The sequence below is a fragment of the Methylophilus sp. Leaf414 genome (assembly GCF_001425425.1).
GTDB lineage: Bacteria > Pseudomonadota > Gammaproteobacteria > Burkholderiales > Methylophilaceae > Methylophilus.
The window spans coordinates 173,015-230,685 of sequence record NZ_LMQQ01000002.1 but is presented as its reverse complement, the minus strand read 5'-3'; the positions used below and the strand labels follow the sequence as shown (position 1 = coordinate 230,685).

The 57,671-nt window shown below is 49.7% G+C and carries 53 protein-coding genes (2 of these 53 running past the window's edge); 21 read left to right on the top strand and 32 right to left on the bottom strand.

What is annotated here, in order from left to right:
• The 10 genes from mrdA to ASG24_RS05475 all read left to right on the top strand — a co-directional run.
• Positions 1-1,714, top strand: partial view of a penicillin-binding protein 2 gene (gene mrdA, locus ASG24_RS05520; RefSeq protein WP_055830506.1) — the 3' portion only. The gene continues 218 nt to the left of window position 1, outside the view; the window shows 1,714 of its 1,932 coding nt (coding positions 219-1,932); its start codon lies off the left edge, out of view; its stop codon occupies positions 1,712-1,714.
• Positions 1,707-2,804 (top strand): rod shape-determining protein RodA, encoded by a 1,098-nt coding sequence (gene rodA, locus ASG24_RS05515; protein WP_055868775.1) that lies wholly within the window; start codon positions 1,707-1,709, stop codon positions 2,802-2,804. Before mrdA ends, rodA begins: the two co-directional genes overlap by 8 nt.
• 19 nt (positions 2,805-2,823) lie before the next feature.
• Positions 2,824-3,888: a septal ring lytic transglycosylase RlpA family protein gene (locus ASG24_RS05510; RefSeq protein WP_055868773.1), complete on the top strand. Its 1,065-nt coding sequence runs from the start codon at positions 2,824-2,826 to the stop codon at positions 3,886-3,888.
• A gap of 132 nt (positions 3,889-4,020) precedes the next feature.
• Complete coding sequence (locus tag ASG24_RS05505) at positions 4,021-5,118, top strand: D-alanyl-D-alanine carboxypeptidase family protein (protein WP_055830907.1); 1,098 nt, start codon at positions 4,021-4,023, stop codon at positions 5,116-5,118.
• A gap of 21 nt (positions 5,119-5,139) precedes the next feature.
• On the top strand, positions 5,140-5,442 hold the full coding sequence (locus ASG24_RS05500; RefSeq protein ID WP_055868771.1) for a YbeD family protein: 303 nt from the start codon (positions 5,140-5,142) through the stop codon (positions 5,440-5,442).
• 18 nt (positions 5,443-5,460) lie between these two features.
• Positions 5,461-6,075, top strand: a complete 615-nt coding sequence (lipB, locus tag ASG24_RS05495; protein WP_055868768.1) for a lipoyl(octanoyl) transferase LipB — start codon at positions 5,461-5,463, stop codon at positions 6,073-6,075.
• Complete coding sequence (lipA, locus tag ASG24_RS05490; protein WP_055830515.1) at positions 6,065-7,042, top strand: lipoyl synthase; 978 nt, start codon at positions 6,065-6,067, stop codon at positions 7,040-7,042. The genes lipB and lipA overlap by 11 nt, the downstream gene beginning before the upstream one ends.
• Positions 7,043-7,108: 66 nt before the next feature.
• Positions 7,109-8,410: a glutamate--cysteine ligase gene (gene gshA / locus ASG24_RS05485; RefSeq protein WP_055868765.1), complete on the top strand. Its 1,302-nt coding sequence runs from the start codon at positions 7,109-7,111 to the stop codon at positions 8,408-8,410.
• 26 nt (positions 8,411-8,436) lie between these two features.
• Positions 8,437-9,387, top strand: coding sequence for a glutathione synthase (gene gshB / locus ASG24_RS05480; protein WP_200936980.1), 951 nt, complete (start codon positions 8,437-8,439; stop codon positions 9,385-9,387).
• 288 nt (positions 9,388-9,675) lie between these two features.
• Positions 9,676-10,950 (top strand): D-amino acid dehydrogenase, encoded by a 1,275-nt coding sequence (locus tag ASG24_RS05475; RefSeq protein WP_055868762.1) that lies wholly within the window; start codon positions 9,676-9,678, stop codon positions 10,948-10,950.
• Positions 10,951-10,994: 44 nt separating this feature from the next.
• Here the strand turns inward: ASG24_RS05475 and ASG24_RS05470 are convergent, their stop codons facing one another.
• A complete protein-coding gene (locus tag ASG24_RS05470) occupies positions 10,995-11,918 on the bottom strand; it encodes a bestrophin family protein (RefSeq protein ID WP_055868760.1) in 924 nt (307 codons plus the stop codon).
• 159 nt (positions 11,919-12,077) lie between these two features.
• On the opposite strand from ASG24_RS05470, the gene msrB reads away from it, so the two are divergent.
• Positions 12,078-12,530 (top strand): peptide-methionine (R)-S-oxide reductase MsrB, encoded by a 453-nt coding sequence (gene msrB / locus ASG24_RS05465; protein WP_235559785.1) that lies wholly within the window; start codon positions 12,078-12,080, stop codon positions 12,528-12,530.
• Positions 12,531-12,589: 59 nt separating this feature from the next.
• Here msrB and ASG24_RS05460 read toward each other — a convergent pair whose 3' ends face one another.
• The 5 genes from ASG24_RS05460 to ASG24_RS05440 all read right to left on the bottom strand — a co-directional run bounded on the left by ASG24_RS05460 (position 12,590) and on the right by ASG24_RS05440 (position 17,870).
• Positions 12,590-13,582 (bottom strand): catalase family peroxidase, encoded by a 993-nt coding sequence (locus ASG24_RS05460; RefSeq protein WP_055868759.1) that lies wholly within the window; start codon positions 13,580-13,582, stop codon positions 12,590-12,592.
• A 129-nt stretch (positions 13,583-13,711) separates the two neighbouring features.
• On the bottom strand, positions 13,712-14,164 hold the full coding sequence (locus ASG24_RS05455) for a MarR family winged helix-turn-helix transcriptional regulator (RefSeq protein WP_055868757.1): 453 nt from the start codon (positions 14,162-14,164) through the stop codon (positions 13,712-13,714).
• Between the two features lie 222 nt (positions 14,165-14,386).
• The gene (locus ASG24_RS05450; protein ID WP_055830531.1) at positions 14,387-16,819 is read right to left on the bottom strand and encodes an EAL domain-containing protein; all 2,433 of its coding nucleotides are present in this window, start codon (positions 16,817-16,819) and stop codon (positions 14,387-14,389) included.
• A gap of 11 nt (positions 16,820-16,830) precedes the next feature.
• On the bottom strand, positions 16,831-17,412 hold the full coding sequence (locus ASG24_RS05445) for a methylamine utilization protein (protein WP_156376523.1): 582 nt from the start codon (positions 17,410-17,412) through the stop codon (positions 16,831-16,833).
• 35 nt (positions 17,413-17,447) lie between these two features.
• Positions 17,448-17,870, bottom strand: a complete 423-nt coding sequence (locus ASG24_RS05440; protein WP_055868755.1) for a group 1 truncated hemoglobin — start codon at positions 17,868-17,870, stop codon at positions 17,448-17,450.
• 158 nt (positions 17,871-18,028) lie between these two features.
• On the opposite strand from ASG24_RS05440, the gene ASG24_RS05435 reads away from it, so the two are divergent.
• Entirely contained in the window at positions 18,029-18,901 is an 873-nt protein-coding gene (locus ASG24_RS05435; RefSeq protein WP_082488000.1) for a DUF3034 family protein, read from the top strand.
• A gap of 15 nt (positions 18,902-18,916) precedes the next feature.
• On the opposite strand, the gene ASG24_RS05430 is transcribed toward ASG24_RS05435, so the two are convergent.
• From ASG24_RS05430 to hemC, 14 genes are all read right to left on the bottom strand, one after another.
• Positions 18,917-19,648 carry a hypothetical protein gene (locus tag ASG24_RS05430; protein WP_055868752.1) on the bottom strand — a complete coding sequence of 244 codons (732 nt, stop codon included), beginning with the start codon at positions 19,646-19,648 and terminating at the stop codon, positions 18,917-18,919.
• A 136-nt stretch (positions 19,649-19,784) separates the two neighbouring features.
• Positions 19,785-19,856: a pyrroloquinoline quinone precursor peptide PqqA gene (gene pqqA / locus ASG24_RS14365; RefSeq protein WP_081624291.1), complete on the bottom strand. Its 72-nt coding sequence runs from the start codon at positions 19,854-19,856 to the stop codon at positions 19,785-19,787.
• A 125-nt stretch (positions 19,857-19,981) separates the two neighbouring features.
• The gene (locus ASG24_RS05425; RefSeq protein ID WP_369814159.1) at positions 19,982-22,273 is read right to left on the bottom strand and encodes a lipopolysaccharide kinase InaA family protein; all 2,292 of its coding nucleotides are present in this window, start codon (positions 22,271-22,273) and stop codon (positions 19,982-19,984) included.
• Between the two features lie 9 nt (positions 22,274-22,282).
• A complete protein-coding gene (locus tag ASG24_RS05420) occupies positions 22,283-24,271 on the bottom strand; it encodes an LTA synthase family protein (protein WP_055868748.1) in 1,989 nt (662 codons plus the stop codon).
• Positions 24,272-24,373: 102 nt separating this feature from the next.
• Positions 24,374-24,757, bottom strand: coding sequence for a hypothetical protein (locus ASG24_RS05415; RefSeq protein WP_055868745.1), 384 nt, complete (start codon positions 24,755-24,757; stop codon positions 24,374-24,376).
• A 145-nt stretch (positions 24,758-24,902) separates the two neighbouring features.
• On the bottom strand, positions 24,903-25,328 hold the full coding sequence (locus ASG24_RS05410) for a hypothetical protein (protein ID WP_156376522.1): 426 nt from the start codon (positions 25,326-25,328) through the stop codon (positions 24,903-24,905).
• Between the two features lie 110 nt (positions 25,329-25,438).
• Complete coding sequence (locus ASG24_RS05405; RefSeq protein ID WP_055868739.1) at positions 25,439-26,455, bottom strand: hypothetical protein; 1,017 nt, start codon at positions 26,453-26,455, stop codon at positions 25,439-25,441.
• 81 nt (positions 26,456-26,536) lie between these two features.
• Entirely contained in the window at positions 26,537-28,153 is a 1,617-nt protein-coding gene (locus ASG24_RS05400; protein WP_055868736.1) for a hypothetical protein, read from the bottom strand.
• A gap of 11 nt (positions 28,154-28,164) precedes the next feature.
• Positions 28,165-29,493, bottom strand: a complete 1,329-nt coding sequence (locus ASG24_RS05395) for an MFS transporter (RefSeq protein WP_055868734.1) — start codon at positions 29,491-29,493, stop codon at positions 28,165-28,167.
• Positions 29,490-30,707, bottom strand: a complete 1,218-nt coding sequence (locus ASG24_RS05390; protein WP_055868732.1) for an amidohydrolase family protein — start codon at positions 30,705-30,707, stop codon at positions 29,490-29,492. The genes ASG24_RS05395 and ASG24_RS05390 overlap by 4 nt, the downstream gene beginning before the upstream one ends.
• Entirely contained in the window at positions 30,704-32,836 is a 2,133-nt protein-coding gene (gene aas / locus ASG24_RS05385; protein ID WP_055868729.1) for a bifunctional acyl-ACP--phospholipid O-acyltransferase/long-chain-fatty-acid--ACP ligase, read from the bottom strand. Before aas ends, ASG24_RS05390 begins: the two co-directional genes overlap by 4 nt.
• A 10-nt stretch (positions 32,837-32,846) precedes the next feature.
• Positions 32,847-33,152: a helix-turn-helix transcriptional regulator gene (locus ASG24_RS05380; RefSeq protein WP_055830552.1), complete on the bottom strand. Its 306-nt coding sequence runs from the start codon at positions 33,150-33,152 to the stop codon at positions 32,847-32,849.
• 65 nt (positions 33,153-33,217) lie between these two features.
• Positions 33,218-33,979, bottom strand: coding sequence for a uroporphyrinogen-III synthase (locus tag ASG24_RS05375; protein ID WP_055868727.1), 762 nt, complete (start codon positions 33,977-33,979; stop codon positions 33,218-33,220).
• On the bottom strand, positions 33,976-34,920 hold the full coding sequence (gene hemC / locus ASG24_RS05370; protein WP_055868725.1) for a hydroxymethylbilane synthase: 945 nt from the start codon (positions 34,918-34,920) through the stop codon (positions 33,976-33,978). The genes ASG24_RS05375 and hemC overlap by 4 nt, the downstream gene beginning before the upstream one ends.
• Positions 34,921-35,177: 257 nt before the next feature.
• Between hemC and ASG24_RS05365 the strand changes: the two genes are divergently transcribed.
• Entirely contained in the window at positions 35,178-35,855 is a 678-nt protein-coding gene (locus ASG24_RS05365; protein ID WP_055830559.1) for a hypothetical protein, read from the top strand.
• Between the two features lie 37 nt (positions 35,856-35,892).
• Here the strand turns inward: ASG24_RS05365 and ASG24_RS05360 are convergent, their stop codons facing one another.
• Both ASG24_RS05360 and ASG24_RS05355 read right to left on the bottom strand, forming a co-directional pair.
• Complete coding sequence (locus ASG24_RS05360; protein WP_055868723.1) at positions 35,893-36,648, bottom strand: LytTR family DNA-binding domain-containing protein; 756 nt, start codon at positions 36,646-36,648, stop codon at positions 35,893-35,895.
• Positions 36,641-37,660: a sensor histidine kinase gene (locus tag ASG24_RS05355; RefSeq protein ID WP_055869349.1), complete on the bottom strand. Its 1,020-nt coding sequence runs from the start codon at positions 37,658-37,660 to the stop codon at positions 36,641-36,643. The genes ASG24_RS05360 and ASG24_RS05355 overlap by 8 nt, the downstream gene beginning before the upstream one ends.
• Before the next feature lie 282 nt (positions 37,661-37,942).
• On the opposite strand from ASG24_RS05355, the gene argH reads away from it, so the two are divergent.
• Positions 37,943-39,361, top strand: coding sequence for an argininosuccinate lyase (argH, locus tag ASG24_RS05350; protein WP_055868721.1), 1,419 nt, complete (start codon positions 37,943-37,945; stop codon positions 39,359-39,361).
• Positions 39,361-40,071: a hypothetical protein gene (locus ASG24_RS05345; protein WP_235562317.1), complete on the top strand. Its 711-nt coding sequence runs from the start codon at positions 39,361-39,363 to the stop codon at positions 40,069-40,071. Before argH ends, ASG24_RS05345 begins: the two co-directional genes overlap by 1 nt.
• 858 nt (positions 40,072-40,929) lie before the next feature.
• On the opposite strand, the gene hemW is transcribed toward ASG24_RS05345, so the two are convergent.
• Genes hemW through ASG24_RS05330 form a run of 3 tightly spaced genes read right to left on the bottom strand, consistent with a single transcriptional unit; the run spans position 40,930 to position 45,403 of the window.
• Entirely contained in the window at positions 40,930-42,141 is a 1,212-nt protein-coding gene (gene hemW, locus ASG24_RS05340; protein WP_055868719.1) for a radical SAM family heme chaperone HemW, read from the bottom strand.
• 38 nt (positions 42,142-42,179) lie between these two features.
• Positions 42,180-44,696 carry an ABC transporter permease gene (locus tag ASG24_RS05335; RefSeq protein WP_055868717.1) on the bottom strand — a complete coding sequence of 839 codons (2,517 nt, stop codon included), beginning with the start codon at positions 44,694-44,696 and terminating at the stop codon, positions 42,180-42,182.
• Entirely contained in the window at positions 44,696-45,403 is a 708-nt protein-coding gene (locus ASG24_RS05330; protein WP_055868714.1) for an ABC transporter ATP-binding protein, read from the bottom strand. The genes ASG24_RS05335 and ASG24_RS05330 overlap by 1 nt, the downstream gene beginning before the upstream one ends.
• Positions 45,404-45,405: 2 nt before the next feature.
• Here ASG24_RS05330 and ASG24_RS05325 point away from each other — a divergent pair, with 2 nt between their 5' ends.
• Positions 45,406-46,044 (top strand): arylesterase, encoded by a 639-nt coding sequence (locus ASG24_RS05325; RefSeq protein ID WP_055868712.1) that lies wholly within the window; start codon positions 45,406-45,408, stop codon positions 46,042-46,044.
• Positions 46,045-46,136: 92 nt separating this feature from the next.
• On the opposite strand, the gene ASG24_RS05320 is transcribed toward ASG24_RS05325, so the two are convergent.
• The 7 genes from ASG24_RS05320 to ASG24_RS05290 form a co-directional block, all read right to left on the bottom strand.
• On the bottom strand, positions 46,137-47,660 hold the full coding sequence (locus ASG24_RS05320; protein WP_055868709.1) for a hypothetical protein: 1,524 nt from the start codon (positions 47,658-47,660) through the stop codon (positions 46,137-46,139).
• Between the two features lie 103 nt (positions 47,661-47,763).
• On the bottom strand, positions 47,764-49,590 hold the full coding sequence (gene recQ / locus ASG24_RS05315; RefSeq protein ID WP_055868708.1) for a DNA helicase RecQ: 1,827 nt from the start codon (positions 49,588-49,590) through the stop codon (positions 47,764-47,766).
• Between the two features lie 10 nt (positions 49,591-49,600).
• On the bottom strand, positions 49,601-49,816 hold the full coding sequence (locus tag ASG24_RS05310; RefSeq protein WP_055830578.1) for a hypothetical protein: 216 nt from the start codon (positions 49,814-49,816) through the stop codon (positions 49,601-49,603).
• A gap of 40 nt (positions 49,817-49,856) precedes the next feature.
• A complete protein-coding gene (gene rdgB, locus ASG24_RS05305) occupies positions 49,857-50,477 on the bottom strand; it encodes an RdgB/HAM1 family non-canonical purine NTP pyrophosphatase (protein ID WP_055868705.1) in 621 nt (206 codons plus the stop codon).
• Position 50,478: 1 nt separating this feature from the next.
• The gene (rph, locus tag ASG24_RS05300; protein ID WP_055830582.1) at positions 50,479-51,198 is read right to left on the bottom strand and encodes a ribonuclease PH; all 720 of its coding nucleotides are present in this window, start codon (positions 51,196-51,198) and stop codon (positions 50,479-50,481) included.
• Between the two features lie 20 nt (positions 51,199-51,218).
• Positions 51,219-52,148: a PP2C family serine/threonine-protein phosphatase gene (locus ASG24_RS05295; protein WP_055830585.1), complete on the bottom strand. Its 930-nt coding sequence runs from the start codon at positions 52,146-52,148 to the stop codon at positions 51,219-51,221.
• Between the two features lie 25 nt (positions 52,149-52,173).
• On the bottom strand, positions 52,174-53,109 hold the full coding sequence (locus ASG24_RS05290) for a serine/threonine-protein kinase (RefSeq protein ID WP_055830586.1): 936 nt from the start codon (positions 53,107-53,109) through the stop codon (positions 52,174-52,176).
• 133 nt (positions 53,110-53,242) lie between these two features.
• On the opposite strand from ASG24_RS05290, the gene ASG24_RS05285 reads away from it, so the two are divergent.
• From ASG24_RS05285 to ASG24_RS05265, 5 genes are all read left to right on the top strand, one after another.
• Entirely contained in the window at positions 53,243-54,136 is an 894-nt protein-coding gene (locus ASG24_RS05285) for a YicC/YloC family endoribonuclease (RefSeq protein ID WP_055868703.1), read from the top strand.
• Between the two features lie 109 nt (positions 54,137-54,245).
• A complete protein-coding gene (locus ASG24_RS05280; RefSeq protein WP_055868700.1) occupies positions 54,246-54,767 on the top strand; it encodes a hypothetical protein in 522 nt (173 codons plus the stop codon).
• Positions 54,768-54,960: 193 nt separating this feature from the next.
• Positions 54,961-56,454: a circularly permuted type 2 ATP-grasp protein gene (locus tag ASG24_RS05275; protein ID WP_055830591.1), complete on the top strand. Its 1,494-nt coding sequence runs from the start codon at positions 54,961-54,963 to the stop codon at positions 56,452-56,454.
• Positions 56,448-57,392, top strand: coding sequence for an alpha-E domain-containing protein (locus tag ASG24_RS05270; RefSeq protein ID WP_055830594.1), 945 nt, complete (start codon positions 56,448-56,450; stop codon positions 57,390-57,392). Before ASG24_RS05275 ends, ASG24_RS05270 begins: the two co-directional genes overlap by 7 nt.
• Positions 57,393-57,496: 104 nt before the next feature.
• Positions 57,497-57,671, top strand: the start of a protein-coding gene (locus ASG24_RS05265; protein ID WP_055868698.1) for a transglutaminase family protein. It continues 662 nt past the right edge of the window; the window shows 175 of its 837 coding nt (coding positions 1-175); it begins with the start codon at positions 57,497-57,499; the stop codon falls past the right edge of the window.

Genomic DNA, 57,671 nt, shown 5'->3' with positions numbered 1-57,671 from the left:
CCGTAACGGTATTATCCTGGCGCATAACTTTTTTGTGTATACGCTGGAAATCACGCCCTCCAAAACCGACGACTTGCAGGACACCATTGAAGAGTTAGGCCAGCTGGTAGAAGTCTCGCCAATCGACCTCAAGCGCTTTAAGAAATTGCGCAGCCAAAGCCATACCTTTGAGAGCATCCCGATTCGTACCCACCTGAACGAGTATGAAGCGGCCAAGTTTGCGGTAAACCGCTTCCGTTTTCCGGGCGTAGAATTAAAATCACGACTGTTCAGACACTATCCTTATGGGACGCTGGGTACGCATGCGATTGGCTATATTAGCCGCATCAACGAGAATGACCTCAAGCAACTCAAAGAAAATAACCAGCTTTCCAATTACAAAGGCACCGAGCATATCGGCAAGGCCGGTGTTGAGCAGGCTTATGAAGAGCAATTGCATGGTATCACCGGTTTCCAGCAAGTAGAGATTGACGCGGATGGACGCGCAGTTCGTGTGCTTTCCAGCGCATCGCCAACGTCTGGTAACAATATTGTGCTATCAATGGATGCCAAATTGCAGGAAATCGCCGAGCATGAATTTGCCGGCAGGCGTGGCGCATTGGTTGCCATTCAACCTAAAACCGGCGAAGTGCTGGCGATGGCAAGTATGCCGTCATTTGATGCCAACCTGTTTGTGGATGGCATTGATTACGACAACTGGAACCTGCTGAATAATTCACTGGATAAACCATTGATCAACCGCAGCCTGAAAGGCATTTACCCGCCAGGCTCGACCTTTAAACCATTTGTGGCGCTGGCGGGGTTAGAGTCCGGCAAGCGCCAGCCGCCTTTTGCCATCAGCGACCCTGGCTATTTCATGTTGCCAAATAGCCGTCACCGTTACCGCGACTGGAAGCCTTCCGGTCATGGCGCGGTCGATATGCGCCGGGCAATTACCGTTTCCTGTGATACCTTTTTCTACGGGTTGGCGATGGAACTGGGCATAGACCGCCTGACCGATTTTGTACGCCATTTTGGATTTGGCGAAAAAACCAATATCGATATCCAGGGCGAATTGTCAGGATTACTGCCCACACCAGCCTGGAAGAAGAAACGCTTTAAACAACCGTGGTATATGGGTGAGACCGTGATTGTTGGTATCGGGCAAGGGTATACCCTGGTGACACCTATGCAACTCGCGCATGCCACTGCCATGCTGGCCAACAGTGGCAAATCCATCCGGCCACATCTGGTAAATGCCATCGTCAACTCGAAAACCAACCAGGTCAGCTTATTGCCGCATGCAATTGCCGACCAGTTGAATTTGAGCGCCAATAATCTGGAAATCGTCAAGCTGGGCATGATGGATGTAACCCAGCCAGGCGGCACTGCCGCTGCGATTGGTACCAATGCAGGTTATTTAATCGCAGCCAAAACCGGTACTGCACAAGTGGTCGGTATCAAACAAAACGAGAAATATAACGAAAAACTGATTAACGAACGGCACCGCGACCACGCCTGGTTTATTTCGTATGCGCCTGCCGAAGATCCGAAAATCGCAGTCGCTGTGATTGTGGAAAACGGTAGCCATGGTGGCTCAACAGCCGGCCCGATTGCGCGCAAGGTGATGGATTATTATTTACTTGGCAAAGTACCGGTTGACCCGGCCGCTGCAGCAGTGCCGGAAGTCACCATTACCAATGCGCCAGAAGTAGAAGAGGAGCCACATGATTAGGCAATTGATCGTCCGCTTTATACGGCATGTAGACTCTGTCCTGCTCGCCACTGTTCTGATGGTGCTGGTGGTGGCATTGATGGTGCTGTATAGCGCATCTGGCCAGGCGCTGACCAAAGTGAACGCGCAAATCGTGAATATTATGATCATGATGGGCGTCATGCTGCTGGTAGCCAATACGCAACCGCAATTGATTGAGCGCATTGCGCTTCCGGTGTATTTGTTTGGTCTGACACTGCTGCTGGCTGTCGCCTTGATAGGTGACATCAGCCATGGTGCGCGGCGCTGGTTAAACCTGGGTGTGACCAAAATCCAGCCTTCAGAACTGATGAAGCTGGCCGTACCTATCATGTTGTCCTGGTATTTTTCCAAACGTGAAAGTATGTTGCGCACCGGCGATTACTTAGTCGCCGGGGTGATTCTGCTGGTGCCGGTACTATTGATTGCCAAACAGCCTGATCTGGGTACTGCCACCCTGGTATTTGCTTCCGGATTTTTTGTAATTTTCCTGGCTGGCCTGAGCTGGAAATTTATCTTCGGTAGCGCGATTGCCTTTGGTGCTGCCCTGCCGATTTTGTGGTCTATGCTGCACGACTATCAACGGCGCAGGGTTGAAATCCTGGTCGATCCGAGCCAGGATCCATTGGGTGCGGGCTACCATATTATCCAGGCCACCATTGCGATTGGCTCCGGTGGGATGACCGGCAAAGGTTGGCTGAATGGCACCCAATCACAACTGGACTTTGTACCTGAACGCACTACCGACTTTATTTTTGCCGTATTCGCTGAAGAATTTGGCCTGGTCGGCTGTTGTCTGTTGTTACTGCTGTTCACCATTATCATAGGCCGCGCTTTTATTATTGCCTCGCAAGCCAAAAATACTTTTTCACGCTTGCTGGCAGGCAGTATTGCCGCCACCTTCTTCACTTATTGCTTTGTGAATATGGGCATGGTCAGCGGCATTTTACCGGTGGTGGGCATTCCGTTGCCATTGGTTAGTTATGGCGGTACTTCTTTGTTGACCCTGGGCCTGAGCCTGGGCTTGCTAATGAGTGTGCAATCGCATAAACGACTGGTCGCCACTGACTAATGTACTTTGTGAGGACAAGATGTCTTTTAATTCAAAACTGATAGCGATTGCGTTGCTAAGCAGCCTTCTGGCTGCCTGTAACAGCAGTATGCCACCACGCCAGACATCTCCGTCTCAGCCACCAACCAGCAAATCGACACCCGCAGAAAGACCACGCGCCACACCTCCTATGGCGTCTTCACCTTCTGCCCCGCCTGTCATGGGTCCGCGCATCATCAACATTGACCCAAAACCGGAATTTGAAGGCAATGCTACCGATGGCATAGACCCGAACACGCCGTTGGAAACGTCAGTGACGCCCAGGCTGGACCCTATCGTCAAATCTACGACCAAGCCTTATATCGTCAATGGCGAGACCATTACACCGATGTCAGCTATCGCCACGCCTTTTACCCAGACCGGCCACGCTTCCTGGTATGGCAAAAAATTCCATGGGCGCAAAACCGCCAGCGGTGAAGTCTATGATATGTTCAAACTCTCTGCCGCACATAAAACCCTGCCTATTCCCAGCTATGTGCGCGTAACCAACCTCAGTAACCGCAAGTCGGTCATTGTCCGGGTCAATGACCGCGGGCCGTTCGGGCGTCCGCGGGTAATTGATCTGTCTTATGCCGCAGCCAAACAGCTGGATATTATCCAGCATGGTTCCAGCCAGGTAGAAGTGACCCTGATAGATACGACACAGCAGATACCCGAACCCTTGCAGCCATCTACTGAAACCGTTCAAGTGACCAGGCAGATCATTCAGCCGGTGTCAGCAGGTGCTTCACCGGCAAGCGTGCCTTCGCCGGCAAGCACACCTTCTACAACAAATACCTCCGCTACAAACATTCCTGCAAACGGACTGGAAGCCAATGGTATTTACATCCAGGTTGGCGCTTTTGGCCAGGAAGAAAATGCCGACCGCTTGCAGAAGCGTATCTTCACCGCCATCCCCGAGACACAAACCCTGCTCAACAAAGTGTATAATGGCAAGCTGTTCCAGGTCGTACTGGGGCCGTATCCAGATCACGCATTGGCAGCACAGGCGGCCAGTCAGATGCGTGACCAATTGCAGTTACCCGCACTGATTTTTTCCCGGTAATTGTTTGTTCACGAGAAGTTTTTCTGCGTGAAGTTTGTATCCCGTAAGGGGTTTTTCTCATTGACTGTTTATCTCGTTAAGTGACTAACCATGTGGCGCTCTTGTATTGCTGTTCTATTTTCACTTCCATTCATTACACTGGCCGCTGAAGCCATTACCCTCAATGTGCCGTCGCCGACACTGGCTGCTAAAGCCTTTGTATTGCGCGATGCCAATACAGGTGGATTGTTGGCGGCCAATAACCCGGATATGCCGGTAGAACCAGCATCGCTGACCAAAGTAATGACAGCCTACCTTGCTTTTGAAGCAGTCAAGCAAAAGCGCTTGTCACTGACACAAACATTGCCGGTAAGCCATAAAGCCTGGAAGGTCGAAGGCTCCAAAATGTTTATCGACACCACCATGACGGTGACAGTCGATGAGCTGCTGCATGGCCTGATTATCCAATCCGGTAACGATGCTGCCATTACGCTGGCTGAAGGGATTGCCGGTAGTGAAGAGTTATTTGCCACACTGATGAATAAAAAAGCCGTGGCATTGGGCATGAAAAACAGCCATTTCATTAACTCAACTGGCTTGCCTGACCCTACCCATACCACCACAGCGCGTGATTTGTCGATCCTGGCCAATGCCTTGATCCGAGACTTCCCTCAAGATTACGCGCGCTTATACTCACAAAAATCTTACACCTATAACAAGATTACCCAGCCTAACCGTAACCGCTTGCTGTTCCTAGACCCGACTGTCGATGGCATGAAAACCGGCCACACCGAATCTGCGGGTTACTGCCTGATTTCTTCTGCCAAACGCGATGATTTCCGCCTGATTTCTGTCGTTTTGGGCACGACTTCAGACAATGTACGTGCTGCCGAAAGCCAGAAACTGTTGAACTTCGGCTTCAGGTTCTTTGAATCCAAACTGATCTACCCGGCCGCTAAAGCCATCACCCGTCAAAAAGTCTGGAAAGGTACTGAAAGTGAAGTCGATTTGACAGTTGCCAAGCCTGTTTACCTGACTTTGCCACAAGGCGAATATGCCAATATGAAAGCCAACGTACGGATTGCCAAGCCGCTGGAAGCGCCACTGAAAGCCCAGCAAGCAGTAGGTAAAATCGAGTTTACCTTAAACGGTAAAGTCGTCCACAGTGTGCCATTGGTGACCATGCAGGCGGTAGAAGCCAGCAATATCTTTTCACGCATGATTGACCAAGTGCGTTTGTATTTGCAATAACATGTTTCAACAGGTGACCGTATGAGCGAACCAGATAAACCATCTTCTGAACAAACGCCTGTAGCAGAAGAGACCCTGATTGAGTTTCCCTGTGACTTTCCAATCAAAGTCATGGGTGAAACACATGATGACTTCACCATTGAAGTGACCAAAACCATACAGCGGCACCTGCCTGAGTTTGGTGCTCATTTAATCGAGATGCGCGGCAGCAGCGCGGGGAAATACCTGAGCCTGACTTGCATGGTGTACGTCACCTCCAAACCGCAACTGGATGATATCTATCGCAGCCTGACCTCGCACCCGATGGTCAAGGTCGTGCTTTAGTCACCCTTTCAAAATCACATGCCTGCTCTGGAAATTCGCCAGCTGGGCCTGACTGACTATGCAGTCACCCTGGCCGAAATGCAGGCTTACACCGCGCAACGCAATAGCAGCTCTGCTGACCAGTTGTGGGTGACTGAACACCCGCCGGTTTATACGCTGGGCCTTAATCGGCGCGGGGTTAGATTGCCTGATAACGATATTCCCGTCGTAAATGTAGACCGTGGCGGCAAAATCACTTATCACGGCCCAGGCCAGTTAATTATTTATTGCCTGATAGACCTCGCACGTAGCCACTTGAATGTGAGGCAACTTGTCTCCATCTTGGAAAACAGCCTGATAGAATTCCTGGCCGGCCATGGTGTGACTGCTGAAGCACGTCCTGATGCGCCAGGCGTTTATGTGTACGGTAAAAAAATAGCGTCGTTAGGGCTACGCCTTAAAAATCAGTGCTGTTATCATGGCTTAAGCTTGAATATTGATATGGATTTGCAGCCGTTTGCAGACATAGACCCCTGCGGTTATGCCGGCATGCAAATGACGCAGACCAAAGAATTACAGATTCCGTTAGCCATGGCTGAGATTGCCGCAGCGTTAACTCAAACACTGAAAGAGAAACTGGCGCATGTCAGATAAATGCCAAACTGAACGCCCGGCGAAAAAAGTGGCTGGTGTCAAAGAAATTGACGCCGCGAAAACCTCGCGTATTCCGATAAAAATCGTGCCCATGCCGGTATTGCGCAAGCCGGAGTGGATACGCATGAAAGTGCCGGATTCAGCGCGCTTCCAGGAAATCAAACAGGTTTTGCGTGACAACAATCTGCACACCGTCTGTGAAGAAGCCAGTTGCCCGAACATAGGCGAATGCTTTAGTGGCGGCACCGCCACTTTTATGATCCTGGGTGATATTTGCACCCGCCGCTGCCCGTTTTGCGATGTGGCACACGGCAAACCCCTGCCGCCTGACCCGAATGAACCGGAAAACCTGGCGCGCACTATTGCACAGATGAAACTGCGTTATGTCGTGGTCACTTCGGTAGATCGCGATGATTTGCCCGATGGCGGTGCGCAGCATTTTGTCGATTGCATACGCGCGATCCGTGCCCAATCCCCACACATCAAAATTGAAATCCTGGTACCGGACTTCCGTGGCCGCCTGGATGTGTCACTGAAAATCCTGCGTGAAGCGCCGCCGGATGTGATGAATCACAATCTGGAAACGGTGCCGCGCTTATATAAACAAGCTCGCCCCGGGTCTGATTACCAGCACTCACTCAACCTGCTCAAGCAGTTCAGCGAGATGTATCCGCATGTGCCGGCCAAATCCGGCCTCATGCTGGGCCTGGGTGAAACTGATGAAGAAATCCTGGAAGTGATGCGTGACCTGCGTGCGCACAATGTCAGCATGCTAACCCTGGGGCAATATCTGCAACCAAGCGTGCATCACCTGCCCGTGCTGCGTTATGTGACACCTGATACGTTTGCCTGGTTTAAAGAGCAGGCAGACAGCATGGGGTTTGATAATGCTGCCAGCGGTCCCATGGTACGCAGCAGCTATCATGCCGACCAGCAGGCACATGCAGTCATCGCCCAGGAAGCATAAATTTAAAGCCCGCTGGCCTTCATTCTTGAAAAACCCAGCCTAAGAAGATACGTACAGGAGCAAGATATGGTTCCCCATTTAACCACCGCCTTAAGCGGTCCGTTGGACAGTCTGGAAAAACGCATTTTACAAGCCATGCCGGATATCGAGCACTGGTTTCGTACTCAGTGGCAGGAAGTCGCCGCGCCATTTTATGCTAGTGTGGATCTGCGTAATTCGGGCTTCAAACTCGCACCGGTAGATACCAATTTGTTTCCAGGCGGATTCAATAACCTGAACCCGGAATTTCTTAGTTTATCGGTACATGCCGCTCAGGTTGCGGTGGAGAAAATCTGCCCGGATGCACGCAGATTGTTGCTGATCCCGGAAAACCATACCCGTAACACTTACTATCTGCGCAACGTTGTTGAACTGTGTCATATTCTGAAATCGGCTGGTATGGAGGTGCGTGTTGGCAGCCTGTCACCCGAGATCACTGAAGTGACCAGGCTGGAAACCCACGATGGCCTGCCTTTGATTCTGGAACCGCTGGTACGCGAAAAAAATCGCCTCAAACTCAATGCCGCTTCTTTTGAAGGTATCGATTATCCGGCATTCGATAGCTGTGCCATCCTGCTCAATAATGATTTATCAGGTGGCGTACCGGATATGCTACAAAACCTGGAGCAGACGTTAATTCCACCTTTACATGCAGGCTGGTTTACCCGCCGCAAATCGCAACATTTTGCCGCTTATGACAAAGTGGTAGCAAACTTTGCCAAGCTGTTGGATGTCGACCCGTGGCAACTAAACCCTTATTTTGACACCGCCAGCGGCATTGATTTCCATCAGCGCGTCGGTGAAGACCAACTGGCTGAAAAAGTCGATGCCATGCTGAAAAAAATCCAGGCTAAATATGACGAATACGGCATTACCCATGCCCCGTTTGTGATTGTAAAAGCCGATGCCGGCACTTATGGTATGGGTATCATGAGTGTGAAATCTGCCGACGAAGTGCGTGACCTTAACCGCAAAACACGCAACAAAATGTCAGTCATCAAAGAAGGCATGGAAGTCTCTGAAGTGATGATACAGGAAGGCGTATATACCTTTGAGAACATCAATGATGCGGTGGCGGAACCCGTGGTCTATATGATGGATCACTTTGTGGTCGGCGGCTTTTACCGCGTGCACACCAGCCGCGGCGTGGATGAAAACCTCAATGCTCCCGGCATGCAGTTTGTGCCACTGGCATTTGAAAAGCCCTGTACCCTGCCCGACTGTTCCGACGCCCCAGATGCACCGCCTAACCGCTTTTATGCCTATGGCGTAGTGGCGCGCCTGGCACTGCTGGCCGCCGGAATGGAACTGCAGGAAAATGACCACTGACCGCATAAACGACTCGAAGGTGCATGATGAAACTGCTGTTTATCCTCGACCCGCTGCATAAACTAACCGTTTATAAAGACACCAGTCTCGCCATCATGCGTGCCGCGCATGCGCGTGGGCACGAGTTATGGGTATGTGAACAACAGGACTGGCACTTGCAGCGTGAAGTTTCACTGGTGGATGCGCAGCTGTTTGCATTTGAGGGTAGTGGCTGGGTAGTCGGCGAGAAAAACACGCATATGCCGACTGCTTTTGATGCCGTATTGATGCGCAAGGACCCACCGTTCGATAACGAATATTTATATAGCACCTATTTGCTGGAACTCGCCCAGCAACAAGGTGCACGCATCATCAATGACCCCGCATCCATACGCGGCTGGAACGAAAAGCTATCCGTAGCCCGCTTTCCGCAATTTGCACCGCCTTTTATCGTCACCAGCCAGCGGGAAAAGATACTGGCTTTTCTGGCCGAGCATGACGATATAATTGTCAAACCGCTGGATGGCATGGGTGGCAGCGGTATTTTCCGTTTGCGTAAAGACGACCCGAATATTTTCGCCATCCTGGAAACACTTACCCAATTTCAAACCCAGACCATCATGGTGCAGCGTTACATCCCGGAGATAGTCAAAGGCGATAAACGTATCCTGATCATCAATGGCGAGCCTCTACCATATGCACTTGCCCGTATCCCCAAAGCTGGCGAAACCCGTGGCAACCTCGCTGCCGGTGGTAAAGGCGTCGCACAACCATTAAGTGCTCGTGACTTGGAGATCGCCGAAACTGTTGGTAAAACCCTCCAACAACACGGTCTGTTTTTAGTCGGGCTGGATGTGATTGGTGATTATTTAACGGAAGTGAATGTCACCAGCCCGACCGGTATGGTGGAAATTGCGGCACAATCCAAAGAATGGGCAGAGCCTTGTGACCCCGCGCAAGTAATGGTGGAGGCGTTAGAGAAAATGGTCGTCAGTTAAAGTCATCTGTATTCACTGGCGGTCCGTACGCTTTTTACCCTTTACCAGCAAGCCTCACCTGATCAAAATACTTATTTCAAAAATTACGTCACCATTGAAGACCAAACAAGCCTCCGTGCAGGTCGCAAGTCACCAACATCCCGCCTGCAATGCTTAAAGATTAATTTTTTAATTAATCAGTTCGATATTCCTCTTCTTAAACCAGGCTTTTCCTATCAATTTTGATAATATGGTTTAACAGTTTAAAAACGCCTTATATCATCGACTGCTGCTTCAGGAGTGTCATCAATGCGAGTGTTAGTGCTAGGTTCCGGTGTGATTGGCGTGACAAGCGCCTATTACCTGGCATTGAAAGGCTTTGATGTCACCGTTGTTGATCGGCAGCCGGCAGTCGGCCTGGAAACGAGTTTTGCTAATGCCGGGCAGATTTCACCCGGTTATTCTGCGCCATGGGCTGGCCCCGGTGTGCCGCTAAAAGCATTTCAATGGTTGTTTCACCGCTATGCGCCGCTCTCCATGCGTCCGGACTTAAGCCGGTGGCAATTGCAATGGATGTCCCAGTTTCTCAAAAACTGCACAATTGAACGCTACACCCTGAACAAATCACGTATGGTACGACTGGCGGAATATAGCCGTGATTGCCTGCGTGAGTTGCGTGCTGACACTGGCATCCAGTATGAGCAGCGCAGCCGGGGGACCTTGCAAGTTTTTCGAACCCAAAAACAGCTTGATGTTGAATTCAAAGATATTGCGGTGCTCAGTGAAATGGGTGTGCCTTTCCAGCATGTGGACCCTGATGGCTGCGCGCTGATTGAGCCTGCTTTAATTCATGTGAAAGACCAGCTATTAGGCGGCCTGCATCTACCGGATGATGAGACCGGTGATTGCCAATTGTTTACCACCCGCTTGGCCGCGCTTGCACAGACCATGGGGGTCAAATTCAAGCAGGACGTCACTATCAATCGCCTGATCACCCAGCAAAATCTATTGTCAGGTGTTGAAATTAAAACAACCCACGGAATCGAGAATTTGGATGCAGATCACTATGTGATCGCCCTCGGTAGTTACTCGCGCGAGCTGATGCTAAGCCTGGGCTTAAGCTTGCCGGTCTACCCGGTGAAAGGCTATTCGCTGACCGTGCCGATTATTAATAGTGATGCCGCGCCTGTTTCCACGGTGATGGATGAAACCTACAAAGTTGCCATCACCCGCTTTGACCAACGCATACGTGTGGGCGGCATGGCCGAATTGGCAGGCTTTGACTTGACGCTGAATCCGCGTCGCCGTTTAACACTGGAAAAAGTGTTGAGTGGATTATTCCCTCAAGCCGGTGATGTCTCTCAAGCCAGTTTCTGGACAGGCTTGCGCCCGATGACACCGGATGGCACGCCGATTATCGGCCGGGCAAATAGCATGTATCCAAACGTTTGGTTGAACACCGGGCATGGCACCTTAGGTTGGACCATGGCTTGCGGTTCTGGCCAAGTACTGGCTGACCTGATTGCCCAAGATAAACCAGCGATTGAAACTAGCGACCTTCAATATTCGCGCTACAAAAGATAAACATTGGTACAGATGTTTCTCAATCGCGCTGAAGCATCCGGTGATTACATTAGCAAGAATTCTTTCGGCACAGGTAACGGCGGAATCTCTTTATCACCCAATGCTTCTTTGGTTTCAATCTCAATCACATCTGCCAGCGCACTGATCGGTAAAGCATTGGCGCCCATGCCAAATGGTTCTTCGAGTTCGTTACCCAGGGCATCAAGTCCAAAAAAGGTATAGGCAGCCAGCGCAGTAACGAAAGGAGTCGCCCAGCCCAGTGTGTTGGCAAAACAAAACGGTAACAAAAAGCAGAATGTGTAGGCCGTTCTGTGCAGCAGCAAGGTATAGCCAAACGGGATTGGCGTATTTTGAATACGCTCGCACGAAGCCTGTACCAGCGCCAGTTTTTGCACCAGCTCATCCAGCATGTTGAACTGGATAGTGTCTATGCGGTGACTATGTAATGCCTGAATCAGCACAGATTCCATCGCCCGCAGAATAGACTCGGGTGGATTCCTGCTGTTTTTGTATTCCTGGAATACCGGTTCGCTGAGGTAGGTTTGAATTTTGTACGCGGAATTGGTCGGCCTGAGTTGCACCAGCAACGCTTGTGCATAGGCAATATTACCTTGCAGTAAAATTCTTCGCGGCGATTGGTCGGCTGTTTCATTCGTATTCAGTATCTGGCTCAAGCGGGCGAGGCTGCGCGAAGTCAGTACAAATTCGCCCCAGATTTTTCTCGCCTCCCACCAGCGTTCGTAACAGGCATTGTTCCTGAACGCCAGAAAAATGGACAAGGTTATGCCCAGCAAGGCAAACGGCCCGCCATCGAACTTGGGCAGCCAGCCCGGCTCGTAGGTATACACAGCGACAATGAGGGTAGAGAGCGTAGCCACAAATATCAGCAGTGGCATGATACGCAGCACGATTGAACCCTTGATAATAAAAAACAGTTCAAGCAAATGGGGCCTGGGTCTGACGATCAAATGGTTTCTCCCGCGAATCGAACTATTGTTGTGATGATATACTCGATGATTAAAGTGTATCGGCAAGCTGCTTAATTACATTGCTAAAATAAGCATGGAATTACAGCGGGTTTTAGCGCTTTTTTGTTACCTGTCACCTTCATAACCGTCAGCGAGTAAATGATGATGTTGAAATGGAAAGATGTACTCAAGTTTGCCAGAGAAGGCAATCCTGAGCCAAATTACAGAGTGCGTAAATCAGTGGATGAATGGCGTGCAATACTGGATGAAGATGTCTTCACCATCGCCCGCCTGAGTGCTACCGAACGCCCTTTTTCTTCAGAAATGTGTGAAGCTTTCACGCCAGGACGTTACGCATGTGCCTGTTGCGAGCAAGAGTTGTTCGATTCAGGACAAAAGTTTGAATCTTCCTCAGGTTGGCCATCGTTTGACCAGCCGCTGACACCCAATGCGATTGCTTACATCGAAGATGGCAGCCACGGCATGCACCGCATCGAAGTGAAATGTAATGTTTGCGACGCACATCTGGGACATGTGTTTCCCGATGGCAAAACGGAAAGTGGCTTACGCTACTGTATTAATGGCAAAGCGACTACGTTTGTGAGTGCTTAAGTAAAAGGTCCCGGCTGATGCGATCAATCGGGCCTTTTCATTTCTAATCAAACCAGGCTTTATTTACCCAGTCTCCTGCCAAAGCTTACTGCATAAGAAGTCGGACGGGCCAGCAGGATAGGATCCTGGCTAGCTTCAATTCCTTCAGTCAATTGCAGGGGATTAAACATCAGTGTTTTCTCTTTTGCCTTGCTATCCGCAACCACAGATTTCAGAGTCAAAGTGCCTAATTCAACGATCTTGCGGCTTTCGGGCCATTGAACCGTCGCATTGTTAACTTCATCCCCTTTATCGGCAATTTGCAGCAGCAGCTTGTATTGCACGGCGTTTGCTTTCACACGTTCGCCGATATCGGTCATCAGGTAATCCGGCGCCGCGGCATCTGCTGCTTCCTTGGTTAAATATTGCGTGCCAGCCACCGGGATAATCTGGTAACGGCCATAAACACTTTGGCCAGCCGCATTGGTAAATTTAAAAGCATTCACGCCAAAAAATGGCTGCGTTGCAAAGCTGACCGGCGCTGGCTTAGGGGTGGTCACAAATTTCAAAGCTGCCGGATGTGAGCCTAAAAACTGTTCTACCGGACTTGGTTTAGCGGTGCTATTTTGCGAATCGCGCACGGCATTGAGCAAGCCTAAAAAGTCTTCTGGCGTCGCCGCGGGAAAATTATTCACCGAGATACTGACAATATCAGTGCTCAAGCCATCAGGTAGTTGAAAACGGATAGCGATCCCTTTGGGGAAAGCATTGCCATTGGCATCCGGGATATTAGGTACACCAGTCGCGTCAGAGAAACGCACCAGCACCGGGCTGTCGGCTTTCTGTAAATGCGCGGCTTTGCTGATACTGGCGGCCTGTGCAGATGGCTGGAAAGAGCCTTCCAGCATCACGCCTTTGGCATGGTTAGAGCGGAATCCGGCATGTGGTCCACCCGACAGGGTGGTTAAGGTATCGACCAATTGCTCGGTCACTGGTTTTTCCTCTGCCATGGCTGGCAGTGCAGTGATAATTGAAGCTGCTGATAACACGCTGATAAGAATTTTTATTTTCATGATGATGTCCTTTCAATCTGTAGATAAGTAAAAATTAACACTGTAAAACAAGTAATGCAAAATTAAATAGTGCGCTATATTTATGACAAAAAAAATGTAAAACAACCCCCACTACTAAAAAAATTTCTTCTAGCCCGCGTGCTGTATCAAATGGTTACGTAACTCCTTCATTCTGTCGCGCAACGACATGAGCTCTTCAACCGGGCAGCCCATAGCGCATAGCATCTCATCCATAATGTTGGATGCCTGCTCACGCAAACTGCGTCCGCTATCAGTCAGGCAAATAATGACCTGTCGCTCATCTTTACTAGAACGCACTCTTTGTAACAATTCGGCGGATTCCAGCCGCTTTAACAAAGGCGTCAGGGTTGCCGAATCCAGAAACAGCTGTTCGCCAATGTCGCTCACTGTGCGCTGGTCACTTTCCCACAACACCAGCATTACCAGATATTGCGAATAAGTGAGCCCCAGTTTTTTCAGTAAAGGCCGATAAGCCTTGTTGATTGCCAGCGATAAGGAATACACAGCAAAGCATAACTGCTCGTTTAAAATGGGTGTTTTGCTTGCTGTTGTGCTACTCATAAAAAAGATTATAAATAGCGCGCTATTAAATGGCAATAAAAATAAAAATTATTTTCTGAAATAATCCAACAAGGTCTGGATCATAAAATTGCCTTTTTTGTGCATTCTGATTTTGCTCATTTCAATCTCCTTTATTAAGCATATGAAAGGCATGGTAAAACCAACCAGCCACTAAGGGAAGTTGAATGTTTTTATAGCAATGATTAGCGAAAGTTATTGCTGTCAGGTGGGAGAATTAAATCCGTCCAGCGGATTGATGGCAAATGACAGGTCATCACCAATATCGATATCAATCTCGTTCTGGCTTTCCCAGCGTTCAAGCCAGATTGAGAAATCTTTTTCCGGCATGGGCTTGCCGATAAAATATCCCTGGCCTTCATTACAGCCGAGTTTGGATAGCTGACCAAGCACCTCTTCGTTCTCGATGCCCTCTGCGACCACTGTGAGCCCCAGGTTATGTGCCAGGTCGATGGTTGATTTCACAATACTGGCATCACTGGCGTTTTTATCCATGAACATGACAAACGAACGGTCAATTTTAAGCTCTTGCACAGGTAATTGCCTCAGGTAGGCTAATGATGAATATCCCGTACCAAAATCATCAATCGCCAGGTGCAAGCCCATCGATGCCAGTTTCCTTACCACGGTTTCGGCACGTTCCGGGTCCTGCATCAGACTGCCCTCCGTGATCTCCAGTTTAAGGGCTTTTGCATCCAGCCTATGCGTCTTTAACAAAGCTTCAATCTGCTGAGGCAGTTCCATATTGTTGAGATCACGGGTAGATAAATTCACTGCCAGAGTCATGTACAAACCCTGGCTACGATAATCAGCTAACACTTGGCAGGCACGCTGCAGCATCCAGTTGGTAATCTCACTGATGATGCCAGTCTGTTCAGCAAACGGAATAAACTGGTCAGGGAAAATCATGCCTTTTTCGGGATGCACCCAGCGGATCAGCGCTTCGCCACCCAGGGTCTTACGCGTTTTGACATCAATTTTCGGCTGGATATACAGCAATAACTGATCTTTCTGGATAGCTTCTTTCAAGTCTGAAATCAGGGTCAAGGTTTCCGATTGGTCAATCTCCAGCGCGGTGTTGTATACAATCCAGTCTGCCTTCTTGACTTTGGATTCATGCAAGGCCGTTTCCGCATGGTTGAGTAACTCTTCTTCACTCACTCCATGCTCCGGGTAAAGCGCAATCCCCATGGCGATACGCACATCGATCGCCTGACCTTGTACATTGACCGGCGTATCGAAAATGCGGTTAACTTTTTCGGCATATTTGGTCGCTTTGGCCTGATCGGTGTGTTGCAGCATCACCGCAAATTCATCTGCATCCAGACGAGCGACGACATCCTCCCCGGAAAGTACATTTTGTTTCAACACCTGACCGACATGACGTAATAAATCATCACCAAAATCCCTGCCCAGGGTTTTATTGATAGGCTTGAAACGGTGGATATTAATCACAATCACACTCAGCGATTGCCGGGTTTCTGCATGCCGGGTAATTGACTGGCTTAGCCCCTGAGTTAACGCCAGACGGTTCGAGAGACCGGTCAACTCATCGTTAAACGCCAGTCGCTGAATGCGCAGCGTACGCTGCAATACCGCTTCGCGCATGCTATTGAGCGCTTTGCCCAAGTAACCGACTTCATCAATGCTATTCACATGGATTTCTTTTTCATAGTTACCCATGGCGATTTCGTCTGCATTTTTAACCAGCTCGGCAATCGGCTCCGTGGTCTTGCGAGAGACATACCAGATCAGGGCGGCAAAAATAAGCACGCCGACAAAGGTTAGGACCACCATGTTTTGAAATAAGGTGTTTAGGTCGCGCGTAAAAGGAGCGACAGAGCCTTGCAGCACCACCAGCAACACCTCATCTTTGGTTTCGTGCAAAGAGCGGATTTTGAGTTGATAGGTTTGGCCTTGTAAATCGACTTTGTGCAGTGATAATCTTTGGCGATAAATATCTGAGACGGTTTTAACCAGCACATTAGAAAGCCGGTTGGTACCGGTGCCACTCATCAGTTGCCATTCATGTTCCCGGGTTTTTTGCAGGAATGACACATCCAGATGCGTCAGTTGCTTAATCTGGTCAGCCAGCCGGCCATCCACAGCAAAGCCCATCACAATCCAGCCGATCACATCTGGCGCTTTGACCGGCACGGTAATCAGCTGGTAGGGTTTACCTTCAACAATATCAAACTGCAGGGTGCCATTCTGGTTATGCAGGATTGCCTGTTTTGCATCTTCACTGGCTTGCAGGTCAAACATGGCTTTTTCGCTATTGGCCGTGCCAATCACCAAGTCTTCACTATTGCTAATGTAAAAAGCAATCTGCGCATGAATACGCCCCTGATAATTCTCCAGCGCTGACTCTATGGTTTCGGCATCGTTGCTGGCCACCGCATCGCGGAATGCATAGTCAGCGGCGAGCACTTGGGTGGCTTGTTTCAGGCTTTGGGTATTGTGTTGCAGCAAGTTAACAAACACGCGTTCGCCGACGTTAATCTGCTCTTCGGCAAGCTCATTTGCGTGCTTAACTAGTGCGTATTTGAGCGGTATCAGACCGGCAAGCTGGATAGCGACAACGACGGAAAGAAATGTAAACGCTATTCGTGAGCGAATATGCTTGAATTTAATCATTCAGATTTATTTTATGGAATGGACACTTTAACTTCTGTAGCACCCTCAATTTTAACTTTTTGCTCGGCAACCGGTTTATTCACCCCAGGCAATAATACTTGGTAAGAATATTGACCATCGCTTAATTTAATGACGGCCCTGCCCTTGTCATCTGTTTTCGCAAAGAATGGTGTATCTACAACGTAGATGTACCCTACCATAGAATCATGAATGTTGCATCCCAAGGTCACCAAACCGGCCTGGTTAAATAACACGGGATCAGCCGGTACGCCGGAATATAGTTTTAGCTCAAACTTCTTGGCTGGCGAGAACGAATATACATGGTGCCTGAAGCTGTCTTCGTTAGGAAAATTAATGCTGGTGCCAGTTTGCACAATGGTCACTTTTGGGTTAAACATTTTGTTCTTTTGCACAATTTTACCCATGGCATTCGGGTTGCTGGCGGGCGTTTTACCATCATAAAAAGCCACTACTGCATCCTCTACCGGATTACCCGACGCACTCAAAACAATCACTGTGACATCGGCATGGGCCATGCCAAAAAAAGTCATTGTGCTGACCACCCACAGCTTACGCATTACTACTGTCAACATGCGTGTTTCCTTCACTTTTGAATTGATACTACATCTTAATCGGTTACTACATCATATTTCATCGGTGCCAATATTCTCAGCAACTCATTTTTTTCTCTAGTGCCTACGCCATTCGCATCCATGCGCTCACGCAAAACATCTACCATAATCTCAAATTCGGCTACCGTGTTGTGCAAATCCGCATGAGACTTCTTCATCGTCTCACCTTCATACACGCAATTGCCACCGGTTTTCACACACAGAAAATTAGTCACACTTTCTTTCAAGGTTTTCATTTTCACGCCCTCAAATGAGCGACTGGTACGCGGGTCTTTGCTGACGATATCCAGGGTTTGATTAGATAACCTGCTCAACATGGGCAAGCCGCCTATCCGCTGGAACAAGGTGGCTTCCGGCTTGGGTTGCGCCACACACCCTGCACATAACAATATTGCCATCGAGATCACATAATAACGCATTGATTTTTTCCCTATTCTTTCGATCAATTACCACATCTTACAGTGGAGCTTTCGAAAGTATTTTGAAAAAAAGCCGATATTCCACAGTTTGCTCTCACAATGATATTTATCGCAATGTCGGATAATGCATCAATCATTAAATAAACAAGACATTTATTATGACTCACACTACATCCATTTCATATGTGCTGTCGGCCTTGGTTGCCCTAGGTGCACTTTCGCCGGCTGTTCATGCAGGTGACCGATTGCTTGCGACAGGAGGTGTGACGCAGGTGGAAGGGTCTGCCGGTGGCGGTTTAATGCCGTGGGCAGTGATTAGCGGTTACGGTACTGACAAGCAAGTCGGTGGCTCGGCATTTTATACCCATGCCGAAACCAAAGCCGATTACAAATTAAATTCAGCCGGTATTTCACTGGGCTTTGTTAACCGTGTGGAAGTCAGTGCGGCTCAAACAAGATTTGGCCTGGGCAACACAATTCGCGGTGAGGAGATACGCCTGAATACATTGGGCGTTAAATTGCGCCTCATCGGCGATGCCATTTATGACCAGGATAGCTGGATGCCGCAGATTTCAGTGGGTGCACAGTACAAATATAACGAAGACTTTAATTTTGTCCCTAAGCTTTTAGGTGCCAAAGATCGTAGCGGTGTTGATTACTACGTGGCTGCCAGCAAACTATTTCTCGGCGCAGCCAATGGCCATAACCTGCTCGTGAATGCCAACTTGCATGCAACAAAAGCAAACCAGTTTGGTTTGCTGGGGTTTGGTGGCGACAGACGTGACAGTTATCGTATTTACCCTGCAGTGTCTGCGGCGGTGATGTTGTCGGATAGTTTTCTGGTAGGTACGGAATTACGCTTTAAACCTGATAATCTTTCGGCTGCTGAAGAGAAAAAGGCGCAAGATATTTTCCTGACCTGGTTTCCACATAGAAACGTGTCTGTGACTGGCGCTTATATAGACTTAGGCACGATTGCCACCAAAGAGAACCAGACCGGCTGGTATTTATCTGGCCAGTTTAACTATTAATAAGGTGTAGCGAATTTAAAGGCTGAGCCCGCAGGAAGTTTGTAGCGTCTTATCCAAGCGCTTAAACTCCTCACCATTGCCTGTGGCAAACGCGTAAGGGTTGGTCAACAAATAGCGATTGTACTTCACCTGTCTTGCCGAATATTTTTCCGCCAGGCCTCGACTGTAACAATCGCAAGCGACTTCAGTACTGCTGGCGTGGAATTGTTGCTGGCAGCTTGCTTGAACAGATTGCAACTCCGCTGGTGTCCATTCTGCATGCGTTTCCTGCACATTGGTCCTTGCTTGTGTAAGCATGGCATACATCAATTCAACACTGGCCCGTAATTTACCTAATGGAGCAGTTTGCAAAACCTCTTTTTGCAAAGGCTGCAAGTTAGTTGGGTCTACAAAAAAATCTGCTTCGACATCCTCTCGCTCAGGTATCTGGTAACCCTGAGCAGCAAGCATAATCTGTTTGGCTGGTTCCGCCTGCAGCAAGGCTTGCGCTTCAGCGATATCTTTAGCGGGCAGTGTCAACTGCCAGTGTACCTGACAATCATCACCAGCTTTTGAATGCATATGACTATGAATCAATTGGTCAGATACAGCATCGCCAAAGGCCGGTGGGATACGCTGTAGCAGATATTGCATTTCCTTGTCTGCCAATACTTGCAACGATTGTTGATCCAAACAAGCCTGTAGCGGTAAGCAACTAACTAATAACACACCACCAACGTAGCGGATAAATCCAGAAAATATGTTCATTGTAGTCAATTAATGATTGTTGCGATTTTTTGAGCGAGTGCCGGCTAAAAAGTTTTAAGGTTTCATACAGAAATAAACGGTACTATACAAATGACAACGGGCGCTGATAGCGCCCGTTTTTCGTAGCAAAGAACAATTATTTGTTCATTACGTACATAGTTACTTCAAAGCCGAAACGCATTTCGGTAGCAGCTGGTTTTGTCCACATGATTAATTTCCTTTAATTAGTTTCGTTTTAGCGTTTGCTATTACGTGTGTCCATATTAAAACTGGCACCTAAACTTGTCGTGCTTAAACTGCGCAACATGCCATCATGATTTTCATGAGACTACGCTAAGCACGCTTTCCGGCACGCAAGTTTTTGAGCTTGCTCAATAACTTGCGCATGCCTTTGCGGCCTATGGTGCGTTTCAAATGTACTTTAAAATCATAGAGATAGAATGGCAGCAAAGTGCCTATATTCAAACTGTGTCCGGACATGCCCAGGTAGAGCGCCAAAAATTGTTTGCGGCCATCCCAGTGCAGTTTTTGTACCGCACGTGTGAGATCGGCAATTCGTTCACTATACGGCGTCGCAGTTGGGTGAGCATGCAAGCGGGCAGTATCAATCAATGAAAACGCCAGGCCATCATCTTGTTTGCTGACCAGGATGTTACCGCCGGAAAAATCCCTGAAATAAATACCTGAAGCGTGCATATGCAAGCAGAATCGCGCAAACGACTGGTACAAGCTAAGCGCCGGCACCTCATTAAACTGTTCTGCTCCCTGACTGAAAGCAATAAACGCCTGGGCGATAGTGAAATCATACGTCACGAACTCACAAATAAAGAAATTCTGCTTGAGTGAAGTGTCATCTGCACGCTCGAAATAAGCCAGTGGCATGGCTGTGCCTACACCGCGACGCAATAATTCCATGGCGCCATTCCAGCTACGTTTGGCTTTGCTTGGCTTGAGCCGATCAAGCAAGGTCTTGTGCCAGTGCATGCGGATTGGCTGTTTGACAGTGACTTTTCTTTCAGCCACTTTGCCTGATCTCTGACTGGCTAATTCCTTATCGCTCAACCTTGGGTCGGCAATCGGCCAGATCGCATTCCTGGCATGGCGTAACGCCTGCTCTTTGGCGGGCGCTTTCAGCGTGCCTGGATGCCAGGCATACCATAATTGCGCTGCCTGCTCTTTGCTCTCCGCCAGGATCATGCCGCGCCAGTCGCCTTCCTGCACAGGGAAATATTGCATGCCTTGAATGTGAGCGTGAATAATGGTTTGCGACAGCTTGGGATGAGTTGTATGCAACTCAACCGTTTCAGCTGCATCCCACATCAGGTATACAGGCATTTCGGTAATCAGCGCGGGCTGTGCAATGGCCTGGCCATTGCGATTGATACACTCAACCTGGCGCAAGCTGGATTCCGCATACACCTGATTTAAAACCGCACAGTGGCCATTGACGGTCCATGCAATATGAAACTGTTTTTGATGTTTGCGTAATTGATGAATTTCCAGGCCATTGCCGGTGACTAGCGGCCCTACATATTCGGCACCATTCAGCCAGCGCGCCACGGTACGCAGCGCAGAAAAACTCGGATTGCGCTGGTATTCATGCAGGTTGCCATCGGCTGACCGATAATAGGCTACGCGCTCCAGTGCTGGATACCGCGCATCATCCAGGCCGTCGTTGATCACACCTTCACGGTGGCAAATCATCGCTCCCCAATTCGCCTGTTGCAAGGCGCCGGAAGCAGCCAGCAACGTGAAGTAGCGCGTGACGTAATCAGCCTGCTTTTGTCCGCCATCGGGCAAATGCCGCTGGATGCGGTAAATCGCCCAGAAAGCCACTGGCGAAATCAGTGTTTCTACCCCGTAATCCGCGCCGATTTTTTGTAGCAGGCGGGCTTTTTTAATCAGGTTAAACTTGAAATAACGCGTCCAGCGGAACTGGAAAATGCGGTGATCAGGTTGCTCGGGCTCAATCACACGTTCAACAAACAGGTTGTTGCTGTGGATATCCGGCAGCAAATGCTCGGCCTGCAGTTTTTTGAAAGCGCTAATGTTATACAACGGCTCAAAATCCTGGATATTCGGACCAACCACTTTCACACCATATTGGCGGGCCAGTCGATGCGCAATCTGCCAGGCCTGCATAAAGCCAGGCCAGTGATAACCGGACCAGCGCTTGCGGTTGATGGTATTGCCGATTTCCAAACTGGCAATCTGGCTGGCATATTGCTGCAAGAACTGTTCGACAAACTGCTGCCATCTGGCCTGCACTTGTCCATCCAGCATATGTTTGGCAATGGCGAACGGCTGTACCAAATGCACATCTACAATCAGGCTGGCATCCAGCAGCCGCTGCAATAACCGGATCTGGTGTACATACATATCATCATCGCCAACATCCAGCCGCACGCGGCCCAGTCCTAACGCTGCCAGTTGCGCCAGCACGTAGTCATCGGTTTCAGGTTGCGTATTGGTCGCCACGCAGATACCGACAAAATGCGCAGGCACTGCATGATTCCTATGCGGCAGGTGGCTATTTTTGAGCCAAAACCCGCCTTTAAAAATATAAGACAGCCCATCCAGCAGCACCTGGCTGGTTAGCATTGACGGCAATGGGGAACGTTTCAAACCAACCTCTTACTCTGGCAAGCGATAACGCTGCTCTTTATACAACAAGGCCGGCAACAAGGCATTTGCCAGAGCCCGCTCGGATAAAGCCGGCGCATCTGCAGGCGCCTCGGTGTTCAACAGCTTTTTGCTGTTAGGCTCGTAATGCCCGTAAGCCGGCGCCTTGCCCTCACGTAACACCACCACTTCATTCTGCGCTATGCTGGCTCCCGTTTGCTGCATCCAGCCATAGTTATAGTTGTATTGCATCATGGCGCGGCCGCGGTAATCGGCATTGATATTGGATAAATCATGACCGGTCATCGGGTGCTGCGCGGCGATGCCCATTAATGACAACACGGTCACCGGCAAATCGATCTGGCTGGCGATGGCTTCCACCGTTTTGGGCTGTACCGCACCGCCTAAAATCAGCGCCGGGATATGAAAATGCTCGATAGGCACCAGCGAATCACCGCGCACGCGGATATCGTGATCAGCCACAATCAGGAACACCGTATCATTCCAGTAGGGGCTGGCCTTGGCTTTTTTGAAAAATTCGCCTATCGCATAATCTGCGTATTTCACCGCATTGTTATCGGTCGCTTTAGGCTGTTCAAAAAGCTCGATACGGCCATCGGGGAATTCAAATGGCGCATGGTTGGATGAGCTGAATGCCAAGGTGAAAAATGGTTTGCCGCTGGCATGGTGCGCCAGCAATTGCTCATGGGTTTTATTGAGTAAATCTTCATCGGAAGCACCCCAGCTGGCCACAAATGCCGGATCCTTGAAATCCGGCTGGTCGGTAATCTGCTGGAAACCGTTGCCCATGAAGAAGCTGCGCATATTGTCAAAGTGCGACTCGCCGCCGTAAATAAATTCGGTGTGGTAGCCCTGTTTGCCTAATAAGGAAGCCAGTGTAAAGAAGTTGCCCTGGCTTAAGCCCAGTTTGACTGTACTGTCTGCCGGTGTAGGCTGAAAGCCGGTGACCACCGCTTCAATGCCACGTACAGAACGCGTACCCGTGGCATACAAATGCGTAAACCAGATACCTTCGGATTTAAGTTGTTCCAGGTTAGGCGTGACTGGTTTTCCGCCCAGCGATTCAACAAAACCTGCGCCCAGGCTTTCTTGCAACAGAATTACCAGGTTTAATGGCTTATCGCGTTTAACTGAGGGCACCAGCGTGGTTAAAGTGGGGATATCGCCTTCTTTTGCACCGGTGATCGCAAATATTTTTTCACGCGGCAATTTGCCATACATTTCGCTCGATTTAGCTTCATGCTGCAGGCTGTAAGCAGCGTAAAAAACCGAATAAGTAGAATTCAAAATCAGGCTGTTGACCATGCTGTCCTGCGTAATCGCAAACAGGGCGGGGTTAGCCGGTCTATGGGTCAAGGTCGAGCGTACTGCGAAAGCGGTCAGCACTAATATGAAAGGGAATATCAGCCATACCTGGACATTTGACCAGGTGGATTCAGCTTCACGCCAGGGTTTGAATAACTTGGCAACCAGCACTAACGCGATCAACGTCATCATCAGGCCAAAAAATAATTCAACCTTGAAGCCTTGCCACAACATGCCAAATACTTCATGCGGATACTTGAGGTATTCCACAAAAATCCGGTTTGGGCGGATATCGTATTCGAGAATAAATCCTGGCGTGGCGGCTTCCAGAAACACCAGCAATACCAGTGAAAGCAGCACCCACCAGAAGGTAAACGTACGCCAGACATGGAACAATTTGCGGGTGGCGAGGATGGGCGAAAGCAATACCGGAATAATGGCAAGCAAGCCAAGCTGAATCAAATCAACGCGCACACCTTGTAGCAATATCTGGCAAAGCTCGCCAGTCGCCAGCACACGCTCCCATTTCCAGCCTACCAGCCCTAAGCGGGTCAGGGAAAGAAAAACCAGGCCGGCCACAAACATTACAATTAGCGGCGCGTATGGCCCAAACCAATGACCAAACGCCCATAATTTTGATTGTGAACGGCGCTTACCGAAATAACTTGTTCGCATTTTGTGCTTAATCAGAATTGATTTAAGCGTGTAATTATAACGGGTTATTGCGCAATGTTATTGCAAAGTGCCAGATACCTTGCCAGCCGCCTGGCTGTCACACTAAACGCTATCTTGCAGTGACTTGTTTTTCCTCAGGTCCAGATAGACAGCCGATAGCAATATCACCGGAATCACGAAGCCTACCAACAGCGGGATTAAATCCACCAGCATATCCACAATACCGGTCTGGCTGGTAAATGCACTCCATAATTTGGCTAGTAGTGGAATCACGGTAAATAACAAAGTCGGCACCAAAAACCAGATAGTGCTGGTGGCACCACGCTTGGCTAGTCTTGCGGAGACATAAGAAACGACCGCAACGACCAATGCTGCACCCGCACCCCACACCGCACCGGCGACTACGGTAATCCAGGTACCAACCTGGTATAACAACAAGCAAATCAGGGCAGTTAAGACAAGTTTTCGATTAATTGACACTGACATAAGAGGCCTTTTTATTATGTAAAAAATTATAGGACGACATTTAACAGATAATTAACGAAGCAATAAGTTGCGTCCAAACAGTTTTTTTAGCTATTTATAGCCTGAAATATTCAGGATTTGGGGCGGGAAACGAATGTATGGTCTCTTAATTAATCTTGGACCACACTGCCAATGCCTGCAGATCTTCATAAATCGGAATTTCAGGGTTCACATCCAGTATTCCTCTGTCGATGAGTGACACAGCACGCTGGCAGCCTTCCCGTTTGCCGCTTTTACCTACCCAGGCAGCAATGGTCGCCTCGCCTTCTTTACGCACGATTGACGAGTATTCTTTAAGCACCGCGTCCCTGGCGACAACGCCGCCTGAAGCATCCGCAGCTTCCATTTTTTTCGCTATGTATTTGGTCGAGGCGTCGTAATATTTGGCATTGCGCTCCTGCCAGATATTCACATACTCTCTTGGGGTTTCAAGCCGGCCCAACATAGACAGGCATTCAACCCCTATCCTGCCAACGACAAAATTGGCCGCGCCCATAAATGCGGATGCGACATTTCTTGATTCGGTCTCCAACGCGTCATCCTGAGCACTTGCAGAAGTTGCTAAGAGAATGATTAAAAGTCCTGCTGAAACTGATACATAGCTTTTCATAACTTATGCTCAAAAGTATCCAAATTTACTCTTTATCTTGGACTTACTGACCCCGTAGCAGGCATACGTGGGCCACACTCACCACCTTCACATTTCAGTGTATTGAAATCGTAAATTGCTGAATGACCAGGGTTACCTATTGGCCTGGGCACCCCTTTAGGAATCATGAAGGTAACCGAATGCGCCCCATAGAGACCTGCAGGATATGTAAATGCTTTGAGAATGACATAAGCATTATTAATTCTTGGACTAGGCGGTTTGAGAAGCGTCCTATTGGCTATAGGAGGAATATCCTGCTGCACCGAATTTTGTATTATTGAATCAACCCATAAGTCAGCATCTTCTTCAGTCGCCTTTCTTAATATACCTTTGCGAACAGCATCCTCTAAACCGGCAGCGCCTGCCATGGGTGCATCCTTGACATAAAATGCGGCTGGTGAAATTTGAGCAGAGGTAACAAGTTTTGTGTCTTTTTGTAATGCATCACCAATAATTACTCGTCCATTCTCCGCGGGGAAAATCATATTGACTGCTTTGCCGAAAACTCGCCTTGCCATTGGATTAAGCTTTTGCAGACTGCTGTCAGTGACATAGAAATATCCACAAGGACCATGATTATCAGCTGAGCTAATTAATTGAGGAGTGTTTTTTTCTAAACCGGCAACCGCCTGTCTATGATAACCACTGATAAGTACAGCCAAAATTTGGGTATTTTTTGACCATCCTATGTTCCAGACAGTTGGCTCATAAGCTCCCAGCATAAGCACCACAGGCTTATTAGGACTGTTAACAGCCACATCCATCTGTGTTGCCTCGTGCCCACTCTGGTCAATTTGGAAAGATAACTTGCGGCCAGCATATGCACCCGCTGCAAATACAGCAAAATCTGATGATGTTTCCAATGCAGGAAATCCACATGCGACATTCTGAGTAACGTTACTTGGTTGATTTGACTCTATCTGGAAGTCAAAAGGCTTTAAGTCAGAACTCGCACTCCATGTATTAGTTGAAACAAAGAGAAAAACGTAAAAGATAATTCCTAATCGCATTTGTATAGAGTCTCACTGGAAAATGACATAGATTTTAATGACCACGCTTATTACAAAACTTTAAGTCTTGACGATGATACTTTATTTGTTAATATTTTTGCGCGGCCACTTGATTGCGTTCCAAGATACTCTGATTAACAAATAGAAGACTCCGAGGATGCTCATTAAAAACAAAATAGCGGGCAAAGTTATCAGCATTGGCATTTGTGGTTTAAGCGCCAAACCATCCTTTAAGTTTTTCGGTAACGGATTAGGCGTGACCGGAATAATCTTCCACTGGCTTCTATCGGCAGGTGCCTGTTTCAAATATTGCTCGAAGCTATATACCGGCGCCAGGCCTGCAACCCGGCTGGAAGGGATTTGCGGGATGCGTACAAAATAAATCGCTTCGATCTGGCTTGCCATTACTTGCATTTCAGGTGAAGCCAGGGTTTGTGTGCTACCGGTATGGGCAATATTGAGCAGGTCGTTGCCTATGGCATCAAACGCCACCGCAGGAAACAAGCGGGTCATTTCCGTATTCAGGTAATCGTAGATGGCACGGCCTTTGGTCAGGCTGCGTTCAGTCGCAGCCATGTACCAATAAGCAGCACTGGCTTTAAGTAAGCTTTCGCCACCGCTTTCCGGCACCTTCCAGCCCAGGTTGTGCAACACATCAACACTGATACCTGCGCAGTTATTCAAGGCATGGTCATACACAAAATCATTGCGGTAAAAATGCTGGTAAGTGCGGTTGCTTGCCGCTTGAATGGTGGCCGGCACAGTTGGCTGCGAGAACACGGCAACCAGCATGTATGACGGGCGGTAAAACGCCTGCCCGCTGTTGAGGTCAGCCATGTATTTATCAAACGGAGTCACCCCGGCAATAATGCCTTTTTCACTATTGGTGGCCAGGTTGTAATAGTTGTTCACCAGCCAGTGATGGTAACTGCCATCGGCAGAAATGATGCCGGTTGTGAGCGCGAAGTGACCGCCGTGCGCTTCATCGTCGTCGCCTTGCGCACCGTTTAATAACACGCCTAATACCGCTCTACCCACTAATGACTGCGCAACGCCTGGCGCTTTTTGCCACAATAACCGGCTTTCATGCTGGCTATGCGCGCCACCCTGCTCATATTGCACCAGCTGTTTGAGGGATTCACCTCGTTGCAAGGGCTGAGCCTGGGCTTGCAGGTTAAGACGAAAATCCTCCGGCCAGAGAGTGCGTGCCACGATGGCTTGCCCGACTTGCTCGCCACGAATGCTCAGGGCCCGTTGCGCGTAAAACGTCTGTGTGTCCTGATTCCAGTAAGACAGATTGGTCGGGATTTTTGGCACGATTCCAAACGGCATTTCTTTGCCATCAGCTAACTGCAAACGCTTTCCATCGCCTGATAAACGCGTATGTGTCCAATGGTGGGTCGAGCCTGTCCACACGACATCTGGCAATGCATACAAATCCAGAGAAGCTACATCATCAGCACCGCGTTTATCCAGTGAAAAGCTGGTCAATGATTGACCGGCTGCCGGCACTGCCACAGTTTCATTTTTGAAATACCATTGTGCCTGCGGCAAACTCTGGCAATGCGCGCACGGCATACTCAGGGTTATAAACTGCTCGCTGTCATACTGCCCTAAGGGATGTTTCACAACCTCACCTGCCTGCGCCGCCACTAACACCTGGGAGCAACCCAGTACCCACCAGCCCCATTTCCCCATGCGAGTTGCCTTTACTCTGACGCAAACCAGCGTTTTATATACGCCACGCTACTGAACCAGTATTCCGGCTGGCGCAGGCATAAATAACCCGCTACCAGCAGATTCAAGCCGGCAGTCGCTGAAAACAGTTGCGGAATACTTAAGCCCTGGCCAAACAACAATAACGAAAAACCGGCTGAAAGCACCATAAACAAGGCATTCATAATGTTGTTTGCAGCAATCACCCGCGATTGATAGCGCGCCTCAACCCGTGATTGCAGCAGGACGTAAAGAGGCACAATATAAAGACCACCACTCACGCCGAGTAAAGCCACATCTAGCAGCATGCGCCAGTAGTCCAGCTGGCTGATGGCTTGCAGCGACCAGCCGGGATTAGCCAAAAACTGTTGCTGGATGCTGCCTGCAGTAGAAGCGAAATCCCAGGCAAATAGCGACATGCCAGCGGCACCTAACATCACCAGGCCAAGCTCCTGCTTGCCTTTAGAGAGCTTTTCGCACCAGATCGACCCTATGCCCACGCCTACCGAAAAGATGGATAACAAGGCAATGAAATCGCGTTCGCTGCCATGCAAACCATCTTTTGCCAGGTTGGGAAACTGGGCCAGTAAAGTTGCGCCAAAAAACCAGAACCAGGAGATGGCGACGATACCCACCCACAAGGTTTGTTGCGCCCAGAAGAGTCGCACGTTATTGATTGTTTCGCTGATGGGATTCCAGTTGATTTTCATCTCGGGCACTGGTGCCGGTGACAGCGGAATACTGCGGCTGATGTGGTAGCCGGAAATAGCGATCAGCAAAATACTCAGGCTGGTAAAGAATTCATGTTGCGACAGGCTGCCTAGCCAGGCACCTAATACTTGCCCTAACAGAATCGCGACGAAGCTGCCCATTTCCACCAGGCCATTACCTGCGGTCAATTCATGCGCTTTCAGGTGTTGAGGCAAGTATGAATATTTCACCGGGCCAAACATGGTGGAATGCACACCCATCAGAAATAAGGCCAAAGCCAGCATGGCCAGGCTATGCATCAGAAAACCGATACTGGCGAACAGCATGATGGCAATCTCAAGCAGTTTGACCAGGCGGATAATCTGCGACTTTTCATATTTATCCGCCAGCTGACCGGCAGACGCCGAAAACAGGAAAAACGGCAGGATAAACAGGCCTGGCAGCAAAGTAACCAGGGTACTGCCATCCAGCGCGGTCAGGCTGGCGGTGTTGAATGCTACCTGCGTAATCAATGCTGTTTTGAATACATTATCGTTAAATGCGCCTAATCCCTGAGTCCAGAAAAAAGGGCGAAAACGGTTTTGCGTAAGCAAGCTGAATTGGTTCTTCATAGGCGCTCAAATAATGACCTGGTTTCGAAAACGTGTGGTGAAAACGCTTGCCCCTCAATAGTAAGCAAACGCTTGAGGGCAAAGTCGTACAGAAGAGGATTTGTTTGTTTCAAACCCAATAAAAAGGGTTTGTGTTCATCGGCCAGCCAGCCGTCAGCAATCAAGGTATTGATATTGGTCAGTGGCATAATGCCGGGCAACGGGTAATCAGAGCCATTCACCAGTCTCGAGTGCCAATCCTGGCGGGCAATCAGCGTAGGCAACACCCAGGCATGATTAATCAGGGTAGTCGCAGAAATATCGCCAAACACAAGTGATTGATAATCTGGCGTATCCATCAAACGGGTAAATAAATCAAAGCTTTTCATGACGCGGTCGCCATGATCAAGGTCTTCATCGCTCCCATCGCTGGCGCAATGCGCAAGTACCACTTTTACACCTTGATCCAGCGCCTGTCGCATGCGTAACGGGTTACCGTAGGTTTGGTCACCACCGGCAACCGCGCTTTCCTTGCCGGTGTGACTGATGATAGGCAAGTTCAAGCTAGCCAGCTTTTTATAAAAAGCCACACACTTTTTTGAGGCAGGATCTATGCCCATGCCTGAAGGCAGCCATTTGATGGCACGGGCGCCATTCTCATAGACTTTATCCAGCTCATCCAGCGCATCGGGGCGATAAGGATGAATACTCGCTACCCACTCAAACCGTTCCGGCAACTGGCGGGCAATGTTTGCTGCATAAGTATTGGAGACATGGAAAATGGAAGAAGCTTCCAGAATCTGCCCCGCGTGGTCACGGTACCAGTCAAAGGCATACAGCATGAGTTTGACGCCCACGGGCATGGCAGTCACCAATTGCGTCATTTTGTCGACTGTGGATTCATCAATACGCGCCGGGTCAGCACAGGTGCCATTCATATAAAACGCTTTTTGCAGCTTTAACGATGGATGCATCCAGCTATCCATATCCGGATTAAACCATGTTTCATTGCTGGCATCGCCCACGCCTACCAGGTGCACATGCATGTCCCACACCTGGTCTGGCCTGATGCCCTGCCATATCTTCTGGTAGGTCGGGTGTTGCAGCAGACTGTCTGGCATGCCTGCCAGACAAGGGTTACTTAATCCGGCATCAGGCCAATAGCGCCAGGCGGCGTGACCGATGCCAGCGAAGGCCAGGCCTCCCGCTGCCAGCAAAAACTGTCGCCGGTTCATTGCTGCTCTTCAGCCATTTGTTTCAAGGTCACATAATCCGTCTTGCCGGTGCCCAGCAGCGGAATCGCATCTATCTTGATAATTTTCCTGGCAATGGCGATTTCCGGTGCACCCAGATTTTTGGCGACCACTTGTAAGTCTTCACGTTTGAGTGCGGCATCGGTGGTGAACAGCACGATATTCTCACCCCGGTTGGCGTTGGATTGCGTGGTTGCCGCATGTTGCTGGTCCGGCGCTGCCGTATTGGCGATTTTCTCGACCATTTCCAGGGAAACCATCTCACCCGCTATTTTGGCAAAGCGTTTGACGCGGCCTTTGATATGGATAAATCCTTCCTTATCGACTTCTACCACGTCACCAGTGTCATACCAGCCATTGGCCGGTGGAATAAGTTTGCCAGGCTCGTCATACAGGTAGTAGCCCTGCATGATATTTTCGCCTTTGACATGCAACTGGCCGCCATTTTCAATGCCCGGCACAGGCTCAAGCCTGTATTCCATGCCAGGGCAGAACTGGCCTACCGTACCGTATTTGTTCGCCATCGGCGTGTTGGCTGATACCACCGGCGCGCATTCGGTCGTGCCATAGCCTTCTAAAACACGGATGCCAAATTTCTCGCTATACACCTTGCGCACTTCTTCATTCAGTTTTTCAGCACCCGCCACCACAATCCTTAATTTATAAAAATCATATGGGTGAGCGAACCGTGCATAGTTGGCGAGGAAGGTATTGGTGGAAAAAAACACCGTGCAGTTTTTCTCATAAATCACTTCCGGAATCACCTTGTATTGCAGCGGTGACGGAAACAGCATGATGCGGATACCGTTGAGCAAGGGCAGCAAGGTGCCGGTAAAGCCAAACGCGTGAAACATCGGCAGTGACATCATGAATTTGTCGCTGGCGTTAAAATCCAGCATGGCCATGATCTGGTGAATATTTGCCAGGATACTTTTGTGGCTGTGCACCACACCCTTGGGCTTGCCTTCAGAACCCGAGGTAAACAGGATAACGGCCGTATCTCCCGTTTGTGCAGGCACCATCACAGCACGTGGAAAATGCAGCGCATAGCCCATTAACCAGGCTTTGTCCCATAAGCTAAACTGCGCGCGCAAATCTTCAAGGTAGACAATCTTGATGTCTTTTAACTGCGCGACCACCTCTTGCAGCTTGGCGGTTTCCAGAAACTTGCGCGAGGTCATCACGGTACGGATTTTGGCAGCAATACAGGCATTTTGCAGGCCGGCAGTACCCGCCGTGTAATTGAGCATGGCAGGGATACGCTTGAACGCAGTCATGCCCAAAATTAGCGCAGCGGTATTCGTCACATTCGGCATCAACACGCCAACGGCTTCATTCGGCTGGCTTACTTTGCAGGCCAACCGGCCCAAGGCCAGGCTTTTCTTCAACAGATCCTGGTAAGTTTCTTCCACCAGATTCAGGTCTTCGATCACCTTCATACCGCTGCCGGATTTGGCGATGGTTTCCAGTAAAGTCTCAAATAAAGTGGTGCTTTGCTTGGTCTGGTACAGCAGGTCCTGCATGATCTTGCGCATGGCAACGCCTGCAATGCGCCGGCGTTGCTTGCTGGTAAGCGGTGCATCCCCCCCGGAATCAGTATTTATTTCAGTGGTTGGCAATACCGTCAGCGTCACTTTAGGAAATAATTTACGCGGATGTGCGGCAGACAAGCGACCAAAATAAGATTGCGCAGCACCTTCCACCCGCACCGGCAATACTTTGACGGCGGTTTTTGCGGCAACAAAACCGGGGCCATCATAGACTTTCATCAGGGCACCGGTTGAGGTGATACGCCCTTCCGGGAAGATCACCACGTTTTCACCTGCATTCAAGCGTTGAATGACTTTTTTCATGGCTAACGGGCTGGTCGGGTTGACTGCCACATGGGGCGTCAGACTCAAGATCCCTCTGAAAAACGGATTCTTTAACACGTCACTGTGTACAACAAACGTCGCGCGCTTGGGTAAAAACAGGCCAATCAGCATGCCATCCAGTAAAGATTCATGATTGGCGATAATCAGTAAGCGGTCTTCCGCCGGAATATTTTCAAGGCCTAATACACGTACTCTAAATACCAAACGGCATAACACTCTCAAAATGCTGGCAAGCATCCAATTCCCCTTATATCTCTTCTTTTAGATAAGTCATCACGTTTTGCAGCGCCTGCTGCATCCAGTCTTTTTTGACCCAGAAATACACTTCGCGGCCAATTTTCTCGCTTTGCAAGGCGCCGCCGCGTTCAAGCACCTTCAGGTGATGTGTGACGGCGGTGCGACTGAGTTTTGAATTCTCGGCAATTTGTAAAATGGTCAGGCGCTCGTTCTTGTCAAACGATAGCAAAATTCGTTGCCGGTGTGCATCACCTAATGCAACAAACAGGTCCGAAATATCCGACCAGGCTTCCGGGATATGTGTGATTAACTTCATAACTAAATAATTAGTTATATAGTTATTTATGTCAAGCATTTTTTAATGCTTTCGAAATAAATTTACTATTGAGATTGAAAATGCTTGGTCAGTAATTGCAGCATGGCTTCATCGCCGGGTTGCCCGGCACTGATCACTTTTAGGCCATGTGACTGCGCTTGTTCAGCAATGCGGTCATGATTCACAAACAGCGGCACAGCCTTAAGCCAGTCTGATTCGCCAGCCACATCAAGCAAAAAACGTAACGCTTCCGAGCTGGTAATAATAATGGCCTGTAACTGGTTGCCGGCATAAGCCTGCGCCAATACATCCGCATTTTTCTGCGGGTTGACACGCCTGTAACATTCTCCGAACACCACATCGGCACCGCGTTGTTTCAAGGTATCGGCCAATACTTCACGCCCACCGACACCACGGACTATCAACACACGCTGACCCTGCATCTGTTGCAATTCCGGCAATGCCAGCAGCGATTCGCTATCGAAACGGTCAGACGGCTTTAATACTTCAGCCACCCCAAAAGACCCTAAAGCGCTAGCTGTGGTTGGCCCAATCGCAGCGAACTTCAATCTGGCAGGCAGTGAAGCTTGTTGCAACAACGGCATGCCATATTGCACAGCATTGCTACTGATAAAAATGGCCCGGTCAAACTGGTCCAGCGGTGTGATGGCAGCATGGAATGCTGAGAGATCAGGCAGGCTGGCGATATCCAGCAACGGGAATGAGATCACCGAACCACCTGCCTGTGCAATCGCCGCATTCAGTTTGGTCGCCTGTTCCGGCGGGCGGGTGACTGCAATATGCACACCTGCCAGCGGCTGCGTCATTTTACGCCGTCCAGCGCTGCCAGGATCTTATCCGCCCCACGGGCGACCAGCTGTTGCGCCAGTTGTTGCCCGAGCTTCTCTGCCAACACGGCATCACCAGTAACGGATTCTTTGAGCATCTGCTGACCATCAACGCTGGCGACAAACCCTTGCATAGAAATCGTATCGCCCTGTTTAGTCGCATAAGCCCCCAGCGGTACGGTACAACTGCCGGCCAACGCACGGCTAAAACCACGCTCAGCCTCTACACATAATTGGGTATCAATATGGTTGAGCGGCGCCAGAATCTCGATCAAATCGGTGCGGCTGGCGTTGATTTCAATGCCCAAAGCGCCCTGGCCTACCGCCGGGATACTGTGTGCCGGATCAATAAAGCCTTTAATACGCTCACCCAGACCCAGGCGGATCAAACCGGCAGCTGCCAGAATAATGACGGCATACTGGTTTTCATCCAGCTTACGTAAGCGGGTCTGCACATTGCCGCGCAAGGATTCTATTTTCAGGCTAGGGAAACGCGCCTGAATCTGGCTTTGCCGGCGCAAGCTGGAAGTGCCGACGATGCTGCCATCCGGCAACTCTTCCAGGCTGGCATAGGTATTGGAGACAAATGCATCTCGCGGATCCTCACGCTCACCGGTAGCTGCTAATGCAAAGCCTTCCGGCAAATGCATGGGTACGTCTTTCATGCTGTGCACGGCGAGATCAGCACTACCATCCGCCAGTGCATTTTCCAACTCTTTTACAAACAAGCCTTTGCCGCCTATGCGAGATAAAGGTGAATCCAGAATCTGGTCGCCGGTCGTGGTCATGCCTAAAATGCTGACGTCACACTGCGGGTAAAGCGCTTGTAAGCGGGCCTGGATATGTCTGGCTTGCCACATCGCCAATGCACTTTCACGCGAGGCAATCACCAGGGATTTTGGAGGGTTAACGGTAGTCATTCCGCCATTTTAACATAGGGGATTGGCCGTCTGCGCAGCTTCAATACCAGCTGCTTTTTCAAGAACCTTTTACGCCACAGCCCGGTCGGATTGAGTTATGCTAACGAAGCTTTACAGCAGAAACTTTGCTAAGGAAACACGAAATTAAGTTGTTACGCAGGCAAATTGCTGCGTTGCGCGGTACTCATCCTGACTCCCGCTCACTTATTTTGTCTTTCCTAAAATTAAAGTATTAACGATAAAAACGGAGGGCTGCCATGCAGTATCAAATCGATATTTTTCTTTCTTCACTCAATCAATTCTGGATTGAGCTAGTCAACTTTGTCCCCAAATTGCTCGCAGTCATTGTCATCCTGTTTTTCGGCTGGCTGGTCGCTAAACTGGTGCGTATCGGCGTGAAACGCCTGCTGGAAATCACCCAGTTTGACGCCTTTGCCAAACGTTCCGGCCTCGAATCATTTATGCGTAGCGCCAATTTGAATGTCACGCTCAGTGGCATCATCAGCCAGGTAGTTTACTGGTTGGTCATTTTGCTGTTTGTGATTACCTGCGCCAATTCACTTGGCATGACAGAAGTGGCGATGTTATTGCGTGAACTTGCCAGCTATCTGCCACACATTATTGTCGCTATCCTGGTGGTGATCTTCGGTACCTTGTTTGCTCGTTTTATCAACCGCCTGGTGTTTGCCTGGTTGCACAGCATTAAATTCGAGCAAGCGCTGATTATCAGTACGTCAGCTGAATATTGCATCCAGATTCTGGCGATTTTCATTGGTCTGGAACAATTAGGGATAGGCATGCAGTTGATTCATGCCCTGTTTGTGATTGTATTTGGTGCCGTGTTCCTGGCACTGGCGATTGCGTTTGGGCTGGGCGGTAAAGACTGGGCTGCAAAAGTGATTGAACAAGCAGAACAGAAGAAAAACCTTAAATAGATATGGTTTAAATTTTAGCTAGCGATTCAGGGCCGTTTCATACGGCCCTGATCATATGCTGGTGTCTACGGCTGACCACAAGTGTTTCTGGAATGCCTTTAATCAACACCACCCAACTCAATTCGCCAGGCTTTTCGGTTTCTGCATTTTGCTGTATACGTTGTTTTTCATACCCGGCTATCGCGTGCTTTGCTACCAGCGCATTCCTGTGTACACGCACAAATCGGTCAGCGTAATTCTGCTCCAGCTGGTTTAGCGACATTTCCAGCAAGTAGCTTTTTGACTGTGTCCTTACCGTGACATATTTCAACTCAGCACGGAAATACAATACTTCATCCACCGCAATCAGCAACACCCTGCCGCGCTCATGTATGCTCAAATGCTGGCGCGTTTCCTGCAATGATTGCAGGCCTTGCGACTGCTTTAAATTCAATGGGCGAGCTTTGGTTAAAGCTGCGGATAAACGCTCGGCACGTATGGGTTTTAACAGGTAATCAATGGCATTCAGGTCAAACGCCTGCAAGGCATAATGATCGTAAGCAGTGGTAAAAATCAGGTTGGGCGGCCTTGGTAATTGACGGATATGTTGCGCCAGCTCAATGCCATCCATCACCGGCATACGGATATCCACCAAAGCGATATCCACCTGCTGGTTTTGTAATACTGCCATCGCCTCTACACCATTCGCAGCTTCGCCAACCACCGTATAACCACCAATATCGCCGACCAGGTCGCGCAAGCGTTGTCTTGCCAGCGGCTCATCATCGACAATCAGCAATTGCTGCCTAGCCATGCGAAACCTCGGATAAAGGCCGGGTCGGGATGCTGATCTCAACCACATATTGCCCGTGCTCTTCATATTGCCTGAGCTGGGCTTCCAGGTCGTAATGCAACCGCAAACGCTCACGGATATTTTTGAGCGCCATTTTGTTGCCACCGGTTTTTTCCGGGCGCGGCGACAGCGGGTTACTGATACGCAACAGCAGGCTTTGGGCGCTGGTAGTGATATTGATCACGATAGTGCCACCCTGGGACAGCGTTTCTATCCCGTGGTATACCGCATTTTCCAGCAGCGGTTGCAGAATCAGTGGCGGAATCATCAGTGTGGAAGGTATTTCCGCAATATGCCATTCAACCTGCAAACGTTCATCCAGGCGCAGCTTTTCAATACTCAGATATTGCTGGCAAAGTGTGATTTCCTGCGATAAAGGCACCAGTGCGCGATTATCCGCCATGAGCACGCGGAACAGCTCCGCCATATCTTCCAGTGCAGTCTCGGCACGTTGTGGCTGGCTGCGTATCAGCGACAATACTGCATTCAGGCTATTGAATAAAAAGTGCGGGCGGATGCGTGCCTGCAATGCCTGCAAGCGGGCTTCGGCAATGGCCGGGGAATAGGCGCGCTGCAATAAATCAAGGTAATACAGGCTTAAGGCGATATCCCCCAGGCAAAGCAGCAGGACTTGTGTGTATTGTGTCATCGCTAAAGGCGAAATCCACACATGATATGCATAGGCTGACAAAGAAGTGAGCACTAACGTTAATGTCGTTATAGCAGCCAAGCCGGCAATATAAGGTAATCTTAGAATGATCGGATAAAGCAGGGTCAAGCCGCCCATGGTCAATAACAGCGGCGGTAACCATTGCCCCGCCAATTGCACCAGGTCACCGGCCCAGAGCCCAACGCTCCAGCCCGGCTGGCCATCATAGACCGTTAATAATCCCAGCAAACCGGCATGCATTAACAGCACGCGTAAATGTATGCCCAGATTACGGAAATTCGGGATGCGGTTAGTTTTACGCACGAAGGGATGTCCGTTCATGAAATACGAAGCGAGCAAAAGCGCTAACGAGCTGTCCATAAAGCTTACTGCCAGCTGCGCCAGTTTTTCCAAACACAACCTCGCAACCGTGCTGCATGTCGCATATTATTTCGGTCAATGGGCTCCGTGCGCCTCGCACTTTATCTCGCTCAATCACTTAATCGCGCGTTTCATTTATAATGTCGTGCCAGCATCATAAGTATTAAGCGCCAGTGGCGCAAGCATGCGCTAGACGCCCAATTTCTGGCAGAAAGAATTTTTGCTTTGACAACTTCGCAATCCACACCACAATCTTCGCTGCATCAAAAAGACCAGGCCTGGTCCGGTCGTTTCAATGAGCCGGTGGCTGAGCTGGTCAAACGTTATACCGCTTCGGTTGACTTCGACAAACGCCTGGCTGCATTTGATATCCAGGGTTCGATCGCGCATGCCACCATGCTGGGTGCACAAAACATTATTTCTACACAGGATGTTGAAGATATCAAACGCGGCCTCGGCGAAATCCTGGCCGAGATTGAAGCCGGCCAATTTGAATGGCTGCTGGACCTGGAAGATGTGCACCTGAACATCGAAAGACGCCTGACCGAGAAAATCGGCGATGCCGGCAAACGCCTGCACACCGGCCGCTCACGTAATGACCAGGTCGCCACCGATGTGCGCTTATGGTTGCGTAGCGTGGTTGATGACACCATTGCCGGTATCCGTGCCCTGCAAACCTCTCTGCTGGATCTGGCAGAACAAAATGCCGCCACCATTATGCCAGGCTTCACTCATCTGCAAGTGGCGCAACCGGTGACTTTCGGCCATCACCTGATGGCCTATTTTGAAATGCTGAACCGCGATGTCGAACGCTTTGCCGATGCACGCAAGCGTATCAACCGTCTGCCGCTAGGTGCTGCTGCCTTGGCCGGTACCAGCTACCCGATCAACCGTGAACTGGTCGCCGAATTATTAGGCTTTGATAGCGTCTGCCAGAACTCGCTGGACGCGGTATCAGACCGTGATTTCGCGATTGAATTTAATGCCGCCGCCTCGCTGCTGATGATGCACCTGTCACGCTTTTCCGAAGAACTGATTTTATGGATGAGCCCAAGATTCGGTTTTATCGATATTGCCGACCGCTTCTGTACCGGCTCTTCCATCATGCCGCAAAAGAAAAACCCGGATGTGCCGGAACTGGTGCGTGGTAAAACAGGACGAGTGTATGGGCATCTGGTTGGCCTGCTGACCCTGATGAAAGGCCAGCCTCTGGCCTATAACAAAGACAACCAGGAAGATAAAGAGCCACTGTTTGACGTGGCCGACACCCTGCTGGTGACTTTGCAGATTTACGCCGACATGCTGCGCGGCATCACCGTCAAAGCCGACAATATGCGCCAGGCAGCGCTGGAAGGTTTTGCCACCGCCACCGACCTGGCCGATTATCTGGTGAAAAAAGGCATGCCGTTCCGTGATGCGCATGAAGTCGTCGCTCACGCCGTCAAAGCGGGCGTTGAGTCTGGCCGTGACCTGGCAGAATTCAGCCTGGCAGAGTTACAGGCATTCAGCGCAACAATTGGTGATGATGTATTTGAAGTCCTGACGCTCGAAGGCTCAGTCGCCAGCCGTAACCACACCGGCGGCACCGCCCCCGAACAAGTCCGCCGCGCCATCGCGCAAGCCAGGGAACAGTTAGGGCGCTGATGACACGCCTGCCTCATCTCCAGTGGAATCGCAGATCACATTGGCTGATGATGGCAGGATTGATGCTTGGCCTTGGCTTAATGGTTGGGCTGGTTCGTCAACCCGCACAGGCAGCCTTCGGCATTGCCAATCCCAAGCACGAACAATCGATGTTATGGCCGCTGTTACCAGGCGAGAGTATCAACAGCCTGGCCGCCAAGCTATATCCGCAAAGCCCGGTGTTACAGCAGCGCTTTGTGCAGCAATCACTCACCTTTAGCCGCGGCCGTGGCATTCTGCTGACTGCCGATCAGCGCGTGGACTCTGCGCAATTGATTGCAGTGCCGAATGCACAGGCTTTGCATACGGTGACACATCGCATTAAGAAAGCGGATGAGGCAGACCCGCAAGTATTTGCTACGCCGACAGGGTTGGTGATGAGTTTGCAGATGCGGCAGTGGGAGCAATCGGGAAGTATCTTTCCTAGCTTGAGTTTGCCGTCTATTCAGGTACCAGCATGGATGAAACTGAATAATGTAAAATCTTCGGCATCGGGATTAACAGCCCAGGTGCGGTATAACTTTCAGTCGAATATTAAGGCGCTGGGGCATATGTCGGTGAAGAGTTTATCCAAACAACCGCATTTGGTGATGATTGTGAGTAGTGGATTGTTGTTATTGGTGTTGGTTGTGGTTTGGGGATTGCAGAGAAAAGGCCGCTCTGTTGATTGATACATTCATCGAACTTTGATGGATTCTTTTTCGCCTCTAGGCGACCCTCTTTATTATGCTTGTCCATAAGAAAGAAGGCAAAGAACAGGACACCCTAGCTTCCGCTTATTTCCTGCGTTGCTCGTCAACGTGGGCGGCCAACGAAACTCGCCCTGACAAGCCACACCCAACGTGGCTTGTTGCGGAACTCAAACAGACGCTGGCCGAAACCTCCCACGCTGACTGTGCTACTCGGCGCGTCAGATAGGGGCCCGGAAAAACACTACGCATTCAGTTAGGCTGAGACTCGTCGCATTCATCCCCGCTCAGTCATTCAAATAAAAACAACAAAACATATGGAATTGGTTTGTTGGTTTTAGCATTTGAAATTAAAACAGTTACTTAGCGCCCTCTGTCCATTGCATTCAACCACTGTTTCAACGTGATGGTTTTGAGTAGCGCAGGCAAAACAAGATGAAGGGAGCGTTTGTTTGAGTCCCGCAGCAGCTCACGTTCTGTGTGAGCTGCCAGGTCGAGTTTCGCGACCGCTTATTTTGGCGAGCAACACAGGAAATAAGCGGAAGCTAGGGTGCATTTCTTTTGGTTACTTATTCTTTGGGCAAACAAAGAAAAGTAACTCGCCGAGAGGCGAAAGAGAATGCTGAATATTCTGAAGAATTACTAATTTTAAGATATACAGCAAGCGCAGGATCCGCTCTTGAATTAAAACTAAGCTAAGCATCCATCTCGCCTGGATTCCGGCCTACGCCGGAATGACGGAATGCTGCAGGGCTCACCGATTCTGCCCATGGCAGCCATGCTGTGTGCACACAGCAGGCCCTGCAACATTGTGCCGCGCCAACTGCATTAGAAACTTACCTATTCCGGCAAAAATATTTCCAACAGCGTATTCAAAAACCTCTGCCCCAATAATGTCGGTTTAATCACTCCCCCAACCTGCTCCAGCAAACCCTTCCGCTGCGCCTCTTCCATCTGCGCCTGAATCACTCTCAACGGCAATCCCGTCCGTTGCTGAAACAATCCCGCTTCTACACCATCCACCAATCGCAACGCATTCATCATAAATTCAAACGCCAGATCCTCACGCCCAATCTGCCATTCACTATCCACCATCTGCCCTGTGGTCACAGATTCCAGATATCTCTTCGGATGCTTATGCCGGCTCTGGCGAATGATCCTGTCGTGAAAACTCAGCTTGGAATGCGCCCCTGCACCGATGCCCAGGTAATCGCCAAAGGTCCAGTAATTCAGGTTGTGCTGGCATTGCTGACCGGGCTGGGCAAAGCCCGATGTTTCGTAATGCTGGTAGCCATTAGCGGCAAGTATCTTCTCGATCTCTTCCTGCATGGTGGCGCTGGTATCGTCATCCGGCAGGCTCGGTGGCGTGCGGTGAAACGGTGTGTTGGGTTCCAGCGTCAGGTGGTAGAACGACAGATGCGCGGGCTTGATCTGGCAGGCAGTTTCAGCATCTAGCAATGCATCTTCCAGGCTCTGCTCCGGCAATGCATACATCACATCCAGGTTGACCTTTTCGAAGGTATTCAACGCCAGCTCAGCTGCTGCCAGTGCCTGCTCCCTGTCATGGATACGGCCCAGCGCTTTAAGGTACTGCGGCTGGAAACTCTGTATGCCCAGCGAAACCCTGTTCACACCAGCATCCCGATACCCCCTGAAATTGGCAATATCGACTGTGCCGGGGTTGGCTTCCAGTGTGACTTCGGCGCCATATTCCAGCGGCGTGAGCATACGCACATGGCTGAGGATTTTATCAATCGACTCGGCAGAGAAAATACTGGGCGTGCCGCCACCAAAAAACACGCTACGGATTTTGCGGCCCCACACCAGTGGCGTGGCTTGTTCGAGGTCGGCAATCAGTGCATCGACATAGGCAGCTTCGGGGATTTCCTGGCGTGCTTCGTGGGAGTTGAAGTCGCAGTATGGGCATTTGCGTACACACCAGGGAATATGGATATACAGCGAAAGCGGCGGCGGGTTGGTGAGGCCGCTCAGCGTGACGTCGCCTTGCAAGGGTGCGTCACTCAAACTGTTGGCAGGGTAAATCGGGATCATGTGCGTATTTTACCGCGTAACCGTAATACACCCGGTGTTTATATGCTTTGCAACAACACCCTGGGCGGCTGGTTAAACTGGTTACGCGCCACCAGCCAGGCCGAGAATGGCACCAGCACAATCGCAGCCAGCAAGGCCTGCACACTTAACCAGGCGTTGAACTGGTATTCCATATCCAGCACCAGCGTCGCCAGATAGTAAGCAGCAATATTGGTAAAAATATTGGCGACGACACTGGCCAGTACGCCTATGCATAAAAATTCCACCAGCATGGCCAGTACCACCTGTTTTCTTGAAGCACCCAGTACCCGCATCAATGTGCTTTCGCGCACCCTCTCCTCGCGGGTTGCCATCAGGGCGGCATACAACACTGCCAGGCCTGCCAACAGGCTAAAGCCGAATACAAATTCAATCGCATAACTCATTTTGCTGATCAGGCTTTGAATCTGCTCCATCACCGCGGCGACATTGATAATGGTCAGATTGGGGAATTTCCTGACCAACTGGTTCAGCGCTTCTTCCTTGCCTTCAGGCAGGTGAAAGCTGGTGAGGTAATTGGCAGCATAATCATTAAGCACTTTCGGTGGCGTCACCGCAAAAAAGTTAACGTGCATGCTGTTCCACTCCACCTTGCGCAAGCTGGAAATGGTCAGTTCAAGTTGAGTGCCCGCCACATCATAAGTCAACTTATCGCCCAGCTCTAAATTGAGTGTCTCGGCCAGCCCCTGCTCTAGAGACAGCAGCGGTTTGCCTGCATCTTCGGCTTGCCACCACTGTCCGGCCACCAGCTCGTTATCAGCCTGCATCTTCGCTGCCCAAGATAAATTGAATTCGCGCTCGGCCAGGCGCTTGGCGCGGTCATCTTTGTAATTCTCGATATTAAGCGGTTTGCCATTCACCGCTTGTAAGCGTGCGCGCACCATGGGGAAAATGTCAGCATGCTGGATGGCATTCGCAGTGAGCACCTGATTAATACCCGGAATCTGGTCTGCCTGGATATTGATGACAAAGCGGTTAGGCGCATCTACTGGTAACGAGCTTTGCCAGTTTTTCAGCAGGTCATTACGCACGAATGCCAGCAGCAATATCGCCATCAGGCCCATGCTTAAGCCAACTACCTGGGCGATGGTCAGGATCGGACGGCGCCTTAAACCCATTAAACCCAGCTTGATTACGCCAAAGTTTTGCACGCTAAACGACTGAACGAGTCGCAACCCGGCCAATGCCAGCAAACCGGCAACCACGACCAATGCCAATAACGCAGCGAATACAATCCCGGCCAGTTTGATATCCCCTGCATGCCAGAACACCAGCCCTGCCAGCACCAGAAATGCAGGGATAAATACAATGACATTCATACGCACATTTCCTTCCAGGTCCTGGCGAAGAATGCGTAATGCAGGTACGGCGCGCAGGCGCATCAGTTGCGGCCACACCACAGTCAGCAAGGTGGCAAAGCCGGTAGCCAAACCAAGAAAAACCGGCATCCAGCCGGGTGCTGGCAACGTCTCTACAAACAGGCGGCCCGCCAGGATGGCTAAACCATATTGCGCGGCAAAACCCAGCAAACACCCGACCAAACTGCCGACCAACGCCAGCAGCAAGGTTTGGTAAAGCAGAATCTGCGTAATCAGTTTTTTGGTCGCGCCAAAACAGCGCATCAAGGCATACGCATCCAAACTTTTCTGCACATAGGGGATACTCGCCAGCAACATCGCCACCATCGCCAGAATCACGCCGACCATGGAGGCAATACCGAGGAATTGTTGCGCCTTGTTTAGCGCATTACGCATTTCTGGCCTGGCACTGCGGATATCATCTACGCGCTCACCTCGGGCTAACTGCGGTTTCAGCCATTCGGCATAGTCTTCCATCGCCTGGTTCACCGCTGCGCCATCCATATTGGCTGCGACCAGCAACTGGTATTTCACCCGGCTGCCAAATTGAACCAGATTGGTGGCAGGCACATCGGCGCTGTTCATAAACAAGCGCGGCGCAATACTGAACATATCACCGCCACGCGATGGCTCCTGCAATACAAATGCCGCGAGGGTAAACTGGCTTTCACCAACGCTGACTTCATCACCTATCTTCAATGCGAATTTTTGCGCCAGTCGCGGCTCCATCCACACCGTGCCGGGAGCAGGAATATCTGTCGAAGATGGTTCCGCTTTTGCCGAAGTCGTTGACTGTTTGCTGATGGTCAAATGACCTCGTAATGGAAAACCAGCTTCCACCGCCTTGATCTCGGCCAGCTCACTACGCTCCCCTTTCAGCACCATGCTGGAAAATTCCAGCGCCTGCGTGGTCTGGTACTGGCGGCGTTGCGCTTCCGCCAGGTAAGCTGGCGGGATGACATGGTCAGAATTCACCACCAGATCCGCCCCCAGCAGCACATTGCCCTGGGTTTGCATGCTGGACTTGATACGGTCAGTAAAGAAACTGACTGAGGTGGTCGCCGTGACTGCCAATATCAGCGCAAACAGCAATACACGGATTTCGCCGGAAGACCACAGGCTGCGAAACTGGCGCCAGGCAATCGAGAACGCAAGCATTAATGTGCTCCCGCATATGTGTTGGGAATGGTGATCTCGCTAAGTACACCATTCTGCAAATTCAGCACGCGCTGACAACGCCTTGCCAGGTTCATATCATGCGTGACCAGCACCAGCGTCGTACCGCTCTTCGCATTTAAATCAAACAGCAATTTGATAATTGCTTCCCCGGTCGCGACATCCAGATTACCGGTCGGCTCATCGGCAAATAAAATAGAAGGCTTGGCCGCAAATGCCCGGGCAATCGCTACCCGCTGCTGTTCGCCACCTGATAACTGTTTTGGGTAATGTGTGCCACGCGCTGCCAGGCCTACGCTTTCCAGTGCCGCTATCGCAATCGCCTGCGCATCACGGCGACCTGCTAACTGCAAAGGCAACATCACATTTTCCAGCGCGGTCAGTGAGCCCAGCAACTGGAATGATTGAAACACAAAGCCCATATGCTCGGCACGCACAGCCGCACGGCCATCTTCATCCATCTGCCCAATATCTTTACCGGCAATCAGGACTTTTCCGCTACTCGCCGTATCCAACCCCGCCAGCAGGCCCAGCAAAGTAGATTTACCGGAACCGGAACTCCCAATGATTGCCAGCCTCTCACCCTTGGGTACGGCAAGATTCAAATTAGTCAAAATGGGGATTGTTGTATCATTGCTCACAACAGATTTACTTAAAGACAGCGCTTCAACAGCATAAGGGCTTTGCATTAATGATGTTCCGATTTCTAAAGATATTGATCGTGTTACCTGGTTTATTGTTTACAAACTTAGTCATGGCAGAGGCTGCATCCAAACAAACGATACTGGTATTTGGCGATAGCTTATCCGCCGCCTACAGAATTCCCCAGGCACAAGGCTGGGTCAGTCTGCTGGCACAACGAGTGAAAGACAACCAATTGCCCTACGAAGTTGCCAACGCCAGTGTCAGCGGTGAAACAACTGCCGGTGGACTCAGCCGATTACCCGCAGCACTCAAACAGTTTAAACCTAGTATCGTCGTGATAGAACTAGGCGCCAATGACGGCCTGCGCGCCTTACCGCTGGATGCAATGAAAAACAACTTGGAAAAAATGATTCAGGCCAGCCAGCAAGCGAATGCGCAGGTAGTTTTATTAGGCATGTTTATCCCGCCGAATTATGGTCCGAAATATACTAATGGTTTTAAAGCGGTTTACCTGGATTTATCGGAAAAATACAAAACACCATTTGTGCCATTTTTCCTGGATGGGATTAGTGGTCACAGTGATCTGGTGCTGGAAGATGGGCTGCATCCGAATGTGAACGCGCAACGCAAAATATTGGAGAATGTTTGGCCAACTTTGAAGCTGTTATTAAAAACAACAGGCTAACAAATACTCAAAAAATTTTATAAACCTACTTACTCATGGCTTGATTTTTACTCAAGCACTGAGCCTTTTCTTCTAGGAGATCTTTAGTTCTTCTATGAACTTGTAGTTTCAGTTGTAACGAGGCTGTCACCCAGACCTAACTTCTGGACCTCACTATTCAAAAACTCCAAATTTAATTTTGGAGCAGATCTCATTTTGTCTTGTCTATGTTTTTCATCGGTTTGTCCGGGCTCTATTTGCTGGAAGTCTCGCGGGTTAGCATTTGGAAATAATCCAATATCGAGCATATAAGCAGAGTAACGTGTTCCATCACTATTTGAAGAACTTGTATTTGGATTAACTAAATGAATAAATCTGAGATCAACAAGTTCTTTAATTGCCTGATTAATTTGAGGATATTTTTGAATATCAACATTCGATAATAAAAAAGCATTCCATCTTTTACCATCAATTATTTCGGATCTAATTATTGCTAAATATTGTTCTAGTTGATGCTCCTCATCAGAAGCATCTTTTCTCAATGCTTCCATTTTATTTTTTATATTTTCTATAGCTTTTTCAATAACATTTGGCTTTGATACAGCACGAGCATCACTAAAAAGCGGCTCAAGAGAAATTAACAGGCTAAAAAAGTCTCTAGGCACACCGCCAGAAGCTAAGCATAAAAACCTGAATGCGTTTTCTGTAATCAAACTGCTGAAATCAATAGTCACACCGGCTTTTTGATTAATATGCTTCAAAAGGTCTTTTTTGAAAGAAACTAACCGTTCAAAATCTTGTAAGCTGTAATCTAGATATACAGCTTGTGCATCATGTTGTAATTCAACTCCAACATAACTTTTATCTTGAACATATAACTTGCTTCTATGCTGAATTGTTGCCACTTTCAGATACAAAGGAGTGTTTTTTGATACCCGATGAAAGAAATCAATAAAATAGGGTTGATCATCTTTTCTGATGAAATAAAAGTCATCTAAAATTAAAAAAATATCTTTTCCCAAATAATCGGAAACATCTTTGAATAACTCCTTAATCTTTGGAAGATCATTTTTCAAAATATCGAGCTTATCAATTTTTACTTTTTTTGAAACCTCGGTTTCATTCACTCCACCAAAAGATCCTTCACCGTCTCCGAATGAGGTTTTACCAGTTAACTTTGCACTTGCCTGTCTAGATTGCTTTATTTTCATATCTTGATCATATTCATCTGGTTCAGATAAATGCTGATCAAGAGATTCATACTGCTTTTTTAGTCTAGCTTTTAATTGATAAGCTGTACAAAACCTACGGGGTTCTAAAAGCAATTTATAAAGAGAAATTTTGCTTAATAACTGTTTTATAACAGCCTTTTGGACTTGGATAATTGAGTTTGGAAAGCTAATATCTTTGAAGTCTTCAAGATTTATACTAATACACTCCACCGTCGCAATATTTCTTAAAGACTTAAGCAACAAAGATTTACCTGAGCCTCGCCTTCCAAAGATGATGTGATTCTGTTTAATTTTCAGTCGATCAACAACACCTTGAGAGTCAAGATATTCAATGGAAGTCTGTTCTGTAACCCTTATGTTTTCCTCAATAAATCTAAGCACCTTGGTTAAATCAGAATTAGCCATTTTTAGTATTCTTTCAATTGCAAATTAGATTAGTAAAAAGATAATTGCATTTACTAAATCATTAGATAGTTAACTTCATCACAGCTATTTATTCTTACAGAAATTAAAGTTCTGTTGCCATTGTCTGCAAAAATGCATCCCCATATTTCTGTAGTTTCGCCTGCCCTATCCCGCTGATCTGCCCCATTTCATCCAAAGTCTGTGGTTTGCGATTATGAATTTCCAGCAAAGTACTATCGTGAAAAATCACATACGGTGGCACGCCCTGCTCTCTTGCCAGTTCCAGCCGTTTGGCTTTTAGTGCTTGCCAGAGCGGATCATCGTTCGCACCTTCAAATATTTCTTTGGCGCGGGCGCTGCGTTCCGCTTTGCTCATGCGCTTTTCGGGTTCGGCATCGCGGCGTAGCCAGACTTCTTGCTCGCCTTTTAATACTGGCCGTGCAGCTTCAGTCAGTTTTAAGCCGCCGTAGGCAGCCATATCTGCTTCCAGAAATCCCGCTGCAATCAGTTGGCGATAGACACCGCTCCACTGGTTTTGGTTGAGGGTTTTACCTATGCCGAAGGTGCTGACTTTGTCATGATTAAAGCGCTCGACTTGCGCGGTGACTTTGCCGGTGAGCACATCAATTAAATGGCCGACACCGAATCTTTGCCCGGTACGGAAGACGCAGGAGAGTGCCATCTGCGCGACCTGGGTGGCTTGCCAGGTTTCTACCGGATGCAGGCAGTTATCGCATTGTTCACAGGCGCCGGGATGGCTTTCGCCGAAGTAACGCAATATGCTCTGGTGGCGGCAGGCGGTAGATTCGCAGTAGCCTAGCAAGGCATCCAGCTTTAACCTTTCCAGCCGTTTGCGCTCTTCTGAGGCCTCGCCGCTATCCAGCATTTGCCGCATGGAGACGACATCGCCCATGCCGTAGACCATCCAGGCATTGGCAGGCAGGCCATCCCGCCCGGCGCGGCCGGTTTCCTGGTAATAGCCTTCCATGCTTTTTGGCAGGTCCAGATGCGCGACGAAGCGGACGTTGGGTTTATCAATGCCCATGCCAAAAGCAATCGTCGCCACCATGATAATGCCTTCTTCACGGAGGAAGCGGCGCTGGTGGTGTTCGCGTAATTGCGCGGGCAACCCGGCATGATAAGGCAGTGCCGACCAGCCTTTTTCAACCAGCCAGGCGGCGGTTTCTTCAACTTTTTTGCGTGACAGGCAATAAATGATGCCTGCATCGTTAGCGTGTTCACAATCCAGGAATGCCTGCAATTGCTGGCGGGCATTGTTTTTGATGCCAACCTGATAGCGGATATTCGGGCGGTCAAAACTGGAGACAAACTGGCGGGCGTTTTCGAGGTTGAGCTGGCTGATGATCTCGGCACGCGTCGGTGCATCTGCGGTGGCGGTGAGCGCGATACGCGGCACATCGGGGAAGCGGTTGTGCAACACGGTGAGCTGGCGGTATTCTGGCCGGAAATCATGGCCCCATTGCGAGACGCAATGCGCTTCGTCAATCGCAAACAGGGCGAGGCCTGTGTGCTGCTGCACTTCATCGAGCAGGCTTAAAAAGCTGCCAACCATCAGACGCTCAGGCGCGACATAGAGTAATTTGATTTCACCGCTGACCACCTCGCGGGTAATACGGGCATTGTCTTCAGCGCTTAAGCTGGAATTCAGGAAGGCAGCGTTGACGCCTAGTTGTTGCAGGGCTTCCACCTGGTCTTGCATCAGGGCGATCAAGGGTGAGACGACAATCGCAAGGCCGTCACGTGCAAGGGCTGGAATCTGGTAACACAGGGATTTACCGCCACCGGTGGGCATGAGCACCAGCGCATCCTGCCCACTAATCACATGTTCAACAATGGCTTGTTGCTGGTGGCGAAACTGGTTGTAACCGAAAACGTCGTGGAGGATTTGTTGCGGTGAGGCGCTTGCCATGTTGGCAAGCCTATATCTTGTTGTAAGGATTAACTAAAGTATCGACGAGCGCATGCAAAGCCTGGCGCATCTGCTCTTCGCTGACTTCCATCAGCAAGCCATCTTCCAGCGCATCCTGGGCGATCTGTTTGAGTTCATCAAAGTTTTCAGACATGACTTTGACTTTTTCGGTACACGAAACCACCGAGCCGTCGTCACGCACCCATTTGGGCCACTCATTTGTCATATGCTGTTTCTTTCACCTACGTGTGCTTTCAGTTACTTTTTTACTGACTTTTCTCTAAAGCTTGCAGCAATTTTACCAAGGCCTGGCCTCTATGGCTCATTTTGCTTTTCACTTCCAGCGGTAATTCAGCCACGGTCTTGCGTGTTTCAAGGTCCATAAACAAGGGGTCATAGCCAAACCCTTCTGACCCGCGAAACTCGCGCAAAATTTCACCTAGCCAAACGCCATCGGCAATGATCGGTTGCGGATCATTGGGTGACCGCACCAGCACAAGCACACTGTAAAAATAGGCACGGCGGTCACTTTCGCGCGACATCACTGTGAGTAATTTATCGTTGTTGCGTTCATCCTGCGTCAACAGGCTACCTGATGGTTGTGAGCCTGCATAGCGTGCCGAAATTACGCCTGGTGCGCCTTGCAGGGCATTCACGCATAAACCGGAATCATCGGCCAGTGCCGGTAAACCGGTATGCTGGCTGGCATGCCGTGCTTTGGCCAGGGCATTTTCAACAAAGGTTTCATACGGCTCCGGGCACTCCGGTACATTGAATTCAGATTGCGACACAATCTCAATATTCAAGGGTGCCAGCACATGCGCGATTTCGCGGATTTTGCCTTTGTTGCCGGAGGCGATGACCAGTTTGTTGAACGCTAGTGCCATGTTATTTCGCTAATGCCTGTTGTTGCAGTTTGGATAATTCGGCAATGCCTTTGGCTGCCAGATCCAGCATCTCGTTCATCGCGTCGCGGCTGAAAGGTTCGCCTTCGGCGGTGCCCTGAATTTCGACAAAACCGCCGCTACCGGTCATGACTACATTCATGTCGGTATCACAGTCGGAGTCTTCAATATAATCCAGGTCCAGCACTGGGATGCCCTGGTAAACACCGACCGAAATCGCGCCGACTGAATCTTTGATCGGGCTTTCAGTGAGCAAGCCTTTTGCCAGCAATGTGCTGACGGCATCGACCATCGCCACATAAGCGCCCGTGATGCTGGCTGTGCGTGTGCCGCCATCGGCCTGGATCACGTCGCAGTCAAAATGGATGGTGCGCTCGCCAAGCTTTTGCATGTCAATTACTGCGCGCAGGCTGCGGCCGATCAGGCGCTGGATTTCCTGGGTGCGGCCGGTTTGTTTGCCACGGGCAGCTTCGCGATCCATACGTGAACCGGTAGAACGTGGCAGCATGCCGTATTCGGCGGTCACCCAGCCCTGGTTTTTGCCTTTGAGGAAACCTGGCACTTTTTCTTCGATACTGGCGGTGCAAATCACATGGGTATCGCCAAATTTGACCAAGACTGAGCCTTCGGCGTGTTTGGTGTAGCTGCGGATGATTTCTATGCTGCGCAACTGGTCGTTGGCACGTTGGCTGGGTCTGGTCATTTCAAATTTTCCTGTCTGTTTCAAGTTTCTTGTTTTTTGAGATGCTGGCCTGTTCTGCCCAGCGCATCCTGTATGTCGGCAATGGCCTTTTCAATTTCGTCGTCAGTCAGATCCAGCGCATGCGGGTGGGGCATAGTGCCGGCATGGTTGAGCATGGTGGTCGTTCCGTCACCTGGTAAATCCAGGGTAGACACTGCCAGTGGCGCGGTATTTCTTTCACCCCACTGCAAGGCGATGGCACTCATGTTATCACCGACGGTGATACTGGCGGTATCGGCATCATCCAGCAGGCGCGTGACGCCATCCTGCATATTCGCGGCCAGCATATGCTGCGCCATGGTGATGGCAGGCACCGTATTCCATACACCATCCGAGCATAGCAAAATGACATCGCCCTCACTGAGCGGCATAGGGTCAGCCAGGTCAACTTGCGGCGGTTTGTCGCCACCCAGGCAATTATAGATTTTGTTGCGATGCGGGTGTCGCTCAATCTGCTCGGCGGTGATCCTGCCTTCACGCAATAGCGATTGCACTACGGAGTGATCCTGGGTCTGGAATTCTTCCAGGCCGTTGCGGTAAAGATAGAGACGGGAATCACCGACATGCGCACAAAACAGTTTGTTGTGCTGGATCAAGGCAACCACAATCGTCGTGCGCGGCGATTCGGATAACTTCTTGCGCACACGCACATTCTCAATCACGTCGTGCACCTGGCCGATCTGCTCACGAAGAAACTGCGCCGGCTGCGCGATCAGCGGGTCAGATTCGCGCTGGAAGGCTTCCACCATGGTTTTGACTGCTATTTCGGCCGCGACATCGCCATGCTGGTGACCACCCATTCCATCGGCCAACACCATCAAAATGGAATGCCTGTGATAGGAGTATGCCAGCCGGTCCTGGTTATACGGACGCGGCCCCTGGCGGCTGCCTTGCGCAATTGAAAACTTCATGGCATCAAGCGTTTCGTCAAATGTTTCATAGTGGTTTGGTGAGCACTTTAATAATTTTATCGACCAGGGAGCCACGGGCGTCATCTGCCACATGCACCTCTATCATTTTTTTCTGCAATGAAAACACACTTTGCGGCCGTTGCAGGTAATCAATATGCATACAGTCATCAATAATCGATAACAGTTTTTCTGAATAAATTTGCTTGCCTAGCTGTATCGCCGGCACCAGTGTATCTTCATTGAGGCGGATATTGGCGGCCAGCGGCGATGAACGTTGCAGGCAGGCATACATACTGGCACCTATGCTGTAAATATCGCTCCACGGGCCCAAATGCTTGCGGTCTATGTATTGTTCCGGCGGTGCAAAACCCGGCGTGTAAGTAGGCGCCAGTGTCACCTCGGACAAGGCTTGGCGTGCCGAACCGAAGTCCAGCAACACCGGCGAGCCATCCAGCCGGATATAAATATTGGCCGGTTTGATATCCAGGTGCAGCAGTTTACGGCTATGCACCTCACGCAAACCATTTAGCAATTCAACAAACATGCGGATCATGAAGTTTTCCGGCACCGGCTGCGTTAACGCCATGATGTAATCCTGCAGCGATTTGCCGCGCTCGTATTTCATCACCATATACACGGTGTTATTGGCGCGGAAGAAGTTTTTCACGCGCACGATATTCTTGTGCTCGATATTGGCCAGCGCCAGACCTTCTTCAAAAAAGCACTTCATGCCATGTTTATACGCGGCTTCATTTTTACCGTTAGAACGGATATGCGTCTGGCCATCGCGCTTGGCCAGTGTCACCGGCATATATTCTTTGATGGCGACAGTATTTTTCTGTTTATCCTGTGCCAGATAGACGAAGCTAAACCCGCCCAGACTCAGCACCCGTGTGATGGTGTAGTCATGCAACACGGTGCCTACTGGCAGTGCAATATCGATTTTATTGGCGAGCTTCACTTAATGGTTAACGTACTTAATCATGGCTTTTATTGAGGAAAACACGAAATAAACTGTGTTAACTTGTTATAACGCTATTTTCGCATATCGATACCGCTTTTGATACAATCCCCCGCTTAGCTCGGAGCGAATAATGACTTCCAAAAAGAATACCAATCATCAACCCATTTTAAGTATGACTGGCTTTGCCAACAGCGAAACCCGCTTTCCGGCAGGCCTGTTACTGATCGAATTGCGCGCAGTGAATCATCGTTACCTGGAGTTGAATGTCAAAATTGAAGACAGCTTGCGCCAGTTTGAACCGTTGGTGCGCGAACAGCTGCAGACCAGGCTTGGTCGCGGCAAAGTGGAATGCCGGTTGAGCCTGAAAAGCGATAGCGCAAGTAGCAGTAAACTGGCGCTCAACCCAACCATGGTCGCGCAGATTGCACAGACTTTGAAAGACCTGAACCAGCACTTCCCACAAGCACAGCCGGTAAATCTGGTAGATATTTTCAAGTTACCGGGCGTATTGCAAACTGAGGCGGTAGATACTGAAGCCATGGCAGAAAGTCTGCAACAGGGATTGAGCCAGACGATAGACGAACTAATTGCCGCGCGCCAGCGTGAAGGCGAAAAACTCAAACAGGTATTGCTGGACAGGCTGCAAGGCGTGCGCGAGCAAATCAGTATTGTGAAGCCGTTATTACCGCAAGCGATTCAGCAATACCAGGAAAAACTCACCGCCAAATTGCGCGAAGCGATGCAAGCCGATGATGACCGCGTGCGCCAGGAAATCGTGTTGTATGCGCAGCGCACCGATGTGGATGAGGAGCTGGCGAGACTGAATTCGCACATTACCGAGATGGACCGTATTCTTAGCGTTGGCGGCGCCGTCGGTAAAAAGCTGGATTTCCTTATGCAGGAAATGAATCGTGAAGCGAATACATTGGGCTCAAAATCAGTTGCGATTGAAACCACCCAGGTGTCCATGCAGTTAAAAGTGCTGATCGAGCAAATGCGCGAACAAATCCAGAATATTGAATAAATGCAACAATTTGCATAAATAATTAAGCCACTTCGCCTGCAAAGTGGCTTAACCCTACTGGCATGATGGTATAGTCAGATCACTCCAAGAAAACATAGGGTCTAGAACCATGCATCTTCTCCGCTATGCTTTACCTTTCTGCGTCTATGTCTTGACCAGCGTATTTCCCCAACTTTCCGTTGCTGAAATCACCACCCTGACTATCCCGGACCAGGGCTGGGCAATTACTTTCGATGCACCTCCGCTCCGGCCGGTCAGGGAAGCGGACTCCAATGACCACTATATGTATTATGGCAACGCCAATTTCTTCTCGGTAGTAATCAATGTGGATACGCCAGCGTGCGATGGCGGTGACTCACATGAAAATGTACTGAACTGCTTTTGGACTAAGGCCAGTAAAGAGCCGTTGATCAACCAGGCCAGCGTGCAAAAAAGCTGCAACAGCAATTACTGCAAACTCAACTATGAGCTGGAAAACAGTTTTCAGGATAAAAGTATCAAGCAACGGCATGTCTATTTTCTATTTTCCTATCGCAACAAGTGGAACAATGTGCATATTTCTTATGTCAATCCCACCGAAGTGGATTTAAAGGTACTGGAAAAATTTGAGCAATCGTTCAGCTACAAATAAGCATTTTCAAGACCTTTACGCATCCAACTTCTAAAATATCGCACCAATAACCGCATCCTCACACGCACCTTAATGGTGCATTAAGTATGTTCTCGGAATCATGTTTTTACTTAACTCAATGATTTAAAACTATTTTTCTGGCTGGCACACACCTTGCTGATATCAGATACAAATAATGTAAAGGTCATGGACCATGACGCAAACGGCCAAACAGTTTTTTGATGAAATGCAGGGGTATGGTGGCAATGTACGTGGCATCTACCAGGCTTACGACCGCTGGTTGAGTGCTGTACCTACACAGCAATTGGCGGCCAAACGGGCTGAAGCCGAAGTATTGTTCCGCCGTGTCGGCATTACTTTTAATGTCTACGGTGAAGAAGACGGAGCCGAGCGCCTGATTCCGTTTGACGTGATCCCGCGCATGATTTCTGCCAGTGAATGGGCGCATCTCTCCAAAGGTGCGGTGCAACGTGTCCGCGCCCTGAATATGTTCCTGCATGATATTTACCATGACCAGGAAATTATCAAGGCCGGCATTGTGCCGCACAGCATTTTGACCAACTCGCAATACCGCCCGGAAATGGTCGGTGTGAATGTGCCAAACCAGATTTATGCACATGTAGCCGGGATTGACCTGGTACGCACCAGCGAATCGCAGTTCTATGTACTGGAGGATAACCTGCGTACGCCGTCTGGCGTATCGTACATGCTGGAAGACCGCAAAATGATGATGCGGTTGTTCCCTGATTTATTCAAAAAATACCCGATTGCCCCTGTCGAACACTACCCGCATGTGCTGCTAAACAATTTGCGCTCTGTCGCGCAGACCGGGGTCACTGACCCGACCGTGGTATTACTTTCTCCTGGCGCCTACAACAGCGCCTACTTTGAACACGCCTTCCTCGCCCAGCAAATGGGTATTGAACTGGTGGAAGGCCAGGATTTGTTTGTCCGCAATAACGCCGTCTATATGCGCACCACGCAAGGCCCGCAACGGGTGGACGTGATTTACCGCCGCATCGACGACGACTACCTTGACCCTCTGGTATTCAAGCCCGACTCCATGCTGGGCGTGCCGGGTCTGCTCTCCGTCTACCGCAATGGTGGCGTCACATTGGCTAACGCCGTAGGTACCGGCGTGGCCGATGACAAGGCAACATATATTTATGTGCCGGAGATGATTAAATTTTACCTGGGTGAGTCTCCCATCCTGCAGAACGTACCTACGTATCAACTCAGCAAGGAAGATGATCTGGCCTATGTGCTGGATCATCTTCCCGAGCTGGTCGTCAAGGAAGTGCAAGGTTCCGGCGGCTACGGCATGCTGGTCGGCCCGACTGCCAGCAAAAGCGAAATTGAAGAATTCAGGCTACGTATCGTTTCCAAGCCATCTAACTACATTGCGCAACCTACATTAGCCTTATCAACCTGCCCGACGCTGGTTGACCAAGGGATTGCGCCACGCCATGTGGATCTGCGCCCATTTGTGCTGTCAGGCAAAACCGTCAGCGTGGTGCCCGGCGGATTGTCGCGCGTGGCCCTCAAGCAAGGCTCGTTAGTGGTCAATTCGTCACAAGGTGGCGGCACCAAGGATACCTGGGTGCTGGAGCGCGATGATGTGTATGCCGACCAAATGCAGTCGCAAATGGCTGCTCAACAGTTATCTCAAGAGGCCGTGATATGTTAAGCCGCACCGCAGATCATTTATATTGGATGGCGCGTTATATCGAGCGAGCCGAAAACGTGGCGCGCGTGCTAGATGTGACTTACGGTATGTCGCTGCTACCTTCCGATGCCAGCAACGATGAAGAATTATGGGACAGCGTGCTGGAAATCGCCGGCGTCAGGGATATTTACGAGGCGAGTTATAAAGATATCAGCGCTGCACAAGTGATTCAACACCTGGTGATGGATAGCCAAAATCCTTCCAGTATCTACAGCTCGTTGCGCAGTGCCCGCGAAAATGCGCGCGCCGTGCGGGTAGCAATGACAGTAGAAACCTGGGAAAACATGAACACGCTGTGGCTGGAGTTTGACCAGTTCATCAAGCAGGACCTGACGCAGTCTGGCCTGAGCGAATTTTGCGAATGGGTAAAGAGCCGCTCACACCTGTTCCGCGGCGTGTGTTTCGGCACCATGTTGCGCGACGAGGCATTCAGCTTTGTCCGGCTGGGCACTTTTATGGAGCGTGCCGACAACACTGCCCGCCTGCTGGATGTGAAATACGAGTTTTTAATCCCCATGCAGGAAGCCAACGAGGGCGCGGTGGATTACTATGAATGGAGCGCTGTGTTGCGCTCAGTCGCTGCTTTCCAGGCTTACCAGAAGGTTTACCGCGATGCGATTGAGCCAACCAAAGTCTCTGAATTATTAATACTGCGCGAAGATATGCCGCGCTCGTTACATGCCTGCTACGCCGAAATTATGCCGATTTTGCGGCAGGTTGCCGGCAGCCGGCAAACTGAGGCTGAGCGCCTGGCCGGGCAAATGCATGCCAAACTGCATTACGGTCGCATGCTGGATATCGTCAAAGATGGTGTACATCACTTTCTGGATGAATTTATCCTGGCTAACCGCAAACTGGGTGAAGAGATTCAGCGCAACTTCTTAAGTGCAACTGCATGATCAACACTACGATGGCTTTAAGCCGGATTGTTCAGCTTGATAGCGAAATAGGTTTACCGTTATTGTGCAGACACGATTGCGGCGCTCTTTAAGCCAAGGCTAGTATGCTGCTGAATATTGAGCATCACACCCAGTATATCTACAGCGAAGCGGTGCAATACACCATTCAGCAACTGCGCCTGACGCCACGCGATGGCCTGGGTCAGCACGTCAAACATTGGGACATTAAAGTCAACGGTCAATGCCACGCGTTTGAAGACACTTATGGCAATCTTACGC

Excerpts from the sequence above, each read along its gene's own strand:
- rodA (WP_055868775.1), top strand. The coding sequence starts at position 1,707 with ATGATTAGGCAATTGATCGTCCGCTTTATACGGCATGTAGACTCTGTC.
- ASG24_RS05275 (WP_055830591.1), top strand. The coding sequence starts at position 54,961 with ATGACGCAAACGGCCAAACAGTTTTTTGATGAAATGCAGGGGTATGGT.
- ASG24_RS05375 (WP_055868727.1), bottom strand. The coding sequence starts at position 33,979 with ATGACGCAGCCGCTGGCAGGTGTGCATATTGCAGTCACCCGCCCGCCG.
- gshB (WP_200936980.1), top strand. The coding sequence starts at position 8,437 with ATGAAACTGCTGTTTATCCTCGACCCGCTGCATAAACTAACCGTTTAT.
- ASG24_RS05460 (WP_055868759.1), bottom strand. The coding sequence starts at position 13,582 with ATGAAAATAAAAATTCTTATCAGCGTGTTATCAGCAGCTTCAATTATC.
- ASG24_RS05415 (WP_055868745.1), bottom strand. The coding sequence starts at position 24,757 with ATGTCAGTGTCAATTAATCGAAAACTTGTCTTAACTGCCCTGATTTGC.
- aas (WP_055868729.1), bottom strand. The coding sequence starts at position 32,836 with ATGCTTGCCAGCATTTTGAGAGTGTTATGCCGTTTGGTATTTAGAGTA.
- recQ (WP_055868708.1), bottom strand. The coding sequence starts at position 49,590 with ATGGCAAGCGCCTCACCGCAACAAATCCTCCACGACGTTTTCGGTTAC.
- rph (WP_055830582.1), bottom strand. The coding sequence starts at position 51,198 with ATGACCAGACCCAGCCAACGTGCCAACGACCAGTTGCGCAGCATAGAA.
- ASG24_RS05365 (WP_055830559.1), top strand. The coding sequence starts at position 35,178 with ATGCAGTATCAAATCGATATTTTTCTTTCTTCACTCAATCAATTCTGG.
- ASG24_RS05475 (WP_055868762.1), top strand. The coding sequence starts at position 9,676 with ATGCGAGTGTTAGTGCTAGGTTCCGGTGTGATTGGCGTGACAAGCGCC.
- ASG24_RS05335 (WP_055868717.1), bottom strand. The coding sequence starts at position 44,696 with ATGCTTGCGTTCTCGATTGCCTGGCGCCAGTTTCGCAGCCTGTGGTCT.
- hemC (WP_055868725.1), bottom strand. The coding sequence starts at position 34,920 with ATGACTACCGTTAACCCTCCAAAATCCCTGGTGATTGCCTCGCGTGAA.
- ASG24_RS05325 (WP_055868712.1), top strand. The coding sequence starts at position 45,406 with ATGATGTTCCGATTTCTAAAGATATTGATCGTGTTACCTGGTTTATTG.
- lipB (WP_055868768.1), top strand. The coding sequence starts at position 5,461 with ATGCCTGCTCTGGAAATTCGCCAGCTGGGCCTGACTGACTATGCAGTC.
- ASG24_RS05510 (WP_055868773.1), top strand. The coding sequence starts at position 2,824 with ATGTCTTTTAATTCAAAACTGATAGCGATTGCGTTGCTAAGCAGCCTT.
- ASG24_RS05295 (WP_055830585.1), bottom strand. The coding sequence starts at position 52,148 with ATGAAGTTTTCAATTGCGCAAGGCAGCCGCCAGGGGCCGCGTCCGTAT.
- ASG24_RS05435 (WP_082488000.1), top strand. The coding sequence starts at position 18,029 with ATGACTCACACTACATCCATTTCATATGTGCTGTCGGCCTTGGTTGCC.
- ASG24_RS05345 (WP_235562317.1), top strand. The coding sequence starts at position 39,361 with ATGACACGCCTGCCTCATCTCCAGTGGAATCGCAGATCACATTGGCTG.
- ASG24_RS05450 (WP_055830531.1), bottom strand. The coding sequence starts at position 16,819 with ATGATTAAATTCAAGCATATTCGCTCACGAATAGCGTTTACATTTCTT.
- ASG24_RS05320 (WP_055868709.1), bottom strand. The coding sequence starts at position 47,660 with ATGGCTAATTCTGATTTAACCAAGGTGCTTAGATTTATTGAGGAAAAC.
- ASG24_RS05445 (WP_156376523.1), bottom strand. The coding sequence starts at position 17,412 with ATGTTGACAGTAGTAATGCGTAAGCTGTGGGTGGTCAGCACAATGACT.
- gshA (WP_055868765.1), top strand. The coding sequence starts at position 7,109 with ATGGTTCCCCATTTAACCACCGCCTTAAGCGGTCCGTTGGACAGTCTG.
- ASG24_RS05380 (WP_055830552.1), bottom strand. The coding sequence starts at position 33,152 with ATGAAGTTAATCACACATATCCCGGAAGCCTGGTCGGATATTTCGGAC.
- ASG24_RS05395 (WP_055868734.1), bottom strand. The coding sequence starts at position 29,493 with ATGAAGAACCAATTCAGCTTGCTTACGCAAAACCGTTTTCGCCCTTTT.
- ASG24_RS05285 (WP_055868703.1), top strand. The coding sequence starts at position 53,243 with ATGACTTCCAAAAAGAATACCAATCATCAACCCATTTTAAGTATGACT.
- ASG24_RS05500 (WP_055868771.1), top strand. The coding sequence starts at position 5,140 with ATGAGCGAACCAGATAAACCATCTTCTGAACAAACGCCTGTAGCAGAA.
- ASG24_RS05440 (WP_055868755.1), bottom strand. The coding sequence starts at position 17,870 with ATGCGTTATTATGTGATCTCGATGGCAATATTGTTATGTGCAGGGTGT.
- ASG24_RS05310 (WP_055830578.1), bottom strand. The coding sequence starts at position 49,816 with ATGACAAATGAGTGGCCCAAATGGGTGCGTGACGACGGCTCGGTGGTT.
- lipA (WP_055830515.1), top strand. The coding sequence starts at position 6,065 with ATGTCAGATAAATGCCAAACTGAACGCCCGGCGAAAAAAGTGGCTGGT.
- ASG24_RS05280 (WP_055868700.1), top strand. The coding sequence starts at position 54,246 with ATGCATCTTCTCCGCTATGCTTTACCTTTCTGCGTCTATGTCTTGACC.
- ASG24_RS05400 (WP_055868736.1), bottom strand. The coding sequence starts at position 28,153 with ATGGGGAAATGGGGCTGGTGGGTACTGGGTTGCTCCCAGGTGTTAGTG.
- ASG24_RS05455 (WP_055868757.1), bottom strand. The coding sequence starts at position 14,164 with ATGAGTAGCACAACAGCAAGCAAAACACCCATTTTAAACGAGCAGTTA.
- ASG24_RS05270 (WP_055830594.1), top strand. The coding sequence starts at position 56,448 with ATGTTAAGCCGCACCGCAGATCATTTATATTGGATGGCGCGTTATATC.
- ASG24_RS05390 (WP_055868732.1), bottom strand. The coding sequence starts at position 30,707 with ATGAACCGGCGACAGTTTTTGCTGGCAGCGGGAGGCCTGGCCTTCGCT.
- ASG24_RS05420 (WP_055868748.1), bottom strand. The coding sequence starts at position 24,271 with ATGCGAACAAGTTATTTCGGTAAGCGCCGTTCACAATCAAAATTATGG.
- msrB (WP_235559785.1), top strand. The coding sequence starts at position 12,078 with ATGATGATGTTGAAATGGAAAGATGTACTCAAGTTTGCCAGAGAAGGC.
- ASG24_RS05330 (WP_055868714.1), bottom strand. The coding sequence starts at position 45,403 with ATGCAAAGCCCTTATGCTGTTGAAGCGCTGTCTTTAAGTAAATCTGTT.
- ASG24_RS05430 (WP_055868752.1), bottom strand. The coding sequence starts at position 19,648 with ATGAACATATTTTCTGGATTTATCCGCTACGTTGGTGGTGTGTTATTA.
- rdgB (WP_055868705.1), bottom strand. The coding sequence starts at position 50,477 with ATGGCACTAGCGTTCAACAAACTGGTCATCGCCTCCGGCAACAAAGGC.
- ASG24_RS05405 (WP_055868739.1), bottom strand. The coding sequence starts at position 26,455 with ATGCGATTAGGAATTATCTTTTACGTTTTTCTCTTTGTTTCAACTAAT.
- hemW (WP_055868719.1), bottom strand. The coding sequence starts at position 42,141 with ATGATCCCGATTTACCCTGCCAACAGTTTGAGTGACGCACCCTTGCAA.
- ASG24_RS05360 (WP_055868723.1), bottom strand. The coding sequence starts at position 36,648 with ATGGCTAGGCAGCAATTGCTGATTGTCGATGATGAGCCGCTGGCAAGA.